A 54938-nucleotide genomic window follows, 5' to 3' on the forward strand; every position below is an offset into this window, starting at 1 on the left:
ACGACGCTGGCGCAGCTGATCCGGCAGGGGCCCGGTGAGCCGGTGTGGGGGGTGGCCGGCCGCGGTGTGGGGGAGGAACGCTGCTCCCTGGACGCCGCGCGGGACGCCCACGCCCGTCAGATCTCGTCGGCGGTGACGGGCTCGCCCCGGCCGGGGCGTCCGTCGCCAGGCACGTCCTTGTCGGCGGTGGCGGGCTCCCCGGGGCCGGGGTGTCCGTCGGCGGGCACGTCCGTGTCGGCGCCGTCGTGCTCCTGGGCGCCGGCGTCCGCGATGCGGTGGGGCAGCTTCGCCGCGACGGCGATCGTCAGCAGGGCGAGGGCGGCCGCGACGCCGAAGGCCAGCTTCATCCCGCTCACCTGCGCGGGCGCGGCGGCGATGCCGTCGGCTACCAGGTGGCTGGTGCGCGCGGACATCACGGTCACCACCAGCGCGGTTCCGAACGCCGCGGCGACCTGCTGCAACGTCCCGAGCATCGAGCTGCCGTGGGAGTACAGGTGCGGGGGCAGCGCGCCCATGCCGAGCGTGAAGACCGGGGTGAACGTCGCCGCCAGGCTGACCATCAGCAGCGCGTGCAGCCCCAGCACCTGCCAGTACGGCATCGTCATCGAGACCTGGGTGAACCCGCCGAGGGCGAGCACCATGCCGACCGAGCCGGGCAGCACCAGCGGACGACTGCCGAACTTGTCGAACACCTTCCCGACGGTCGGTCCCAGCAGGCCCATGACCAGACCGCCCGGCATGAGCAGCAGGCCGGTCTCCAGCGGGCTGAGCCCGCGCAGGTTCTGCAGGTACAGCGGGAGCAGGATCATCGACCCGAGCATCGCCAGGAACCCGATGGACATCAGGGCCAGGGACAAGGCGTAGGTGCGGTGCCCGAGGGTGCGCAGGTCCATCAGCGGCACACCGGTGCGCTGCAGCTTGAGCTGGCGGACGACGAACACCGCGATGGCCGCGGCCCCGGCGACGGCGATGCCGATGGCCGAGGCGACACTGCCGTCGGTGTCCCCGAAGAGGCTCAGGCCGTACACCAGCCCGCCGAAGCCGAGCGCCGCCACGCCGACGCTGAGCCAGTCGATGGAGCTGACCTGCGGCTCGCCTATGTTCTCCACCTTGCGCAGCCCGAACACGGTCACCAGAGCCGCGATCGGCAGGACGACCACGAACAGCAGCCGCCAGGACCCGACCTGAAGGATCAGCCCGGACACGGCCGGACCGAGCGCCGGCGCCACCGAGATCGCCAGGGTGACGTTGCCCATCACCCGGCCGCGGTCGTGCTCGGGCACCACGATCATCAACGTGGTCATCAGCAGCGGCATCATCACGGCCGTGCCCGCGGCCTGCACGATCCGGCCCAGCAGCAGCACCTCGAAGGTCGGGGCGACGGCCGACAGGGCGGTACCCGCGAGGAACACGCCCATGGCGATGGCGTAGGCCTGGCGGGTGGTGACCCGCTGCAGGAACCAGCCGGTGACCGGGATGACAGCCGCCATGGTCAGCATGAAGGCGGTGGACACCCACTGCGCCGACTGCTCGGTGATGTGCAACGACTCCATCAGCCGCGGGATCGCGTTGATCATGATGGTCTCGTTGAGGATCACCACGAACGTGGCCAGCACCAGCAGCCGCACCACCATCGGTGTGCGGCCCGCCCGCACGGCCGGTCGTTCTCGCATCACAGCTGACATGACAGCTCCTCGCTGGGGTTCCTGATCACAGTCGCCTCGCAGCCGAGGGCCGCCGGCCGGAAGTGGATCGATGGATCGATGACACCGATGAAGACCGGCGCACCCGGCAGAACTCATCGGTCAGCCCTCGAGTCTTCCGCAACGCCGCACGGATCTGCCACGAATTTTCGGGGGAGGCGTCGAAACATCGCGGTGGTGAACCCTTGGCCAACGAATTACTCTCCCTCCGACCACACGTCGACCTGCACGGGCACGCTGACCTTCGACCCGCAGGCGGCGACCGTCACCGCCTCCAGCGACGGCTACTTCCGCTACAGCGTCGACGTCCGTTAGCGGTTGAGCGGCCTGGGGGCCGCTGGCACGATCAACTCATGGACCTCCTCGCGTTGTTACCCGCGTTCGCGGTCGCCGTCCTGCTCATCTCGGCGTCACCGGGTCCGGCGATGCTCCTGGTCTTCCGTCAGGCGGCGTTCCACGGCCGGCGGGCGGCAGTACCCACCGTCCTGGGCCTCGAAGCGGGCCTGTACCTGTGGGCCCTGGCCGCCGGCGCCGGTCTGGCCGCCCTCGTGGCGGCCTCCGAGGTGGCGTTCGTCGTGCTGCGGGTGGTCGGCGCGGTGTTCCTCGTCTACCTCGGCGTCAAGGCATGGCGCACGGCGTGGCGCAGCCGCACCGGCCCCGAGGCCGCACCGGCGGACACGGACGCGTCGATCACGCCGCCCGTCAGCCGAGGGGGATGGTGGGCGGCCTTCGGCGAGGGAACCGTGGTGATGCTGGCCAACCCCAAGGCCGCCTTCTTCATGATCGCGTTCTATCCGCAGTTCGTTCCGGCGAACCGCCCCCTGTTCGCCACCACCGCGCTGCTGGCCGCCGTGCAGGTGCTCATCGAGACGGCGTTCTACTTCGGCCTGGCCGCCGTCGCGGGCCGCGCCGGAGCCTGGTTCCGCCGGCCCAGGATCCGACGCCGCGTCGACGCGGTCAGCGGAGGCGTACTCGTAGCCCTGGGCCTGCGCCTGGCCACGACCACACGCTGAACGCCCACGGGCCACGCCGACCGCCACCGTCCGGGGGCGTAGGGGTCATCCCTGTGCGTCGAGTTCCGTGGCGAGAAGGGCTGCCAGCTGGTCGAGTGCGGGGCCGGCTGTCTCGTCGTCGGAGGTGAGAATGACCTTCTCGCCCTCCTTGAGGCCCAGACTCAGCACCATGAGCGTGCTGCTCGCCGGTACCGGGTTGCCGTCGGGTCTGCGAATGGTGATGCGGTGGCTCGTCGCCGCGGCCTCGCGGGCGAGGGCGGCCGCGGGGCGGGCGTGCAGTCCCTGCGAGCATTGGACGGTCGCGTAGCGTTCCGGCATTTCCACTCCTTGGGTTCCATTGCGTGTGCGCCGTTCATTTCACGGAGCCGGAAAAGGGAAGAGGTCCGTCAATGCCGGACCGGCCGGCGCATAAAAAAAGACCCGGGAGCGGTCGCCTCAAGGCAACTCGTCCCAGGTCTTGCCCGGCTCACGCCGGTCACAATCCGTGTCGCGCACGCTAGCCGCGTATCCGCCCAGGCGTCAATGAGACGACCGCCACACCATATGGATCACCCAGCGGAAAAATGTGATGCCCAGCGTCTGGACAGTCGTGAAAGACGGCGTCTACTGTCTCGCCCCAAGACACCCCAAGGGCGTCTTACCAAAGCTGGGATTGTTACTGGACCACAGGCAAAACCCAAGCTGAGACCCGCCGCTTTCCAAGCGGCTCGCAGGGTCACGGCTTGGGTTTTTTTGTTGCCGAAGATCGGCACGACGGTCGGCACGACGATCTGCACGCGGTTCCAGGACAGCGGGGCTCGAGGAGGAGCCGTGACAACCACAAGCACGTATGAATCGATCGCCGAAGAGGTCCTGCGGGGCGTCGGCGGCAAGGACAACGTCAGATCCCTCGCCCACTGCGCGACCAGGCTGCGTTTCGTTCTCGTCGACCCGTCCAGGGCCGACAAGGCCGCCGTGGAATCCACCAGCGGTGTCATCACGGTCGTCGAGGCGGGCGGCCAGTTCCAGGTCGTCATCGGGAACACCGTCGGCCACGTCTACGAGGCGGTCGTCGCCCAGGGCGTGGACGGGGCGGGCGGCGGCTCCACCGGCGGTCCCCTCTCCCGCGTGATCGACCTCGTCACCAGCATCTTCATCCCGTTCCTGTGGACCCTGGCGGCGGCCGGACTGCTCAAGGCGCTCCTCACGGTCGCGGTGAAGATCAGCCCCGGCTTCGGCGCCACGTCGACCTACGCCATCTGGTTCGCCGCGGCCGACGCCGTCTTCCAGTTCCTGCCGATCCTGCTGGCCGTCACGGCCGCCAAGCGCTTCAAGGCGAACCAGTTCACGGCGATCGTCATCGCCTGCGCCCTCGTCTACTCCGCCACCATCGCCGTCATGCCCGGCGCGCACGGCGCCAGCGTGACGCTGCAGGCGTTCGCCCAGGGCGGGGGCAAGCTGACCTTCCTCGGTATCCCGGTCGTCATGGCCAACTACCTGTCCGCCGTCGTCCCGACCATCCTGGCGGTGTACGTCCAGTCGCACGTGGAGCGCCTGGCGGAGCGCGTGCTGCCCGCCATGGTGCGCAACTTCGGAACTCCGCTGGTCGCGCTCGCGCTCGTCGTGCCCGCCTCCTTCCTCGCCATCGGGCCGGTCTCGACCTGGATCGGCGACACGCTCGCGTCCGGTGTCGACCATCTGTGGGGGTTGTCCCCCTGGGCGGCGGGCACCCTGCTCGGCGGTCTGTGGCAGGTCCTCGTCGTCTTCGGCCTCCACTGGGCCTTCATCCCGATCGCGTTCCAGCAGCTGGCGACCACGGGCCACACCGATCTGGCAGGGGCGCTGTTCGCACCGGTGCTCGCCCAGGCCGCGGCCGCCTTCGCGGTGTTCCTGCGGACCCGCGACCGCGACCTGAAGGCGGTGGCCGGACCGGCCGCCCTGTCGGGCTTCCTCGCGGGCGTCACCGAGCCCGCGGTCTACGGCGTCACGCTGCGGCTCAAGCGCCCGTTCGTCTTCGCCTGCGTGGGCGGCGCGGTCGGCGGCGGCATCGCGGCGGCGGGCGGCTCGGCGGCCACGAGCTTCGTCCTGCCCGGCGCGATCACCGTGACCTCCACCCTGAACGTCGGCAGCTTCGCCCTCCAGCTCCTCGGCTGTGCGATCGGCATGGTCATCGCCTTCGCGCTGACCCTCGTCGTCGGATTCAAGGACCTGCCCGCGGCGAGCGGGACAGCCGCCGGCCCCTCGGACGTGGCGTCCGACGGCAAGACGTCCCAGGACGGCAAGGCGCCCGAGGGCGGAATGGCGTCCCAGGGCCGGATCGCGACCCTCGCGGCACCCGTCGGGGGGAAGGTCGTCCCGCTCGCCGAGGTCCCCGACCAGGTGTTCGCCTCCGGCGCGATGGGCTCCGGCCTGGCGGTGATTCCCAGCGAGGGCAAGGTGTACGCGCCGTTGAGCGGCACCCTCGTCAGCGTCATGCCGCACGCGTTCGGCATCCGCAGCGACTCGGGCGTCGAGGTGCTCGTCCACATCGGCCTGAACACCGTGGAACTGCAGGGCAGGGGCTTCACCCCCGCCGTCGCCCAGGGGCAGCGCGTGAACGCGGGCGATCTGCTGACCGACGTCGACCTGAAGGTGATCACGGACGCGGGCTACGACCCGATCACCGTCCTGATCGTGACCGACCCGGGCGCCCACACCGCCGTCGTGCCCACGGCCACCGGTGACGTACAGCCCCGCCGCGCCGCACTCGACCTCGTCGGCTGAGGAGACACGCATGACCGACCCGACCGCCCCCCGCCCCTTCCCGGACGCCTTCCCGGACACCTTCCTCTGGGGCGGGGCGACGGCCGCCAACCAGATCGAGGGCGCCCACGACCAGGGCGGCAAGGGCGTCTCCCTCCAGGACGTCCTGCCCCGCGGCCTCACCGGGCCGCGCACCCCCCACCCCACGCCCGACAACCTCAAACTGCAGGGCATCGACTTCTACCACCGCTACGCCGAGGACATCGCCCTCTTCGCCGAGATGGGCTTCTCCGTATTCCGTTTCTCGATCGCCTGGAGCCGCGTCTTCCCGCACGGCGACGACGAACTGCCCAACGAGGAGGGCCTGGCCTTCTACGACCGCGTCCTCGACGAGCTGGAGAAACACGGCATCGAACCGCTGGTCACGATCTCCCACTACGAGACGCCACTGGCGCTGGCGGAGAAGTACGACGGCTGGACGAGCCGCGAGATGATCGGCTGCTACGAGCGCTACGTCCGCGTCCTGTTCGACCGCTACGGCCATCGCGTCAAGTACTGGCTGACCTTCAACGAGATCAACTCGGTCCTGCACGCACCCTTCATGAGCGGCGCCATCACGACGCCGAAGGAGGAACTGTCCCGGCAGGAGCTCTACCAGGCCGTCCACCACGAACTCGTCGCCAGCGCCCTGGCCACCAAGATCGCCCACGAGACGGTGCCGGACGCGCGCGTGGGCTGCATGGTGCTCGCCCTGCCCGTCTACCCGCTCACCCCGCACCCGTCCGACGCCCTCGCCGCGATGCACGCCGACCACGCCAACCTCATGTTCGGCGACGTACACGTCCGGGGCGCCTACCCGGGGTACGCGCTGCGTCACATGCGGGAGAACGGCATCGAGCTGGACATCACCGACGAGGACCGCGAACTGCTCAAGCACACCGTGGACTTCGTGTCGTTCAGCTACTACATGAGCGTCTGCGAGACCGCCGATCCCGAGCTGCGCACGGCGGGCGAGGGCAACATCATGGGCGGTGTGCCGAACCCGGCCCTCCAGGCCAGCGACTGGGGCTGGCAGATCGACCCGACCGGCCTGCGGATCGTGCTGAACCAGTTCTGGGACCGGTGGCAGAAGCCGCTGTTCATCGTCGAGAACGGTCTCGGAGCCAAGGACGAACTGATCCACGTGGACGGCCGGCCCACGGTGAACGACGACTACCGCATCGCCTACCTGAACGACCACCTGGTCCAGGTCGCGGAGGCGATCGCCGACGGTGTCGACGTCCTGGGCTACACCGCCTGGGGCTGCATCGACCTCGTCAGCGCCAGCACCGCGCAGATGAGCAAGCGCTACGGGTTCGTCTACGTCGACCGTGACGACGACGGCAACGGCACCCTCGCCCGCCACCGCAAGAAGTCGTTCGACTGGTACGCCGACGTCATCCGCAGCCGAGGGGCAAGCCTGCTGCGCGGCGACGGGACCCCGTAGCCCCTGCGGCGAGGGACGACCACAACCTCCGCGGCGAGGAGAAGACCACAGCCCCCGCAACCGCACCGGCCGTGTGCCAGGGCCGGGCCGGCGCCAAGGCCAGGTACCCTGCCGCGGGGGCCCGGCCAGCAAGGACTCCACACGATGCGCGTAAAAAAGGTCTTCAACAACAACGTCGTGCTCGGCGTCGACGAGCACGGTGCCGAAACCGTGCTCATGGGGCGGGGGATCGGTTTCCAGGTCAAGCCCGGAGAGGTCGTGGACGCCGACCGCGCCGAGCGCCGGTTCGTGGCGAAGACGATGCCCGCCGAACGCCTCGCCGCCCTGGCCGCCGAGATCCCGCTCGGTGTGATCGAGGTCATGGAAGAGGTCGTCGCCGCTGCCCGGGGGCGGCTCGGCGAGAGGATCAGCGAGCACATCCTGCTGCCCCTGGCCGACCACGTCCATTTCGCCCTCGCCCGCGCAGCCACCGGAGCCCTGATCGAGTACCCGCTCAAGTGGGAGATCGAGAACCTCTATCCGGCGGAGACGGAGATGGGCGCGGCCGCCCTGGAGATCATCGAGCGCCGGCTCGGGGTGCGGCTGGACGAGACCGAGGCGCTGCCGCTGGCCCTGCACTTCGTCAACGCGCAGATCGGATCCGGCGACATCGCGGCGACCATGCAGATGACGCAGTGGCTGAGGGTCGCGCTCGAGACGATCGGTGAGGACCTCGGAGTCGCGATCGACCAGCGCTCGCTGGACGCGGCGCGGTTCATCACGCATCTGCGCTATCTCTTCCTGCGGGCCCGGGACGGCAAGCAGGTTCGCGCGGCCGACGACCAGATCGGCGAGGCGGTCAGGAACGCCAGGCCGCTGGAGTACGCCTGCGCCGAGCGGCTGGCCCGCCGGATGGAGGAGCTGTTCGACTGGCGGGTCGGCCGGGAGGAGATCCTCTACCTCGCGCTGCACGTCAGCCGTCTGACGGCACAGCCCGACAGGTCGGAGGGCGATCGTGTCGACGTCTAGCGGCGACCACACCGCGGACGCCATCCTGCGGGGGGTGGGCGGCCGGGAGAACGTCACCCGGCTGACGCACTGCTTCGTCCGCCTCCGGTTCCGGCTGCGCGACCCGGCGGCCGCCGACCTCGACGCTCTCGCCGCTCACCCGCTCGTGGCGTTCACCGTATGGCAGGCGGACGAGCTGCACATCGCACCCCGGCGCGACCTGTTCAGGCTCTTCGAGGACGTACGGAACGCGCTCGGCGACATCGCCGCGCCCTGACCCGGACGAGGGGAGCCCGAGGCCGGGCGAAACGCCTCCTTGGGGTCCCAGGTCAGACCGAATGCGCCGGACCCCCGGCAGGATGCGACCCCTCGGCGAGAAGGCCCAGCAGGATGATGTCGAGCGCCCCGGCGAGGCGCTCGTGCAGGTCGAAGGGGGCCGGTTCCTCGCGGATCCAGCGCAGGATCGTCGAGAAGTAACAGGCGGCCAGCAGCTGGCCGGCCTGGTCGCAGTCGACGCCCGCCCTGATCTCCCCGCGTTGCCGCCCCTGCTCGACGATCCTGGCAAGTTCGATGTCCAGGGAGGGGTCCTGCAACAGGTGCCCGTACCGCGCCGAGGCGTCCATCAGGACGGTGGTCTCCGCACGGGAGGCGACGTTGAGGTCGCCCATCTCCTTCAGGTACCGGCGCAGCCGGTCGCCGACCGGCAGGTCCTCGGCGTGCTCCGCGCCGAGGATCTCAGCGACGCGGGCGCGGCGGCGGACTCCCCATTCCTCGAGGAAGCCGACCTTCTGCGAGAAGTGGTTGAAGACCGTGGCCCGGGCGACATCGGCGGCCTCCGCGATCTGCTCCATGGTGGTCGCCTCGGAGCAGGTCCAACGCCGGGCCATTCCTGCCTTCGTGAGCACGCTTCCACTCCCGAAGCAGGTCAGGCGGATATCGCTCCTCGCCGTGGTTCTTGTCGTCGACCTCGGCATGGTGGGCAAGACAGAGAAGTAGTCAACCGCCGCGGGAATGTTGCGGTGTACATTCCGCCGAGGGTGTAAGAACGTGATCAGCCCCGGCGCCAACTCTGAGCAGCAGCTATAGAGTTTCCACCCGCCTACGGGAGCATGCGCGACTGCGCGGCGTTGCTATGACGACGGAGTCGGATTTCGGCGCCACCTTGCGAGCCGGCGCCAGGCCACCCAGAGATTGATCACAAGCAGCACCGCTCCCGCGATGGGCCACCCCAGGGATCCACCGTCGCGGTAGGTCTCGATGCCCACCACCAGGAGCATGACGCCGATCACCGGGCCCGTGAGGTCCAACACGGCGTCCAGACGATTTGCGATCTTCGACAGCTTCGCCACGGCTTGATCGTGACAGGTCAACACGCTGTCTGCAAAGGGCGGCTGCGCCGTCCGTCTTCGTCGTGAACCGCGCACTTCCCTGCGCGACAGCCGATCAGCACCGTGTCTGCTGCGCGTCCTCCGCTACAGAAACGACTGCTGCCGTACCCGCGCAGGCTCAGCGCTTGATGGCGATGCCCTGGCTGCGGGCGATGGCGCAGACGCGTTCTCGGGCGAGACGACGCTCCTCGCGGAGTTCGCGGACCTCCTTCAGCCCGAACAGGGCTGAGATGGCAGCGAGGAGGGCGGTGAAGGGGCCTGCCGTGATGGCGTCGGGCATGACGACAAAGCCGGGACGTTCGTATCGGCCCGGGTCACGCTCCGCCAGGACAGTGCAGGACAGGGTGGTCAATGGCGCGTGCTGGTTGCGGCCTTCGGTCACGGTGAGGGAATCATGCGCGAAGGCCAGGTGGGCGACATGGCCGGCGAGAGAGCCGATGAGGACGACTCCGGACATAGCCGCAGCCCTCATCTGTCACCGCCCGGTTGAGCAGGTGATCAGCACCCGCCGTGAAGAACACTGCACGAAGATGAGTCGTGTGAACAGCCCTACTGAGCACGACGCCGTTGTGGCCCACCTGTGGCAGGAACACCTGCACGCCGCCTTCCCCGCTGGCCTGCGCGGTGCCGAGTTGGCGGGCATCGACATGGTGCTGCTTGACGCTGGCATCGCCGGATGCGTGTCCACCTGGCAAAAAAATGGTGGCGTTCTCGACGCAGAACGTCACCGGATCCTGCGCGACTGCATCGCAGACCTGGACCAGATCCTGTCGTTGCTCAACGAAACAGACGACCTCTGCTACTGCCAACGCCTGCGGCAGTTGGCTCAACTCGTGTCGAATACCGGTCCACAAGCCACCGAATGAAACGAGCTCTTAGTCGCTCCGTCCGCTCACGCATCATTCACGCAGACATGTGAGTGAAGGCCTCGTGTATCAGGCCCGAAGGCCGACCGTGGCCTGCGGCGAACGTCATACGCTACCGGTTCCATTCCCCAACGCCGCCACAGAGGAGACCTCGAAGAGACCGGTCAAAAGAGGTCTGTCTCGGCGGATTCGAGGGCTCCCAAGCGATCGCCGACGGCCAGGCATGCGGCCGGCCACTCGCGCACGTCACGCTTCGACGACCAGCTCCCGCTGCGGGTCATACGTCACAAGTCCCCGGCTCTTCGCCATGATGATGAGGGTGTCCGAGACTTCACTCTTCCGGGACCAGGCGATGTTGACCAGTACGCACTCTCCGTTGAAATAAACGGGAGAAGTCCAGGGGGATCGATCTGCTTCCTCCTCCGTGGTGTCCTTCGTCAGATCCTGATAATCCTTCAGGACATCGCGGTAGAATTCGGCAACTCGCGGACTCTCCGCAGTCACCCCGGACTCGCCGTCCGTCATGGCGTCGTATTTCTGATATGCCGCCGCCGCGTCAAGGGAACCGCTCTCGTGCCAGAATGCGAGGTCGTAGCTCATGACCATCCTTCATGCGATACGGCGTGGGAGCCCGTCGCTCAGGCGCCCACGCCGCTCACTCGACTCGAACTTACCCGACCGGAATCGACCGGTTACTCGTCCAGGTGCTCTCGGGACTTCATACTACCGGGGGAATCCATGAGTCGAATACGCCTTCCAGTATGAGGCCGTCCTTCGTGGTGACCGTGTTTCCAGGGAGATTCAGCCGGTCGTCGAAATTATTTTGGTCCGGGTTTCGCTTGGCTGAGCCGCCCTTGGTCTCGATCCCGTACCAGTGGCCGTTTATTTGACCAGGCCATCGAATTTTCGGACCTTGAATCCAGGTGCCTTGACCGAGACTTCCCTGGCGACGACCGTGGCACCGTCCAGCATAAGGTTTTCCCAGGTCGTCAGTTCGTCGTTCGAGCCGTCGCGCCCCTCTTCGCCGTCACGCTTGGCGTACTTGCCTTTGGCATCTCGGGGGACGACCCCTCCCGAGTTGAGGATCGACTCCTCGGCTTCGTACGCCTGTCGCCGTGTACGTCAGCGTCAGGGCTCTGGCCGCCACCGTTGACGACGGACGTCAGTTGACCGGTGCTGCTGAAGGTGCGCTTGGTGTGATCAGGGGTGGTGACGGTATAGGTGCTGGTGCCCTTGACCAGCTTCGCGGCCGAACCCGCAGGCGCGGTGTACGTGCCGTCGCTCTTCTGCGTGAAGACGAACTTCGCTCCGTCGTCGGCCTGATAAGTGACCTTGCCGGAGGCGACCGTCAGTTTCACATCGAAGGGCGTTGCCCAACCACGACCCAGCAGACCGGTCGCCGTGGAGTCGGGGCGATACGTGCGCTCCAGGGTCACCTGCTCGCCGACACCGACCAGTTGGGCGTCGGTGAGCTGCTCGAAGAACATGCCGGTGGCCATGCCATTCGGACTGTAAGTACCGTCCGAATGGCTCGCCCTCCTCGCCGGTGAACTACGCCGCGCAGTGGACACCGGAGAGATCGTCCAGGTGGACGTGGACCTCACGGTCTTTCAGATCGACGCGGTGCTCAACGCCGCGAACACCGCACTGCGCCTGGGGGAAAGCGACGCGGTCGCCAAGGTTCGCCGAGTCGTTGACGGGTTCTCCGCACCACCGCACTGAAACCGCAGGTCAACGGCTCGACGTGTGGTGCCCCGGCAGGATTCGAACAGCCCAGGCAGGCCCATTCTCCGGGTGCAGGCATAACCCTTCCCGTGCCGCAGATCAGCTCCGGTAGCCGCCGTGGCCGTAGCCGGGTGGTCGTTCATGCGCGATGCCCAGATCGCACCGCCCCACGAAGCCGCCGTCAGCCACAGCCACCCGCATCGGCGGCGCGAGCGGGCTGTCGGCGCCGGTGACGGGACCGTGCATCCGTACTCCGCCCGGGACCTCGTTCGCCTCGGGTATCTCCGCCGGTTGGCGGCGGCCGGGTCGGCCCGTCGAAACGGGAGGCCGGGGCGTTGCCCCATCGTGCCGGGAGGCGCGGCACGTGGTCCACCCACGCCATGTCGGCCGCCGTGACGAGCGACTGGCCGGCCACGGTCGCGGGGGTCACACCGGTGAACGCCACGACGTCCCGGTGCAGATGCGACTGGTCGGCGTAGCCGCAGTCGGCCGCCACCCTGGCCACCTCCTGGCCCCCGGCCAGGCGGGTGGCGGCCCAGTCGAAGCGGACGAGCTTCACGGCGCGCTTGGGCGGCAGGCCGAGCTGCGCGTGGAAGCGGGACCACAGGCGCTTGCGGCTCCAGCCCAGCTCATCGGCCAGCTCCTCGACCCGCACCTGGCCGTGCTCGGCGACGATACGGTCCCAGGCCCAGGCCAGCTCCGGCTCGATGGCGGGCCCCGCGGCGGTCAGCCGGGCGAGGAACGCTTCGACGAGTGCGAAACGCTCCTCCCACGAGGCGGTCTGGGCCAGCCGCTCGCGCAGCCGGGCTGCCCGCCGCTCTCCCCACAGGTCGTCCAGGGCCACCACGGAGCTCTCCAGCTCGGCAGGGCCGACGCCCAGCACGGCGCGCGCGATGGCGGGGGACAGGCGCACCTGCATCCACTCGACGTTCGCGGCCCGCACCCGCGCCGCACCGCCGGCGCCGAACCCGAGCCCGGTGACCAGGCTGCCGCGGTGCTGCCGCCCCGTCGAGTCGTCGATGCCGAGCGCCGCCTCACCGCAGGCCAGCGCCAGCGTCAGCACGGGGTGCGGGTCGAGCCGGTGGTCGACCGGAGCCGGGCCGCGGTCGCGCAGCCCCGCCAGGACGACGCCGGGTACGCGACCGGGCCGGGCCGGACGCGTGACCTGCCACACGGGGACAACGACGCGCTGGCGCACGGCAGTTGACATGCCTCCATGCTACGGGCCCGACCGGAGGGCCATTTCTTCGCCGACGGAACATTTCTCCAATCCAGCGGGCCGCAGCCGCGGCGAAGGTGAGCGCATGACTGCCACCGGAACCACTTCGCCGCCACCACCGGGCGTGGCCCGTCTGCTGCGCCCGTACGCGGGCGGCTTCGCCGTCGTCGTAGTCCTGCAGGTCATCGGCGCTGTCGCCGGCCTGGCGCCGCTCCTCGCGGTCGTCGAGCTCGGCCGTACGCTGCTGGCGCCGGGGCCGGCCGACGAAGGGCACGTGCGGGGCGTCGTGCTCGCGGGCGCGGCAGGGCTGCTCGTACGGCTGCTGTTCACGGCCGCCTCGTCCGGCCTCGGACACCTCCTCGACACCCGGGTGCAACTGTCGCTGCGCCGGCGACTCGCCGAGCGGCTCGGGCGGGTGCCGATCGGCCGGCTGGCGCGGCGGCGCAACGGGGAGCTGGCGAAACTGGTGGGTGAGGACGTCAGCGCCGTGCACCCGCTCATCGCGCACACGCCGGGCGAGCTGGTCTCCGCCTTCGTGGTGCCGCTGGTCTCGCTCGGCTACCTCCTCACCGTGGACTGGCGACTGACGCTGATCACGCTGATCCCCGTCCTGCTGGCGGTCGCGCTGGTACCGCTGATGATGACCCCCACGCGGCTGCGCGAGCAGAAGGAGTTCGACGCCGCGATGGGGCGGATCTCGGCGTCGGTGGTCGAGTTCGTGCACGGCATCGCGGTGGTGAAGGCGTTCGGCGGGTCGGAACGGGCGCACGGCACGTTCCGCACCGCCGTGGGCGACTTCACCCGGAGCTTCTACCGCATGGTGCGCGGTCTTTCCGGGGTCGCCGCCGGGATGCAGGTGGCGCTGTCGCCGCCGTTCGTGCTGCTGGCGGTGCTGGTCGGCGGCGCATACCGGATCACCGGGGGCGGGCTCGCCCCGGCGGACCTGCTGCCTTTCATCCTTCTCGGCCTCGGGCTGACCGCGCCCGTGGCCGCGCTCGGGCACGGCTTCGACGACCTGCAGGCCGCGCGGCGCGCCCTCGGCCGCATCCGGGACGTACTCGCCGAGCCGTCGCTGCCCGAGCCCGTACGGCCGGTGGCGCCCGAGGGACACCGAGTGGAGCTGCGGGACGTCCGCTTCGGGTACGAGGGCGCCGCGGCCGGGCGCGAGGTGCTGCGCGGTATCGACCTGGTGCTGGAGCCGGGGACGACCACGGCCGTGGTCGGGCCGTCCGGCAGCGGCAAGTCCACGCTGGTGCAACTGCTGACGCGGTTCTACGACCCGACGCACGGCTCCGTGCTCCTCGGCGGCGTCGACCTGCGTGAGGTGGGCAGCCAGGAGCTGTACCGGCGGGTGTCCTTCGTCTTCCAGGACGTCCGGCTGCTGCGCGCCTCGGTCGCGGACAACATCGCCCTCGCCGTCCCGCACGCCGACCGCGACGCCGTCGTCCGCGCCGCCCGCCGGGCGAGCATCCACGACCGCGTTCTCGAACTGCCCCGCGGCTACGACTCGGTGATCGGCGAGGACGCCCGCCTCTCCGGCGGCGAGGCGCAGCGCGTCTCGATCGCCCGCGCCCTGCTCGCGGACACCCCCGTCCTGGTCCTCGACGAGGCCACCGCCTTCGCCGACCCGCAGACCGAGCAGGCGGTGCGCGAGGCGCTGGCACAGACCCGTCAGAAGCGGACGACGCTGGTCATCGCCCACCGCCCGGAGACGATCGCCGACGCCGACACCGTCGTGATGCTGCGCGACGGCGAGATCGTGGAGCGGGGCACGGCCGCTGAACTCCTCGCGCGGGGCGGTGCGTTCGCCGAATTCTGGAAGATCCACGCAGGTGCCATGGAAGCCGGTGCCATGGAAGCCGGTGCCGTGGAAGCCGGTGCCGTGGAAGCCGATGTCATGGAAAGGGAAGAGGCCCGATGATCAGCACACTGCTGCGTGTGCTCGGCGACGAGTACGCCGGGCCGGTGCGCCGCACCGTCGCCCTGATGACGGCGACCGCCCTGGCCGAGGGACTGTCGTACGCCCTGCTGGTGCCCGTGCTGCGCGCGCTCTTCGGCAGCACACCCGAGGACGCCCGACCCTGGCTGGCCGCCTTCGGCGCGGCGGTCGCGGTCTACGCGGTGCTGCGGTACGTCAGCGACCGCTCCGGTTTCCGCGTGGGCACGACGATGCTGCACGGCATGTACGAGCGCCTCGGCGAACACCTCGCCCGGCTGCCCATCGGCTGGTATCGACCCGGCCGCACCGGCGAGGTGTCCGTCCTCGCCAGCCAGGGCGTGTTGCAGGCGATGAGCGTGATCGCGCACCTGCTGGCGCCGTTCATCTCCGCCTGTGTGACGCCGCTGACGATCGTCGCCGTGATGCTCGTCTTCAACTGGCAGCTGGGGCTGGCAGGCCTGGCCGCTGTGCCGTTGGTGGCCGCGGTCCAGCGGCGCACGGCCCGCGTGACGACGGCTACCGACAAGGAGCGCGTGGAACGCGAGCGCGAGGCCACCGGCCGCGTCATCGAGTACCTCCAAGCCCAGCCGGTACTGCGCGCCGGCGGCCGCACCGGCGAGCGGTTCGGTCTGCTGGACGACTCCCTGAAGGAACTGAGCCGCGCCTCGCGCCGCTCCACCCTTTCGGCGCTGCCAGGTGTGCTGGGCCTCGCGGTCACTGTGCAGGCGGTGTTCACCGCACTGCTCGCCCTCGCTGCGTACCTCGCTCTCGGCGGGGACATCGGCGCGGCCGAGGTGCTCGCGGTCCTGGTGCTGGCCGCCCGCTGCGCCGACCCGCTGCTGTCCCTCGCCGAGATGAGCGGTGGCATCCGCGCCGCCCGCGCCGAACTCACCCGCCTCGACGACGTCCTGAGCACCAAGCCGCTGCCGGAGCCCCGGGCGCCACGCGAACCGTCCTGCCACCACATCGAGTTCGACGCGGTCACCTTCCGGCACGGAAACCGCACGGTCGCCGACGGGGTGACGCTGTCCGTACCCGAGGGCCGGCGGCTGGCCGTCGTCGGGCCGTCGGGCGCGGGCAAGACGACACTGCTGCACCTGCTCGCCCGCTTCTACGACGTCGACGCGGGCGCGGTGCGGATCGGCGGCGTGGACGTACGGGAAATGGACACCGCGGCGCTGATGGCGCGGATCGCCATCGTCTTCCAGGACGTCTACCTCTTCGACGGCACGATCGAGGAGAACGTGCGCCTCGGCCGCCCGGACGCCACCGACGCCGAGGTACGGGCAGCAGCAGCCGCGGCCCGTCTCGACGAGGTGATCGAGCGGCTGCCCGGCGGCTGGTCGACGGACGTGGGCGAGGGCGGGGCGCTGCTGTCGGGCGGCGAGCGGCAGCGCGTCTCCATCGCCCGAGCGTTGCTGAAGGACGCGCCGATCGTGCTGCTCGACGAGGTCACGTCGGCCCTGGACCCGGTGAACGAGGCGGCCGTGCACGCCGGCATCGAGGAGCTGATGGCGGGCCGGACCGTGGTGATGGTGGCCCACCGCATGGGAACCGTACGCCGGGCCGACCGCGTCGCCTTCCTGGACGCCGGGCGGGTGGTCGAACAGGGCAACCACGAGGAGCTGCTGCGACGCGCCGGCCGATACGCCGCGTACTGGGACCTGTCCCGGGCCGGGGCAGCACGGGACTGAGACGGCCGTGCAGGGCCTGCGCCTCGGCGGAGAAGACGACGGAACGGCCGACAAGGAAGTCCTCGGCATCCTTCAGCGGAGATCGGGTTACGGAGATCACCGGGCAGCGAAGTTTGTCGTGGTTGGCACAGCGGCGGTCGCCGTTCCCGGTGCCCTCGACGACACCCAGGATCTGGCCGGAGAAGCAGCCGCCGACGTCAAGAAGGACGACCTGGCTCCCAGCGGCGCGTGCTTCGAGGTGTCGCAGGGCCGGGGTCGGGGTGGGCGAACAGGTCGCGGTGAGCTGTCGCAGGCGAGGCCGTCGCCCTCGACCTGGCGTAGCACCTGGTCGTGTACGAAGTACGGAGTACGGACTTGGGCTTGGGGCGCACCGCCCGCAGCTCGGTGGGGCACCCACACCGCGTACGCACACGGGCCGCCCGGGTAGCAGGTGGGTTCCGGATACGCCAGGCCGCTGCCCGAGCCGAGACGGGGGAGCGGTGGCAGGAGCCGGCTTACGTCTTCACTAGCCGCACCGGTCGCCCAGTCGAGCCGCGCGACGTACCGCTCGCGTTGGGTCATGCTGATCCGTCGGATTCTTGGGGATCAAACTCTGTCCGCTCACGCAAACGGCCCCGGACGAGGAGTCCGAGGCCGAGTAGGAGCCCTCCCAGAGGAAGAAGCCCCAGGTCAGAGCGGCAACGCGTTGTGCCCCCGGCAGGATTCGAACCTGCGACACCCGCTTTAGGAGTTCGATCCCTCTGTGGAGCGGCCTGCTTGAACGGGGTTCGGCGGTCGCTCGTCGATCCGGCTGAGGCTGCTTCGGTGTGCCATCGTTCGTCGCCGTTGATGTCACCTGGTGATGTCAAAGCGACGGGCTATGCGCTGATGGGCAACGCTCGTGCCTGCTGGCGGGCTTGGGCCCGCAGCTCCTTGAGGCGGTCATGAAACGCGTTGTGGCGGTTCTGGTCGAGGTTCAGCGGCAGGTCGAGTTGAGATATGAGCTCCGATTCCAGGGCCCACGGCTCGGCATGCTCGATCCAGCACACTCGGGCGTTCTCGGCCATCCATTGGGTGAGGGTGGCTTCCCCGACCTTGCCGAAGGTCAGGCGCTTCCCGCTGCCTACACGGCGCAACTCGAGCCCGAGCAAGCAGCCGAGGGTAAGCCGCAGTGTTGACCCTGCCGCGTTACCTCGGTAGTGGTACCGCACTCGCTTCCGCAGGTTCTGCGTGCTGGTCCGGTTCGCCATGTACCGCGGGGCGATGCCCACGTACAGCAGGCGGCCGGCGTCCAGCTCCTGGTGCGGCGCCTGCTCGAAGTGCCACCCGTAGACCCCTGCCACCGCTGGAACTGGGCTCGGGCGGTTCAAGACCTCCTGCGCCGACCACAGTCGAACGGGAGTGGTGAGAGCGGTAGCTTCCACGAAGCCTCCAGATGAGCCACGGGCGGTCAGCCGCAGGCTACTTGCTGATGCGGCACGGTACGCGGTCTCACCTATGCGCAGGCCCTCAGCTGGGGAAGCTGCGACACCATAGGCTTGATCGCGAACGGCAGTCCTCGACTCCTGATGGGAGACTGGAGCGACAGTGGCTAATCCCTTTGCACCGCCGCCAGAGAACTCGGGGCAACCGTCATGGTCGCCGGTCGATGAGTACCTCTGGCACTCATGCGACATCCTCGCCGATGTCCTCGAAGGACAAGTGGCCCGCCGGCCCATCGTGGCCACGACCGCGCGACTGCAGCACGGTGATCGTGCACTCGCAGTAGGGCCGGGCCAACGCATGACCTGGAGGGCCCTCGGTAGCGGGAGGTACACACACACCAACTTGGTTGCCTTCGGCAGCCCTGGCTTTGTGGTCGGCTCCTTGGTGGGCTCTGCCATCGGAAACTCTGCCCGACGTCGTCAGGCAGCGCGTGATGCTCAGCCACGGTGGGTGGTGGACGGTACCGGCGAAGTCACCCTCACACTGCAGAGGCTCCACTTTGCGCATGCTGCCGAACTGGACCTTGACTGGCGGGCGTTGAGCTCCATCGAGCTCGCGGCTCCTGACGTGTTCCAGACGAGCTTCATCGACACACGCGGTTCCCAGACGATGGTTCGAGTGCAGACGCCGTGGGCTTCGCTTGCCTTCGCTCTCGCTGCGATCACTGCGTTCCCTGCCCACCCGCGATTACTCAACCGCGGTTGGCTTCCTCCGGATTTCGAGCAACGGTGCGCCCGAGTAGGTCGTCCGTGCCGTCCGGCTGCGCATCTCGCGCTGCGGTCAAGCGGCACCTAGCAGGGGCAGCGTCGGCGCCCGTTGTGGTGCCGACGCTTTCTGCTCGGCAGGGAAGGGACGGCAGAAGCCGCCCTGGAAGGCTATTAGCTTGGGAAGCTTGGGTTGTCTGCGGGTGGTTGCTGAGCTGACCTGCAGCGGAGCGGCGTCGGCCCCTGACGGGTGGTCCACTGGTTACCCGGTACTCCCCGTGGCTCCCCCCACGATCTGGCACGGGTCTGGCACGGACTTCCTCCGCTCACACTGGCTGCATTGCGGACGTCGCCCAAGACAGAACACGCCCCTAGCTAGTCCGAATCTTGAGGCTTGAGGTTGTCGTATGCCCTGGGGTGGGTGCGCAACTGACCCTTTAGATAGCGCCGATCACGCAGGTTCGCCATAACAGCGTCATAGTGAGCTTGCTCAGCCACCCAGTCCCGGTCGAGGTGGGGCATCGCCTCGCCCGACATCTCGCGGGCGAGGTCATACAGTTCCCGTCGCCAGGCCGGGTCAATGGCCCGCTCGTTGACAACCGCGTTACGAAAGGCGAAGCACGCGAAGAGTGCTGTGGATGCGAGCAGACCAACGGCTTGCCGGCAGGCCTCTTCATCGAATGTGATCGCCGAGTTAAGGAAGAAATGATCTTCCTCTACCGTGAACTGGCCCATGCAAGACTCCGCCGTCGGGTGGGCCCAAGCCGAAGACTCCGCGTAGAAGTTCTTGTACATATCAACCTCGCGTGCGGAGTCCCCTCGTACGTCACTGAGCCACTGTCGTACACGCGCGTCGGGGAACCACCTGCCGTCACGAAGCCATTGATCGGCCATCTTGGGGTCCTTGGCCAACACTCTGGCTAGGCCGGCAGACTCATACACCGAGCGTAGCAAGTTGCGCATCTCTGCTAGGAAGCCGTGGCTCGTGACCACCCAAGCTGCCCGCAGCTGGGTGAAGCTTCGAGCCAGCGCCGCTGCGGCAGCGACTTCATTCTCGAAGGTCTCCTCAAAGGGAAAGCGATCAACGCGGAACGTGCCAGAGTGGAGAAGAGCCATGGCGCGCCCGAACCAGGCGCTCTCAGGCCACTCCGATGAGGCTTCGAGGAAGCGCCCCATGTGTACTACGTCATCGGGGAGGGCGCCCAGATCGTACTCATCTGTCATGCGCCTATGGTGCTCGCCCTGTGTGCAGTGGTGCCACCGCATTTGCCAGATACTGCAACGCTCCTGAGACCGTATGAGTCTCAAGCAACGCGGCTGGTCAGGGCCGCGCAGGTGCTCGTTCGGCTCGGTTCCGGCCACAGATGGTCCACTAGGACCTGGCTACTACTTTGGCGGCAGGGCGAGCGCAAAGCCCCTCAGCAGTACCGTCAGAGCTAGGTCCCCAACGGCCTCGAACAGCGGCAACTTGGGCTGATCAGGCCAGACATGGAGGGACTGTGGCCGCGGAAAAGTGCCCACGGCTGCCGACCGAACGACCTACTTTCGAGCTGGCACCTGTCCAGCTGCAACCCACGTAAGCTGCGTGGCAGGAGTGGAGACTTCGCGTCTCGGAATCTATTATTAGAACATGCTTTCGATTTTGGAGGTTTGAGGTATGGGTGACGGAAGCTCGATCGAGTGGACAGAGGCGACCTGGAACCCAACCACTGGATGCGATCGCGTCTCCCCTGGCTGCGATAACTGTTACGCCCTCACGCTTTCCAAACGCCTTAAGGCGATGGGGGCCGAAAAGTATCAAACCGACGGAAACCCTGTCACCTCGGGTCCTGGTTTCGGTCTTGCCTTACATCCTGACTCGCTGTCACTCCCCTACCGCTGGAAGTCACCTCGCACCGTCTTCGTGAACTCCATGAGCGACCTCTTTCACGCCCGGGTGCCACTGGAGTTCGTACAGCAAGTATTCGACGTCATGGCAGATACGCCACAGCACACCTATCAGGTCCTAACCAAGCGTGGCCGCCGACTCCGCCGACTCGCGAGCAGCCTGACTTGGCCTGACAACGTCTGGATCGGTGTGTCTGTCGAAGGAGAAGATCAACTGTCTCGGGTGGATGACCTGCGGCAAGTGCCCGCTGATGTACGGTTCTTGTCTTGTGAACCTCTACTAGGGCCGCTGTCCGGACTTGATCTAGACGGCATCGGCTGGGTGATTGTCGGTGGGGAGTCTGGTCCACGCCATCGGCCGCTTGATGAAGCATGGGTTGTTGAGATCCGCGACAACTGCGAGGTCTCAGGCGTCCCCTTCTTCTTCAAGCAGTGGGGAGGACGAACCCCTAAATCAGGTGGGCGAGAGCTGCAGGGCCGCGTCTGGGACAGCACACCACCGCGCCTGACTAGCGTCTCCTAAGCGATTGACCGATCGGTGGTCTGTTGCGATGCGCTGACTACGTGTGACCATCTTCTTCCGCTATACCGCCAGCAAGGCGGTAGCAGAGGGGGAGAGTCATGGCGGTCAGCACGTCGGCGGGTTTACTCGACCGGAACCACAGCCAGTCGATCTTCAAGCACGCGATCCTTCGTCGGTACGTCACTCCGTATGCCGCGATGGTCGGATCAAGTTCGCCGGGACATCGTGTTGCGATCGTTGACGGGTTCGCCGGCCGGGGGCGCTACCCCGACGGAACGCCTGGGTCAGGAGAGTTGATCCTTCGAGCTGCAGCCAAGGCAAGCCGAGCCGTCGTGGAAGCAACTCTCGTGGAGAAGAAGCGTGCCGACTACGAAAAATTGGCCCAAGTGGTTGGTGAGTACCAGGCCCGAGGTGTGCGAGCCGTTGCCCACCAAGGGCTCGTTCACGAACATCTAAGCAGCATCGTCGCAGCAGCCAAAGGAATTCCGCTCTTCCTCTTCCTCGACCCCTGTGGCGCGGGCCTGCCTTTCATGGACCTGGCACGTGTCCTCGACGGCGAGCGCCGTCGGGTGCGCCCAAGTACAGAGGTCCTGCTCAACTTCAGTGCCGATTTCACTCGGCGAGCAACCGGCGCGCTAGCTGCCGGACAGCACAGCCACGAGAGCCTGCCGGCGCTTGATCGTGTATGTGGGGGTACCTGGTGGCGGGACGTCGCCTTACAGGCACTCGGACCGGACTCCACATTCGAACCCTGCGCTGAAGCAGTCGCCCGCGCGTATACAGACCGTCTGGCCCGGATGACAGGTATGCACGGGATCACAGTTCCCGTGAAGCGGCGGGTTCACCATCAGCCCGTGTACCACCTTGTTTTCCTAACTCGGAGCCCATTCGGTATCTGGGTGTTCGCCGACGCCATAGCCAGAGCAAGGAACGAATGGCTCGAGGCCTTGGGGCCGCAGACTGACGATTCCGATGACGCCCTGTTCAGCTTCGGCGACGTGGTGAAGGATGTGGTGGCACAGGAGCAGGAGAGGGCTCGCATTCGCGTCCGGGAAAACCTTCAGAAGATCGTCACCCGGCGGAACCGGACCAAGTTGGTGGACGAGGTCTGGTCTGTCTTCGAGGGCGTGTACGGCGTTGCCAACGACACAACAATTAGCGCTGCCCTGGGGTTGGCCGTGAAGGAGGGCTCCGTTGCAGTAGTCGAACAGGGCAGGAAGATCCGCGACAGCGTCATCGGCCCGAGCGGGTGATACCGCTCTGCCTGAGGCGGTCGGCAAGTCGGCCCCAAGACGCCCTCGTTGACCGTGACTGACCTCTGCATCTGGCATGGTTGTGGCACGAACCTCAGCTGACGACAGTCAGCCACGACGCTGAGTGCGTCGAACCGACCAGGCGCGCGTATGCCTCGCTGTGCCCCCACTTGCCTCAGCCACGATATCTGTATGTGACCGGAGAAGCCGGCGGGGCGGCACCTACTTCACGAAGTCGCTGCCTCGCAGGTGAACAATTCTGACTTGGACACCTTCAAGACAGAATGTAGGTCCTTATAAAGCTGAGTTGACATGAGCTCGGGGCACGAAAATCCGCCGCGCATTGCACGTTCCAGCGTGTCCTTACTTATCCTTGCCGCCCAGTGGGTCTGCATCAGGTATGCCATGACGGAGTTTAGATCGTGACCGCAGCAATACTCCATTGCGTCAATTTCGGAGCGCATTACCGTTCTAATTGACGTTACTATTTGAGCTTTATCGAACTCATTGACTCGCGCCTTTTTTGATCGCTTCAAGCTCATATCGAATAGCTCATCGATGTCAATGGCGCTTCCATCTGCGTATGCCACTTCTTTGATGGGGGTACCAGCCACTCGCAACCCCCAGCCATGGTCGTGTGAGAGCTTGCGTAGTACTCCAAGGGGCAGGCTTAGGGTAATCGCGGCGTCTACTGGGGAGGAAATTTGATGTGTATCGAGAAAATCTTGTACCTTGTCGCGATCGCAGAAGGCGGACACCATCCGCCTGCAAACTTCCCCTGTAAAGAAGATCGTCGCGTCTATATCATAGAAATCCGTGCGCGCAGCCAGAGCGCTAATCGGCTTCCGTGACTTACACCAGTCTCGATCCACTAATGCGCCGACGTTCTTGATACCCTGTTGGTCGACCAAATTGATAGCTTCGACCACGGAATCTTTCCCATACCCAGGAACCGTCTCACATGCTCCGTCAACTAGATGCGGATCCAAGACGGCACAGTCGGAATCACCTTCGCAAATCAGATACTTTTGGTCTTTCCTTCCTGCGCCCAACAGGAGCAAGTAAGAGAACAGATCGTCACCAGTGAGGCCTTGCAGCATCCCTAACCCCACATCTCCTCATTGGCGTAACCGGGCTCAAGGCCGACTGTGTCGGACCAGTACTTGTGGATGATCTGAGGAGAGTGAGTAGCAACCATAAAGCGAGCCGAGTTGATTGCGGCGATTCGGACGATGTCGTTCAGAAATTCTTTCTGCCAAACGACATGCAAAGAGATCTCTGGCTCGTCGATCAGTACGAGGCTATTTGGTTTCACGTTGAAAAGTAGATCATAGGCGAGGACGAGTTCGTGCTGCTCGCCTGAGCTTAGCTTCTCGGCTCGAATTTCCTTCCCTCCGGCCGTGACAACATGAAACCCGTCTCGGTCGAGGACCAGTTCTTTGTAAAGGAAGCGAGAGTTCACGATTTCACGTAGAAGGGCAACCCGGTTAAGTAGATCTTGAAAAGTGTTTAGCTTCTCTTCGGTGTCATCGAGGTAGGTCCAGAGTACTCTCTTTTCCCAGTCTGCCAAGGTGCGGTCAGGCAATGGGAGCTCTCCGGAGGCATCCAGAACCGAAATCTGAGTTAGTCTGCGCCTAATCTCGCTCTGCTCTGAGTATCGAGTGCGAATCGCATTCTCGGTGATCTGTGGAAGAAGATGAGTCTCCGATAGAAGTCGACGAGGGAAAGAGCGATCTAGCCCTTGTGACACTCGCGAATTTTGCGCCAACGCATCTCCCAATCTACGGGAGAAGTCCTCCGAAAACTTCACCACAGTTGGTCGGCGGACGTTTTCAGGGTCCCGTGGTGTACGGCTAGGTCGTACCAATTGGAGATTGATTAGGCGTTGGGTCTCGATGAGATGAACAGTTGTCGATACGAGTACATCGGAAATTTCTGATGGAACGTCCTCCGGTGGCAGCATGAGCCCAGGTCGAGGAAGATAGTCGCTATACCTTTGGTAGATTTCGCGTGGAGACACGACATCTCCTACAGTCATGTCACGCCATCGCGCAGATGAAATTCTCCTGACGGGTAGCTCGCTTTCCATTACTCGAAGAAATCCTGGTGGGAATTCTCCGCGATTTAGGGATTTCGAGGCATCCCAAGGGATTTCTCGGCCTCCGGGCTGTTTCAGTAGAAAACGCAGGGTTTCGCTGAGGCTTTCCTCTTCCCCTAGACCGGGCAGCGCCTCCTGCCCTGTGCGCTCAATGGTAATCACGCTATCGTCACTGAACTGGAACAGCACCGATCGGAAGGGAATATCGGAGATTAGTTGGATGTTCATGGAGAAGGTTGCATCGATCAGCTCAAGTAGCTTGGTCTTTCCGATGCCATTGGGGCCGTGGAGAATTACGAAGTCCTTGTCGGCAGGGAACGGGACTTCGTGATCGAAGCGCCCGAGGAGTTGCGACACCTCCACTCGCACGAGCTTCCGGTCTGTGACGCTCTCCGTGCTGTCTTCAGCCACGCGTCCTCCCTCTTCTAGCCCTGAGGTAGGAACGATAGCGACCCGTGGTCACTCTCCGCCACAGGATCAATACAAAGGCGCAAAGTCTTGTTAGGGCTCGGTCGGTTGTGGAGCGAAGTGACGCCGTCATTCTGTCGGGCAACGCAGCCCTGGTGTGAGGCAATGACTGCAGTGTGCGCGGCACGGGTGCCGGCCGGGCTGGAGCGGGGCGGAGACAGGAGCGCAGGCCCGGCCGGGGGCCGGGCCGCGCGCGGGGAGCGGAGCGAGCCGCCTTGAACCAGTAGAGAAAGTTGTAACTCAGTCCGTGGCGTGGGCGTGTCTAGGCCCACCGTCAAGCATCAGCTGGGACCAGAACGTTAAACATCACCTGGGACTAGACATCGTGGCGTGGTCGGTGAAGTCGTATGCGCAGGCCGGGAGTTCGACACCTTGACGGTGGGCCAACGGCAGGAAGACCACTGGCCGAATCGTCCAGGTGATGCGGGTGCTGGCGTGGGTCACAGAGACCGTGCAGGGTTCCATGCGTAAGAGGGCTCGTCGCGTGTCGATGCGGCCGTCGTAGAGCCAGGCCCAGGCCTCATCGGAGGCGTCCGGGTCGAGTGCTGGTGAGATCGTGCGCAGGGCGACCGCTACCCATCTGTCTGCCTGAGGGGCCGCGTAGGCGTCGAAGGATGCCCGGAGTGCCGGCCGTCCTGTTTCGTCGTTGATGTCTTGCGTCCAGCACTCGCACCAGAAGCCCCGCTGAAGCTTGGCCATCAGCACCGGTGCCCTCCGGGCTGGGTGTCCGTGAAGAGTTCCGCGGTGACGGTGTAGCCGCTGTGGCTGCCGTGGACGATGACCCGGTGTGCGATGACGCTGACCATTCCCAAGCCGCGGCCGTGTACCGCGTCCTCGCTCGGCTGCTCGACCTTCGGTGCGGTGCCCGTCCCTCCCTCGTCGGTGACCGACAGGGCGACCACCTTGGGGGAGACCGCCAGGGCCAGGTGGAAGCTGCCCAGCCCGCCGCTTGCCGTGTGGAGGATCGCGTTCGCGCTGAGCTCGCTCACGATCAGTTCGGCGTCGTCGGCCAGGGGAGATCCGCGCAGGATGTCCCGCGTCCAGCGGCGGGCCCGGCTGACCTCTTCCGGAAATCCTGGGCAAGTGAGTCCCCAGACCCGGGCGGTGCTCGTATACTCGTGCATACAAGTTCCTTCGTGCTGGTAGGCCGCCATGTGCAGCGGGTTCGGGCTAGACGAGTTTCACGCCGTCGTGGGCGCGGATGGCCGGCGGGGATACCGCGTCGAGTGCGTCCAGGACGCGGATCGCGTATGCCTCGTCGGCGAGTTCGATGACCTCTTCGCGGGTGGCCCAGCGCAGTGCGCGGGTCTCGTCCCCGGTGGTGGGCGTGCCGTCGGCGGCCTCACAGCGGAAGACCATGGAGACGATCAAACCCTTCATGTTCTTGTAGATCCCGGTCAGCATCGCGGGAAGCGCGATCTTGATGCCGGTCTCTTCGAGAACTTCGCGCTGGAGGGCCTCGGGAATGGTCTCCTCGCGTTCGAGGACTCCGCCCGGGGGTTCCCAGTGGCCGTTGTCGCGGCGTTTGATCAAGAGGGCCTGGCCCTGGTCGTCGACGATGACTCCGGCGACGCTCACGGAGTGCGGACGGTCGGTGCTCACGTTCCTCTGCCCTCTCGGATGGCTAGGCTCTCCACCGTAGCAACAAAGCTCGCCCACTCGTCTAGATACCTAAAGGAGTACACGTGCCCTCTCTTTCCTCCGGCCTCCTCGGCGATCTCGACCCCACGAGCGATCGTGCGGTCTTCCGGCAGATCGCCGACCAGCTGCGCGAGGCAATCGACCGTGGGCGATTCAAGGAGGGCGAAAAGCTGCCCTCCGAGGCCGAACTGGTCGAGCATTACGGGGTTTCCCGTATGACGGTTCGAAACTCCTTCTCCGTCCTCCAGGGCGAGGGCCTGGTGCACGCTGAGCACGGCAAGGGCGTCTTCGTGCGACCACGACCGCCTGTGAGGCGGCTTGCCTCCGACCGGTTCGCCCGGCGCCACCGGGAGCAGGGGAAGTCCGCGTTCATCGTGGAGGCCGACGCCGCCGGCAGTCACCCGCAGGTGGACAGCCTGGAGGTAAAGGAGGAGAAGGCCAGCCAGGACGTCTCCACCCGGCTCGGGTCCGTGCGGCGGGTGCTCGCACGGCGTCGCCGGTATCTGCTGGACGGGCGGCCGGTGGAGTTCGCCACCTCGTATCTGCCGCTCGACATTGCACGGGGTACACCGATTGCCGAGCCGAACCCAGGGCCTGGGGGCATCTACGCCCGGCTTGAGGAGCTGGGGCACCGCCTCGACCACTTCGAGGAAGAGATCCGTGCCCGGATGCCCTCGCCGGATGAGGTCCGGACGCTGCGGCTGGCCTCCGGTGTGCCGGTCATTCACCTGATCCGTACCGCGTTCGACCAGGAGGGGCGGGCCGTGGAGGTCTGCGACACGGTCATGGCGGCGGATGCGTATGTCCTGTCGTACCAGCTCCCGGCGACATGAGTGCCTGACTTGTGGTGGTGCGCGGGGTGCTTCTCCGAACTCGTACACCCCAACAGGCTTACTCGTATAGACGAGTGGGCGAGTTGTGTGGCAAGGTGGTTGCCGTTCCCGGAGATCGGGTTCGAACGCCGCATCTTGTATAGACGAGTAGATGGGAAGAAGTCTTGCGCACCATCCGTGTAGAGACCTCGGCCGCGACGATCCTGCTGACCGAGGCGCCCGAGCCCAAGGTCCGCGACCGGCAGACGGGCGAGATCGCCAAGGACGCCACCAGCGGAGAGGCCCTGATGACGCTCGGCGTCGTCTACCTGGAGGACGGCGAGTCGTCGCTGATCAAGGTCACCGTTCCCGAGAGCGGAGTTTCCGAAGGGCTCACCCTCGGGGCTCCGGTCTCCCTGCCGGGTCTGGTGGCCCGGCCGTGGGAGAGCGTCTTCAACGGCCAGCAGCGACACGGCATCGCCTACCGAGCCGCCGCCGTGACACCGGCCGCGTTCCCGGCCGCCACCGGAGCCGCTGCCTGATGACCGATCTGACGACACTCCTGGAAGTTGGTGGTCCTGTCGCCGCACTCGGCGGCGGGGCCGCCTACGCCCGGGCCAACCATCCCGGGGTGTACTGGTCCACGGTCGGCCTGTCGATCTCCACCGCCCGGCTCCTCAGCTCCTACGGCTCGGTCATGGAAGCCTGCGGCCTGACCGTGGCCCCCTCCCGGCTGCGGATGCTGGCGGTCAAGGCCACCATCCGCCGAGAGGTCCGTCCCGTACCGCCGCGTCGGGGCATCATCCGGCCCACCTCGACCGGGCTGCGGCTCCGGCTCCGCCTCGCTCCGGGGCAGGAACCCGCCGACGTCGCCGCCTCGGCGGAACGACTGCGGCACGCCTGGGGCGTCCACGCCGTGTACGTGACCACGATCAAGCCCGGTGTGGTTGAGCTGCGGCTGGTCGGCTTCGACGTGCTGCGGCAGGTGCGGATGCCGCGCAAGGTGGACGCCGGGTTCCTTCGGGTGCCGGTGGCGCTGCGGGAGGACGCCATGCCGTTCGTGCGCGACTACCGGACTGTGCCTCACCAACTGACCCTCGGGGCCACGCTGTCGGGTAAGTCCATGTACCTGCGGCACCTGATCGCCGGACTCGCCCCTCAGTCGGTCGCCCTGGTCGGCATCGACTGCAAGCGCGGTGTGGAGCTGGCGCCGTTCGCCCCCCGCCTCTCCGCGCTGGCGACCGATCCGGAGCAGGCTGCCGAGTTGCTGCCCGTGCTCGTGAAGGAGATGGAGGACCGATACGACCTGATCAAGGCCCGGCAAGGCATCGCCCCGAACACTCCGGCGGAGGAAATCACCTCGGACGTCTGGGGACTGCCCGAGTCCGAACGCCCGGTCCCGATCGTGCTGTTCGTGGACGAGGTGGCTGAACTCTTCCTCGTCGCCACCAGGAAGGACGAGGAACGCCGGGACGAGATGGTCACCCAGCTCATTCGCCTCGCCCAGCTCGGCCGCGCGGCCGGCATCTACCTGGAGGTCTGCGGCCAGCGCTTCGGTGCCGAGCTGGGCAAGGGCGCCACCATGCTGCGCGCCCAGTTGACCGGCCGCGTCTGCCACCGAGTGAACGACGAAGCCTCCGCGAAGATGGCGCTCGGCGACATCGCACCCGAAGCGGTCACGGCCGCCTGCGCCATCGCCCCCGAACGGCCCGGCCTCGCCGTGGCAGGTGACACCTCCGGCGGCTGGTCACGCATCCGCACGCCGTACCTGTCGCTGGGCGACGCTGCCGAGACCTGCCGCGAGTCGGCCCACCTGGTCCCCGACCTGCCCGTGCTCAAGCCCTTCCGGCCCGACGTGCCCGTACGGCCCGTCGAGACACCGGGCCCGGCCGTGCGGCCCCGGCCCGTGACCGACTGACCCGCGCCCCCACTCAACCCCGGTCGGCGTGACCGCCTCACGCCACGTCCCTACCCCTCCCATGCCCGAATTCGGAAGGAGCCGCAGCATGCGCGCCCACCTGGCCCGCGTCGATGCGGTGCTCGTTCAGGCGGTCATCGCCGCCGCGCTGTCCTTCGCCCACCTGCACGATGTCGCCTCGGCGGCCGGACAGGACGGGTGGAAGGCGTGGGCCTATCCGATCAGCGTTGACCTGCTGCTCGTCGCCGCCTGGCGCCGCCTGCGCTCCGGAGAAGCGAAGACGGCCGGGTGGTGCTGGTTCCTGATCGCACTCGCCGCGTCCCTGGGCGCGAACGTCGCCACCGCCGGCCTGCTCGACCTGGACCACGTACCGGCCTGGCTGCGCATCCTCGTGGCGGGCTGGCCCGCGGTCGCCTTCCTCGGCGGAACCCTCCTGGTCCACTCGCCGCCGACAGCGCACGACGCGACCACTGACGCCGTAGACCAACAGGAACTCGACGGCATCGAGGACCAAGAGAACGCGCCCGATCCCACACCAGACCCCCCGACGCCACCGGCGGCCGAACCGGCACCGGCCCCACCGTTGGCCCCGCCTCCGGTCGCTGTCCCGGCCGCCCTGGTCGAGCACGCCCGCAAAGTCGCCGCCGACCACCACAGCCGCACCGGAAGGGCCATCGACACCCCGACCCTGCGCGCCCGACTCGGTGTCCCGCCGCCCATGGCCGAAGCCATCGCCGCCCAACTCACCTGACCAGCAAAGGGAGATCATGCCGCTCTTCTGCTTCAACACGGCCGCCGACTACCTCTCAGCCGCCCGCGACATGGCCGTCAGTGGCCGATCGGCGCTCGCCCGGCTTCTCGCCGAGGAAGCCGCCGACCGCACGCCGGACCCGGAGGAAGCCGCCCGGATCCTGCGCGACTTCCCCCGCCCCAGCCCGCGACAGGAGGACTGACCATGCCCGCACCGAAGCGCTTCCGCCACGTCAGCCGCATCGGCCCCGTCCAGGTCGGCACCTCCTACGACGGTCGCGGCCGGGAGAAGCACACCGCCGCCTGCACCGCCCCGCGCTGCGGCTTCTCCGCCGACTACGACAGCCGCGCCGCCGCCGAGCTGGCCGCCCGCACCCACCGCTGCCCCGTGCGCTGAAAGGATTCCCGACCCGTGACCGTCAGCCTTCCGCTTGTCGTCGTCCTCGGCTTCTTCGCCTGGGGAGCAGTCAGGTACCTCGGCGTCCGCGTCTGGATCGTCGTCCTGATCGCTCTCTTCGGCTTCTGGCTCTCCCGCACCTTCCTCGCCCCCGCTATCGAGTCCGGCACGCGCTCCGGCGTGACCGTCATAAACGGCTCACACACCTAGACGAGTAGATAAGGAGACCTGGCCCGTGTTCCTCCCGAAGTACCCCGACAGCCCGACCCCGCCGCCCGCGCACACCCACACCCCGACTGAGCCGACACCCGTACGGCGCTCGCTCCCGTCGGTCTCCATCGATCAGAAGGCCGTCGTCGCCCTGGTCGTCGGCGGGGTCGTCCTCACCGCGCTCCTGGCGGCCGTCGCCGTCACGGCCATCTCCGTAGCCGTTGCCGCCGTCGTCCTGCGCTCCATGCTCCGCGACCACCACCGCCGCTGAACTGCGCTGGCCTCCGGGGCGGCGGCACACGACCAAGCATTTCGCCGCCCCGGCGCCTGCTCCTCCCGACCCAGCAAGTCAGAAGGGGAACGCCATCTTCACCCGCACCACTCCGGCACCACTTCCGGAACTCGCGAACCTGGCCGCGCAGGGCACGCTGCCGGGTATCCTCCGCCAGCTCTCCGGACTCGGCGGCTGCACCCATCCGATCCGCCTCGACGGCCACCGCACCGAGTACGACGTCGACACCACGACCGGCGAGATCGGCAACGTCCTCCAACGCCTCGACTCGTCCAGCCTCCCGGCCGGACAGCTCCTCGTCCGCTGCAACAACCGCCGCACGACCCGCTGCGCGGCCTGCGCCGAGGTCTACCGCCGCGACACCTTCCACCTGATCACCTCCGGCCTGCGCGGCGGTAAGGGCACCCCCGAGCACGTCGCCACGCACCCCCGCGTGTTCGCCACCTTCACCGCGCCGAGCTTCGGCCCGGTCCACAACCGCCCTTCCAGCGGGCGCCCCTGCAACTGCGGCACCCACCACGACCAGGACGACGACGTACTCGGCACCGCACTCGACCCGGACACCTACGACTACGAAGCCGCCGTGCTCTGGAACGCCCACGCCGGTCCGCTCTGGCGGCGCTTCTCCACCTACCTGCGCCGAGAGGTCGCCAAGCGCGCAGGCCTGTCCCAGCGGCGCTTCCGCGAGCACGCCCGCGTGAGCTTCGCCAAGGTCGCCGAGTACCAGAAGCGCGGCGCGGTCCACTTCCACGCCGTCATCCGCATCGACGGTCCCAGCGGCGGCGACACTCCACCCCCTACCTGGGCCACGGCCGAACTGCTCACGGACGCCATCCGCGCTGCCGCTGCCAAGGTCTGCGTGGACGGCCCGGTCATCGACGGCCGCACCCACACCTTCACCTTCGGCCGCCAACTCGACGTCCGCACCATCCGCTCGGCCGACTTCGACGACGGCCAGGAGCTCACCGAGCGGGCCGTCGCCGCCTACATCGCCAAATACGCCACCAAGGGCGCCGAGGCCGCGACGGGAGCTCTCGACCGCCCACTCAAGTTCGCCGCCGAACTCGCCCAGCTCGACATCAGCGACCACGCCCGCCGCCTGATCCGCACCGCATGGTTCCTCGGCGCACGCAAGGACCTCGAACACCTCCGCCTGCGCGCCTGGGCTCACATGCTCGGCTTCCGCGGCCACTTCTCCACCAAGTCCCGCCGCTACTCCACCACCCTCGGCGCCCTCCGTGACGCGCGCGCTGAATGGCGCCGCGCGCAAGCCGCCGCAGCCAACGGCCCCGAGCCCGAGACGACGTACGTCCTCGCGCACTGGGTCTTCGCCGGAACCGGCCTCTCGGACACCGAAGCCTGGCTGGCCGCATCCCTCGAACCCGCCCCCGGAACGGAAGGAGAGCCCACCCGTGCATGACGACGAACTGCTGACGGTGCCTGACGTGATGGAGCGGTTGAAGCTCGGCCGCTCAACCGTCTACGACCTCATCCGCTCCCGTCGTCTGCCCTCGATCACCATCGGCCGGTGCCGTCGCATCCCCGCGCGGGCTGTCCGCGAGTACATCGCCCACGAACTGGAGGCGGCCGCCTGATGGCCCAGCAACGCAAGCGCAACCCCAACGGCGCCGGCACCATCACCAAGCGCAAGGACGGCCGCTTCCAGTGCGCGGTCTACGTCCTCCAGCCGGACGGCACCCGCGCCCGTAAGTTCGCCTACGGCAAGACCTGGGCCGAGTGCGATGCCAAGCGTCGCGAGCTGCTCGACAAGGTGGACCAGGGTGTGCCCGTGCCCACCAAGTCGGCCAAGCTCTCGGACTGGCTCCCGTACTGGCTGGACAACGTCATCAAGCCCCGGCGGAAGCTCAGCACGTTCGACAAGTACGAGGCACACGTCCGGCTCTACCTGGTGCCCCTGCTCGGTGCCAAACGGCTGGAATCCCTCGGCGTCGCCGACGTCCGCCGCTTCCTCGTCCGCCTGGAGAAGGAGACGACCGCCGCAACGGCCAAGGAGTCGCACCGAGTTCTGCGCTCGGCACTGTCCTCCGCCTGCCGCGAGGAACTCATCGCGCGCAACGTCGCCAAGTTCGTCGAGTCGCCCCGCACGGACAAGCCCGAGCTGCACCCCTGGACCCTCGACGAGACGCTCGACTTCCTCGCTGCCTCCCGCAAGGACCCGCTCTACGCGGCCTTCGTGCTTGCCATCGCCATGGGGCTCCGCCGAGGAGAGATCGTGGGCTTGCGCTGGTCGGACCTCGACCTCGACAACCGTGTCCTGTACGTCCGCCACCAGGTCCAGCGCCGCCGTGGCGTCCTGTACGACGACGACCCCAAGAGCCGTCGTCGCCGCGCAGTCCCTCTGCCCGCCCTCTGCATCGCGCCCCTGCGCTGGCACCGCCTACGGCAGGCGGACGCTCGTGCCAAGGCGGGGGAGAGGTGGCAGGAGTCGGACTACGTGTTCGCCACCCGAACCGGCCGCCCGGTCGAGCCGCGCAACCTGTACCGCTCCTTCACCCGCGTCGCCGAGTCCGCTGGCCTCCGTGTGATCCGACTGCACGACGCTCGCCACGGGACGGCCACGTTGCTCACGGCGGCCGGAGTCGCGCCCCGAGTCGTGATGGAGATCCTCGGTCACTCCCAGATCAGCATCACCATGGACGTCTACACCCACGTCGTCCAGGACACCCAGCGCGAAGCCATGAGCCACATGGACCGGCTGCTCAGGAGGCGCCGCATCCGCGAGTGACCGCCCGCGTTGATGTCAGATGTGGATGTCAAAGGCCCCGGACCATGATCGGTCCGGGGCCTTTTGGCTGGTGCCCCCGGCAGGATTCGAACCTGCGACACCCGCTTTAGGAGAGCGGTGCTCTATCCCCTGAGCTACGAAGGCGGTGGCAGCGGACGCATGGAGCGGCATGCCTGTGGTCGGGAAGACCACAGGCGTCAGCGTACCGGATGTGGGTCGGGTGGGTGTGGGGGTCAGGTCAGGGGGACGTGGGTGAAGCGGGTGGCGGTGTGGAGGTCCGATTCGATGCGGGTGGCTGTCGTCGTGAGGTCGGGGAGCAGGTCCGTGACGCACTCCCGGAGGGAGCGGCGGCTCGCGTGCATCGCCGTGTTCAGGGCCGCCACCACCCGCCCGGCGCGGTCGCGGATGGGGACCGCCAGGGAGCGGAGGCCTTCCTCCAACTCCTCGTCCACCAAGGCGTAACCCTGGGAGCGGACCGAGGCCAGGGCATGCCGGAGCGGGTGGTCATCGGCCCTGTCCGCCAGGAGGACCCGGCCCAGTGCCGTCGCGTGGGCCGGCAGGCGCGTGCCCACCGTGATGTTCACGCTCATCACCCGGCCCGTCGCCACCCTCGCCGTGAACTGGATCTCCTCGCCGGAGTCCGACAGCACCGCGAGCGACGTCGACTCGTGGATGCGGGAGGTGAGGTCGGCCAGGTGGGGCTGGGCGATCTCGGGGAGAGATGTACGGGAGAGGGGCGGGTAGCCCAGGGAGAGGACCCGGGGGGTGAGGGTGAAGGTGCGGGCTTCCCGGGGCGTGACCAGGTTCAGGTGCTCGTAGGTGATCAGGGCCCGCCGGGCCGTCGCCCTGGCCAGGCCCGTCGCCCGGGCCACCTCCGTGAGCGTCAGCTCCGGCCTGCCCTCGCCGAACGCCGTGAGGACCGTCAGGCCGCGCGCCAGGGACTCGATGAAGTCGCGGCCGAGCCGCAGTTTGGACTCGCCCGTCCAGAGCGCCAGGTCCGAGGGGGGTGGACCGGGCTCCGGGGGTGGGGTGCGGCGCAGTTCCTCCTCCATGTCCGTCACCGCCGACCGCAGCCTCGGCAGGAGCGTCGTCCGCAGGTGGTGTGCCGTGTGGCGGCTCGTGTGGCTGACGATGCTTGCCACGCACGCGATCCGGTCGCCGGTGGGCGCTTCGTCGTCCGGCTGAGGGGAGCGGACCGGTGCCGAGATCGCCACCAGGCCCGGTTCGATCAGCTGGTCGTCCACGGCCCAGCCGTTCGTCGACGCCTCTTCCGTGCGGCGTACGAAGTCCTCGTCGTCCCTCGCGTCCGCGCCGTACCTGCGTGGCGGTACGGCCGTGAAGGACAGGTCCCTCGGGTCCGCCGCCCTGCGCTCGCGCCAGCGCTGCCAGTCCGCGGCCGTCCACTCCGTCGCGAACAGGGGGCCGGGCGCGGTGCGTTCGGCGGGGAGCAGGTCGCCGATGCGGAAGCTCAGGGACATCGCGCGGCGGCGGGTCGCCTGGTGGATGAAGCGGATGCCGTCGCGGTCGGCGACCGCCAGGGACACCGACTCGTCCAGTTCGTCGGCCAGGGCGTCCGCGAGCGGGGAGAGGAGGGCGGGGAGGCGCAGGGCCGACAGGTAGGCGTTGCCCAGTTCCATCAGGCGGGGGGAGAGGTGCACGTCCCGGCCGTCCAGGCGGACGTAGCCCATGCGGGCGAGCGTGGCCGTGATGCGGTCGACCGTGGAGCGGGCGAGGCCGGTGGCGCGTTCCAGACCGCTCAGGCTCAGCGTGCCGTCCGCCTCCGTCAGCTCCCGCAGGACCGCGATCCCGCGGATGAGTGGGGTGACCGCCTCCGCGGGTACGGGCTGTGGTGGAGTGTGCGTTCCCGCGGCCGGTGCCGAGCGGCCTTTGGCCGTCTCCGGGGTCGGGGCCGAGCGGCCTTCGGCCGTCCCGCTGACCGGTGCCGGCCCGTCCTTGGTCGTCCCCCCGCCCGGCTCGCTGTTCTCATCAGCCGGTCGGGCGGGCCCCTCGGGGGTCTCGGGCGTGGGCTTCGCTGGCATCGGCTCTCCGGTACGGCGGTCGCGGCACGCCTACGGTAATCCGGACGCGGTTCGCCTCACTCCCTGGTCACCCGCACCCGGTATCCCCCGTCCGCCCCCGCCTCCGCCCCCACCACCTTGATCGCGACCCCCCTCCGCGCGTCCCTGAACGTCTCCCCGGCCCTGAACGGCGCGTCCGACAGCTCCGCGTGGACGTTCGGTGCGCGTGTGCAGCCGCCGCTGTCGCGGCGGGAGTCGTAGACCGTGACCGGGCCCATGCCCGTGTCCACCTCCGCGTCGACCTTGTAGATGAGGACGCCGGGGCGGCACACGGCCTCGTCGTTGCCCGCGCGGGTGCGCAGTTCGACGGCGTAGCCGGTCCTGCCGTTCAGGGGGACGAAGACCAGCTTGGGGCCGCCGGCCCGGGCGAGCGGTGTCAGGGTGTACTCCGTGGTGCCGGGGGAGGCCGCGCAGTGCACCTGGCCGGCGTCCAGCCAGCCCAGCTTCCACTTGTGCCAGCCGAGGAAGTCGTTGTTGGCGCCCCAGTCCTCGCTCATGATGTCCCAGTGGCCGACCGCGCCCCCGCCCTCCGCGGTGTACAGGTCGGGCAGGCCGAAGACGTGGCCGTTCTCGTGGGGGAGGACGCGGTAGCCGGTGCGGTCGTAGGAGCCCGAGCCGTCGTCCTGGCGGGAGTAGACGAAGGAGGCGTTGGCGACGGGGACGCCGTCCGCCAGCGGGGCCTCGGGGTTGCCTGCGAAGGTGACGGACAGGACCGTGTCCAGGGCGGAGGGGCCGGCATTGGGGGTCACGAGCACGTTCAGCAGGTCGAAGCCGCGGAAGTCCACCTTCGGGTCGGCCGCCGCGACGATGTCCCGGACGAGCGCGCGGTAGCCAGGGTCGAAGGGGGCACCCCGCTCTATGCCGTACTCGCGGAAGGACCGCGGCATCCGCAGCCAGGACGGGATCGGGGTCTCGGGGCGGTAGTCGAGGCGGCCGTAGGAGCTGGTGCGGAACCAGTGGCGGGTCTGCGGGAAGAACTCCCGGAAGCGGTCCAGGGCCCTGCCCTCGCCGGGGGCGTCGGAGAAGTCGATCATCAGGGTGAGGGCGCGGACGGTGCCGGTGGAGCGGGAGTAGCCCTCGGAGGTGGGGATGCCCTCGGACATCTGGACCTCGCGGGCGCCGCGGATCAGGCAGGGGCCGTGCGCGGAGCTGCGGGACAGGGCGATCGGGCCCGCTCCGGCCGCCGTGGTGCCCGGGTCGAGGCGGCCCGTGCCGGTCGAGGTGCTGACCGTGAAGGTCAGGGAGGTCACGCAGGCCAGCGCGGCCAGGCGGCGCCGGGATATCCGACGGCCGAGCGGCCCCGCGCTGCCCCGCCGGAAGCGCCGGAGGCGCCGGAAGCGCCGGGAGCACCGGAAGCGTCGGGGCTGCGGCTGCATGGACGTGACCTGCAAGGGACCTCCCGCGCCGTGGCAGCCGCCGGTCTCCGACTGCACCCTTGCGCTCACCCTGCGTCGCGGGGTGCGGGGGCGCGCGTTGGAGGAGACCGATCGTGGGTTTCCCGTCAGTAGGCCCGGTGCGGACGTAGTGCAGCAGCCCCGCATCGACAGAAGTGTGAGCCAGGTCACAAAGAATTGCCGTCGGAGCGGGAAATACCGGGGAGGCAGTCCCCGTTTAGACCTGTGTCCGAGCGAAACGGGGAGCCCCTCCCCGGATACGCACTTCGCATTCACGCCAGGAGTACGCCGTGCAGACCGCCACCCCCGTACAGCGCAAGGCGCCCCGGCCGCGCGCCGACGCCCTGCGCAACCGGGAGCGGATCGTCACCGCCGCCCGGGAGATGTTCGTCGAGCACGGCCCCGAGGTGCCGCTCGACGAGATCGCCCGCCGGGCCGGCGTCGGCAACGCCACGGTGTACCGCAACTTCCCGGACCGCGACGCGCTGGTCCGCGAGGTCGTCTGCTCCGTCATGGACCGTACGGCCGCCGCGGCGGAGGTCGCGCTCGCAGAGACCGGCGACGCGTTCGAGGCGCTGGAGCGTTTCGTGCACGCCGCCGCCGACGAGCGGATCAGCGCGCTGTGCCCGATGATCTCCAGCACGTTCGACAAGCACCACCCGGATCTGGAGGCCGCGCGCGAACGGGTCGAGCGGCTGGTCGCCGAGGTCATGGACCGGGCCAGGACGGCCGGTCAGCTCCGCTCCGACGTGGACGTCGGGGACGTCATGATCGCCGTGGCCCAGCTCAGCAGGCCCCCGGCCGGTACGGACTGCGTCCATGCCGACCGCTTCGTCCACCGTCATCTCCAGCTGTTCCTGGACGGGCTGCGGGCTCCCGCTCGTTCCGCTCTGCCGGGCGTGGCCGTGACCTTGGAGGACCTGCGTCGACCCTGACCTTCCCGACCGTCTGAAGATCAGGCAACAGTCCCTATGGCCGTCCCCTTAGGCGAGCCATCCCTTTTGTCGCTCTTTTTCCGTCACGAAGTCCCGAAGTGGGTACCCTCATGTCTGAAACAGCCTCAAAGGCTCTCGGCGCTCCGGCCGCACCGGACGCCGGCCGCTGGAAAGCGCTCGTCTTCATCGCGCTCGCCCAGCTGATGGTCGTCCTCGACGCCACCATCGTGAACATCGCCCTGCCCTCCGCCCAGCAGGATCTCGGCATCTCCGACGGCAACCGGCAGTGGGTCGTCACGGCCTACGCCCTGGCCTTCGGCGGTCTGCTCCTGTTCGGCGGGCGGATAGCCGACCTGTGGGGTCGCAAGCGCACCTTCGTCCTCGGTCTCGCGGGCTTCGCCGCGGCCTCCGCCCTCGGCGGCGCGGCCACCAACGAGGCCATGATGTTCGGCTCCCGCGCCCTCCAGGGCGTCTTCGGCGCCCTGCTCGCGCCCGCCGCGCTCTCCCTGCTCGCCGTGATGTTCACCGACGCCAAGGAACGCGCCAAGGCGTTCGGCATCTACGGCGCGATCGCCGGCGGCGGCGGTGCCGTCGGCCTGATCCTGGGCGGCTTCCTCACCGAGTACCTGGACTGGCGCTGGACCTTCTTCGTGAACATCCCGTTCGCCGTCATCGCCGCGGCCGGCGCCTACTTCGTCATCCGTGAGCCGGAGGGCGGCCGCAACCGCTCCCCGCTCGACATCCCCGGCGTGATCCTCTCCACCCTCGGCCTGGTCGCCCTCGTCTACGGCTTCACCCGCGCCGAGTCGGACGGCTGGAGCGACTCCGTGACCGTCGGCATGTTCGTCGCCTCGGCCGTGCTGCTGCTGGCCTTCGTGGTCGTCGAGTCCAAGGTCAAGGCGCCGCTGCTGCCGCTGCGCGTGGTCACCGAGCGCAACCGCGGGGGCATCTACCTCTCCCTCGGTCTCGCGATCATCGCGATGTTCGGCCTGTTCCTCTTCCTGACCTACTACCTGCAGATCGTGAAGGGCTACTCGCCGGTCAAGACCGGGTTCGCCTTCCTGCCGATGATCGCGGGCATGATCACGGGCTCCACCCAGATCGGCACCCGCCTGATGACCCGGGTCGCGCCGCGCCTGCTGATGGGTCCGGGCTTCCTGGTCGCCGCGCTCGGCATGCTGCTGCTGACGCAGCTGGAGATCGGCTCCTCGTACGCGGCGCTGCTGCTGCCCGCGATGCTGCTGCTCGGCCTCGGCATGGGTACGGCGTTCATGCCGGCCATGTCCCTGGCCACGCAGGGCGTCGAGCCCCGGGACTCCGGTGTCGCCTCCGCGATGGTCAACACCTCGCAGCAGGTGGGCGGCGCGATCGGCACGGCCCTGCTGAACACCATCGCCGCCTCGGCGACCACCTCCTACATCGCCGACCACATCGTGGGGGCGACCAGCCGGTCCCAGCAGCAGCTGGTCCAGCTGGAGGGCATGGTGCAGGGCTACACCAGCGCCATCTGGGTCGCCGTCGGCATCCTCGTGGTGGCCGCCGCGATCGCCCTGACCTTCGTCAACGCCGGCCGCCCGAACATGACCGCGGTGACCGGCTCCGGCGAGGGCGCGGCCGACGAGGTGCAGATCCCGGTCGTCGCCCACTGACGGCCGTACCGGCACCCTCACCCGTACACGCACCCGCTTCGGGCCACCCGTAGGCGCGAGGAAGGGGACGCCTCGCACCTACGGATTCCAGGACCTGCCCCGGCTCCCGCGTCAGCGGAGCCAGGGCAGGTCCGCACCCGCTTCGCTCGGCTGGAGTCCCTCGGCGATGATCCGCATGATCTCGCCGAGGGACTTCTGCTGTTCCGGGGTGAGCCGGTCGAAGACCGCCTGGCGCACGGCCTCGACATGGCCCGGCGCGGTCCGCCGCAGCACCTCGTAGCCCTCGTCGGTCAGCACGGCGAACTGGCCCCGCTTGTCGTCGGGGCAGTCCTCGCGGCGCACCCAGCCGTTCTTCTCCAGGCGCGCGACGGCGTGCGAGAGACGGGAGCGGGTGATCTTCGCCAGCATCGCCAGCTCGGTCATCCGCAGCCGCCGCCGCGGCGCCTCGGCGAGCTTGACCAGAAGGCCGTAATAGACGTGCGGCATGCCCGCGTCGCGCTGGAGCTGACGGTCGAGATGGTCGTCGAGGAGGGTGGCGCCCTCCATGAACGAACGCCATACGCGCTGCTCCTCGTCGGTGAGCCAGCGCGGTTCCTGGGGCTCCGCGGTGGAGCCGGTTGCCGGTGCGGATGCGGGTGCCTTCATGTCGTCCACTCTACGCGGACCCTCCTTGAACTTTAAACAAATGGCCCGTACAGTTTTGTAGGGAACCATGTTCTGGAAGGAGCCGCAGCATGTCCGCCGCCACCCAGGAGCGCATGCCCGCTCTGTACCTCAGCCACGGCGCCCCGCCCCTGGCGGACGACCCGGTCTGGCCCGGTGAGCTGGCCGCCTGGTCCGCCGGCCTGCCCCGCCCCCGGGCGATCCTGATCGTCTCCGCCCATTGGGAGGAGGCCCCGCTCGCCCTCGGCGCCACCGAGACCGTCCCGCTCGTCTACGACTTCTGGGGCTTCCCGGAGCACTACTACCGGGTGACGTACGACGCCCCCGGCGCACCGGAGCTCGCCGAGTCCGTGCGGAAGCTGCTGCGCGCCCCCGGCATGCCCGTCCAGGACGTTCCCGACCGCGGCCTCGACCACGGCGCGTACGTCCCGCTGGTCGAGATGTACCCGGAGGCGGACATCCCGGTCCTCCAGGTCTCCATGCCGACGCTCGACCCGGTCCGGCTCATGGAGATCGGCCGCAGGCTCGCCCCGCTGCGCGACGAGGGCGTGCTCATCGTCGGCTCCGGCTTCTTCACCCACAACCTGGCCGCGCTCCGGCAGGGCGGCGTCCCCGCCTGGTCCGCCGAGTTCGACGACTGGGGCCGGCGGGCCCTGGAGGCGCGGGACGTCGACGCCCTGCTCGACTTCACCCGCAAGTCGCCCGCGGGGCAGCTGGCCCATCCCCGCACCGAGCACTTCGCCCCGCTGTTCGTCACGATGGGCGCGGCCGACGCGGCCGGTGAGCTGGACGCGCAGAAGTCGGTGATCGACGGGTTCTGGATGGGGCTGGCGAAGCGGTCGGTGCAGTTCGGCTGACCGCCCCTAGAGCGGCTTCTCGTACCAGGCCACGTCCCAGTACCGCCCGAACTTGCGGCCGACCTCCCGGTACGTGCCGACGTGCCGGAAGCCGAAGCGCTCGTGCAGCCGGGTCGACGCCTCGTTCGGCTGCGCGATGCCCGCGTAGGCGCGGTGCAGGTCCTCGCCGGACAGGGCCTCGAAGAGCGCCTTGTAGAGCAGGGTGCCGATGCCCCGGCGGCCGGCGTCCGGGGCGACGTACACCGTCGTCTCCACGGAGGTCGCGTAGGCGGGCTTCGCCCGGAAGGGGCTGGAGGTGGCGTACCCCAGAATCCCCTGTGTGTCGCGGTCCACGGCAACCATCAGGCGGTACGGCCCGTCTTCAGGGTGGGAGAGCAGCCAAGGGCGGCGCTCCTCCGGAGTGAAGATCGCGGTATCGAATGTGATCGCTGTCTCATGTACGTAGTGGTTGTAGAGGGCCGTGAGGGCTTCGAGGTCACCCTCGACTCCCGGCCTGACCTGCACCTCTGTACGTTCCGACAGCATCTCGCCTCCCGGTGTGGCCGGACAGGGTACTGCATGATCAGAAAAATCGGGGGGCGGGTTGGGAATTCTGTCCTGATTCCAGTCGTTGTTTCCATCGGATGCAGGGCACCCGAGGAGAGTCCGGAGAGTCCCGGAGACGGAGTCCAGCGTCCGAAGGACCACCCGCTGACCTCACATCGCAAGGGAGCACGCATGGCAACCCGTGCCGTCGCCCGTCGTCAGTCCGCCACCGGCGAGACGGCCGACGCGGCAAGCAGTGTTCGCGCCCATGGCGGCGAGATCGCCGACCGCGACCTGGTCGGCATGTACCTCGACGAGATCGCGCGCACACCGCTGCTCGACGCCGCCAAGGAAGTCGAGCTGTCCCAGGTCATCGAGGCGGGTGTGTTCGCGCGGCAGGTCCTCGACGGGTACGAGGAGACCAAGGCGGACGCCACCCGCGAGGAGCTGGAAGCCCTGGTCGCCGACGCGGAGCGGGCCAAGGACGTCTTCATCCGCTCCAACCTCCGCCTGGTCGTCGCCGTCGCCCGCCGCTACCCGCGCAGCGGCCTGCCGCTGCTGGACCTGATCCAGGAGGGCAACGCCGGCCTCGTCCGCGCGGTCGAGAAGTTCGACTACCGCAAGGGCTTCAAGTTCTCCACGTACGCCACGTGGTGGATCCGCCAGGCCATCACCCGCTCGATAGCCGACCAGTCCCGTACGATCCGCCTGCCCGTCCACCTCGTGGAGGAGCTGGGCCGGATCCGCCGTGTGCAGCGCGAGTTCAACCGCGAGCACGGCCGGGACCCGGAGCCCGCGGAGATCGCCGCCGAGCTCGGCTCGACGCCGGAGCGCGTCACCGACGTGCTGGACTGGGCCCGCGACCCGGTCTCGCTGAACATGTCGGTGGACGACGAGGGCGAGACCCAGTTCGGCGACCTCCTGGAGGACACCTCGGCGGTGTCGCCCGAGCAGTCCGTGCTCACGCTGCTGCGCAGCGAGGAGCTCGACGACCTCATCGGCCGCCTCGACCAGCGCACGGCCTCCATCATCAAGATGCGCTACGGCATCGAGGACGGCCGGGAGCGCACGCTGACCGAGGTCGGCAAGGAGCACGGCCTGACCCGCGAGCGCATCCGCCAGATCGAGAAGCACGCGCTGCTGGAGCTGAAGAAGCTGGCCCGCAGCACCGGGTTCGACGCGGCGGCGTGACGTCGGGACAGTCCGGCGAGCACGGTCCGGCGAGCACGGTGAGCGGCGGCGATCCGGCGATCATGGTGAGCTTCCGGGCGTACCGCTCGTTCCCATGGCCTGTGGGTGACGGGCAGTGTACGCCCGGTGGCCACCGCGTACGCCGGGTGGCGAAAGACCGCGCAAACATGGCGTTGTAACGCCGCTTCAACCCCCGGGGCTCCGGGAACAAGACTTCCGGGCCCACCAGTTCGGGCCCGGGGCCATCCCCCCTGGCCCCCGCAGAGCCAAGTCCCGTCGCACTCCCCCCGGCGCCGGGACTCTCCCAAGGCCGGGCTTCGGCGTCCCTCCCCCCGGGCGCCGGGGCCCGGCTCTCTTCATGCCGCCCGGCAGTCCTCGTTCGACAGGGAGCTGGAAGGCGGGCCACCCCGTACCTGAACCACGGGGTGGCCCACCAGATGGCAGATTGTGTCACATGGGCATAGCCTGCCGGGCGTGAGCAGCACCACCCCGACCCCGCCGCACGCCTCGCTGACCGAGCGGCGCAAGGCCGAGACGCGGATGGAGATCGCCCGGGCGGCGGCCGGTCTCTTCGTACGGCACGGCCTGCGTGCCACCCGCGCGGAGGACATCGCCCAGGCCGCCGGTATCGCCCCGCGCACCTTCTACCGGTACTTCGCGACCAAGGAGGAGGCCGTCGCCCCGCTCTACGCGGCCGGCGCCCAGCGCTGGGTGGCGGCGGTGCGGGCCGCTCCCGCCGAGGCGGGCGTCCTCCAGGCCCTGGAGGAGGGGGTCCGCCACACCCTCACGCCGGGCGTCGGTGTCTCGGCGTCCTCCTGGGAGTGGGTCCGCACGCTCCTGCGCCTGGCCGAGGCGAACCCGTCCCTGCGCAGGGTGTGGGCGGAGGTGTGCCAGGGGTCGGAACGCATGCTGGGGGAGGTCCTGGCGGAACGGGTGACACGTGTCGGGCCTGCCGCCGAGGGCTCTGCGGGGGAGGGCGACGGCGACAACGTTGCCCCCACGCCGGGACCCGAGGCCCGCGCCGTGCCGCAACCGCGCTTCGCCGCAGCCGTCGCGAGCGCCGCCGTACGGGCCGCCCTGGAGGGCTGGGCGGAGGGGGACGGGCCGGTGGAGGGCCCGGGCAGCCCGGCGGAACTGGCGCTGCGCAACCTCGCGGCGCTTCGGGACTTTCCGTGGGGGGCGTGAGGCGGGGCTGATACAGCCGCTCGAACTCCGCCCGGACGTCGTCGACGGCCAAGAGCAGCAGCAGGGCGTTCCGGAGGCTCCCGGGGGGCTCGGGGGCCAGTGGTTCGCGGGGTTCCCGGGGTTCCGGGGAGGGGGGGGGCGGAGGGCCCCATCCGGCCGTGCCGCACGGCTCACGCCTCGCCGACGCCGCACCACAGCGGCCCGCGGACCATGACTCGGGAGCCCCGGCGCGACGGTCAGGCCCTGCCGGTCGTACCTTCCGCCGCCCTGCTCAGCCGTGCCCCCAACTCCCGTACCGCCGTCACCAGTTCCTCCGGGCGTCGGACCGTGAAGTCGCACTCCAGCATCGCGAGGCGGAACGCCACCCACTGCACGGCGTCCCCCACGGATCCCCGCAGCAGGCTGCTGTTCTCGTCCAGTGGCTCGGGCGTGCCCAGCCACTTCGGCAGCCGGGCGGCGACGAAGTCGGCCGGCGCGGCGAACACGACCTCGAAGTCGTAGGACTCCTGCTGCCGCTGCATCGACTGCCGCAGGTACTCCGCCGCACTCCCCGTCGGCAGCTCGCGCGGCACGAACCGCGCGCCGGTGGCGAACGGTTCGCTCACCCGGTCGACCCGGAACGTCCGCCAGTCGTCCCGGTCGATGTCGTACGCCACCAGGTACCAGCGCCGCCCGGTCGACACCAGCCGGTACGGCTCCGTCAGGCGACGGGACTCGGCGCCGTCCGCCGCGCGGTAGGCGAACCGCAGCCGCTCGTGACCGGCCACCGTCGAGGCCATGACGGTCAGCGTCTCGGGCGCGATGCTCGGCCCGTCCCCACTGGTCAGCGGGGTCGTCGCGGCCTGGAGGGTGGTCACGCGGTGGCGCAGCCGGCCGGGCAGCACCTGCTCCAGTTTGGCGAGGGCCCGTACCGACGCCTCGTCCAGGCCCTCCACGGCGTGCCCGGCCCCGGCGCGCAGCCCGACCGCGATGGCCACCGCCTCCTCGTCGTCGAGGACGAGCGGTGGCATGGCCTTGCCCGCGACCAGCCGGTAGCCGCCGTCGGCGCCCTTGCTGGCCTGCACGGGGTAGCCCAGCTCGCGCAGCCGGTCGATGTCCCGCCGGACCGTGCGGCGGGAGACCCCGAGGCGGTCGGCGAGCTCGCCGCCGGGCCATTCGCGGGGCGTCTGGAGGAGGGAGAGGAGCGTCAGCAGCCGGGCCGGAGTGTCCGTCGTCATACCGATGAGGATGCCGTAGCAGTAGGACAAGATCTGACCTAATGGGCCACTAGCTTCGCGGTATGACCTCCACCGAGCAGACCCACAGCACCACCGCGGGCGGCGGGAGCGACCGCCGCCGCTGGTTCGCCCTCGCGATCGTGATGACCGCGGCCTTCATGGACCTCGTCGACGTCACGATCGTCAACATCGCGATCCCGTCGATCCAGCGGGAGGAGGGCGCGTCCTTCAGCCAGATCCAGTGGATCACCGCCGGATACGCCCTCGCGTTCGCCGCCGGGCTGATCACCGGCGGACGGCTCGGCGACATCCACGGCCGCAAGCGGGTCTTCCTCGTCGGCATCGGCGGCTTCACCGTCGCCTCCGCGCTCTGCGGTCTCGCGGTGAACCCGGAGATGCTGGTCGCGGCCCGCTTCCTGCAGGGCGGCATGGCGGCGCTGATGGTGCCGCAGGTGCTGTCGATCGTGCACGCGACCTTCCCGGCGCACGAACGGGGCAAGGTCTTCGGGCTGTTCGGCGCGGTCGTCGGACTCGGCGCCGTGTCCGGTCCGCTGCTGGGCGCGCTGCTGACCGAGTGGAACCTGTTCGGGTGGGGCTGGCGCTCGATCTTCCTGATCAACCTGCCCGTCGGTGTCGCCGGCCTGATCCTCGGCGGCCGTTTCATCACCGAGTCCAGGGCGCCGCGGGCCCTGAAGCTGGACCTGGTGGGCGTCGCGCTGGTGACGCTGGGGCTGCTGATGCTGCTCTACCCGCTGATCCGCGGCCGCGAGCTGGGCTGGCCGGTGTGGGGGTACGTCTCGATGGCCGGCGCGCTCGTCGTCCTCGCGGCGCTGGTGGCGTACGAGCGGCGCAAGAGCGCACGGGACGGCTCCCCGCTGGTCGAGCTGTCGCTGTTCCGGGTCAAGAGCTTCGCGGCGGGGATCGCCGTGCAGACGGTCTTCGGTGTCGGGCTCGGCGTGTTCTTCCTGGTGTGGACGCTGTACATGCAGGTGGGGCTGGGCTGGAGCCCGCTGAAGGCCGGGCTGACCGGGGTGCCGTTCTCGATCGCGGTGTCCGTGGCCGCCGGGATGTCGGTGCAGAAGCTGGTGCCGCGCTTCGGGCGCAAGGTGCTCCAGGCGGGCGCGCTGGTGATGGCGGCCGGGGTGCTGCTCTACATCTGGGAGTCCGCGCACTTCGGCCTCGCCGTCACCCCGTGGCAGATGGCCCTGCCGCTCGTCGTGATGGGCGTCGGCATGGGCCTGATCGTGGCGCCGCTGACCGACGCCATCCTCTCCGAGGTGCCGCGCGAGCACGCCGGTTCGGCGTCGGGGCTCATCAACACCGTGCAGCAGATGGGCAACGCGCTCGGGCTGGGGCTGGTGTCGGTGGTCTTCTTCGGCACGATCTCCGAGCACCTGCGGCCGGAGCAGGTGGGTCCGGCCTTCGCGGACGCCTTCCGCAACGCCCTGGGCTGGGTGGCCGTGGTGATGGGCGCCATCTTCCTGCTGATGTTCGCGCTGCCGAAGCGGCCCGCGCAGCACCTGGAGGGGGAGCAGCCGGTGGAGCAGAAGGAACCGGCGCTGGTCTGACGGCGGGGAACAGGCTCGGCGGGGAACGGGCTCGGCACCTCGGGTGCCGGGCCCGTCTGTATTTCTGATCATGCCCGATTGGGTCCGAACCTGTTTACTTTGCGGAAATCTCGGCGTAGCCTCCCGCTGAAACCACACGTTCGGGCACGAGGCGGAGGCGAACAGACATGTACGCACCGGAGCGGCAGCAGGAGATCCTCCGGCTCGCCCGTGACGGCGGCCGAGTGGATGTCGTGTCGCTGGCCGAGGAGTTCCAGGTGACGGCGGAGACGATCCGCCGGGATCTGAAGGCCCTCGACCGCGCCGGACTCGTCCGCCGGGTGCACGGCGGAGCCATCCCGGTCGGGCGCCTCGACTTCGAGCCGGACATCGCCGAGCGCGAGTCGACGGCGGCCGACGAGAAGGACCGCATCGCCAAGGCGGCCCTCGCGGAACTGCCGAGCGAGGGCACGATGATCCTCGACGCCGGTACGACGGTGGCCCGGATGGCCGCCGCCCTCCCGCTGGAGGCCTCGCTCACCGTCGTCACGCACAGCCTGCCCATCGCGGCCCGCCTCGCCGACCACCCCGGCCTCCAGCTCCACCTCATCGGGGGGCGCGTACGGCACCGCACGCGCGCCGCCGTGGACGCCTGGGCGCTGCGGGCCTATGGCGAGATCCGCGCCGACGTGCTGTTCGTGGCCGCCAACGGCTTCTCCGCCGAACACGGCCTGACCACGCCCGACCTCGCCGAGGCCGCCGTGAAGCGCGCGGCCGTGGCCGCCGCCCGCCGCGTGGTGCTGCTCGCCGACTCCTCCAAGCACGGCCAGGAGCACTTCGCCCGCTTCGGCGACCTGAGCGATGTGGACCTGCTGATCACCGACAGCGGGCTGAGCCCCGAAGACACCGTCGCGATCGAGCGCGGCGGCACGGAAGTAGTGCGCGCATGATCCTCACCGTCACCCCCAACCCGTCCCTGGACCGCACCTACGAGGTGCCGTCCCTCGACCGCGGCGAGGTCATCCGCGCCACCGGCGAGCGGATGGACCCGGGCGGCAAGGGCGTGAACGTCTCGCGCGCGGTCGCCGCGGCCGGGCAGCGCACCGTGGCGGTCCTGCCCCTGGGCGGCGCCCCCGGCGCGCTCGTCGCCGACCTGCTCGACGCGCAGGGCATCGAGGTCGCCCCGGTCCCCGTCGCCGGGGCCACCCGCTCCAACATCGCCCTCGCCGAGGCCGACGGCGTCCTGACGAAGATCAACGCGCCCGGCCCGGAACTCACCGACGCCGAGCGGGAACTGCTCCTGGAGACCGTACGGCAGCAGTCCGGCGACGCCTCCTGGATCGCCTGCTGCGGCAGCCTCCCGCGCGGCCTCGCCCCCTCCTGGTACGCCGAGCTGGTCGCCCGCACGCACGCGGCCGGGGCGCGGATCGCCCTGGACACCTCCGGGCCCGCGCTGCTCGCGGCCCTGCGCGAGCGGCCCGACGTCGTCAAGCCCAACGCCGAGGAACTCGCGGAGGCCGTCGGCCGCCCCCTCGCCACCGTCGGTGACGCCGTGAAGGCGGCCGAGGAGCTGCGCGAGAAGGGCGCCCGGGCCGTCCTCGCCAGCCTCGGCGCCGACGGACAGCTGCTGGTGTCCGACGAGGGCGCCTGGTTCGGCAGCGCCCGGGTGGCCGCCGTCCGCAGCAACGTGGGCGCCGGCGACTCCTCCCTCGCCGGTTTCCTGATCGCCGGCGGCAGCGGCCCCGAGGCCCTGGCCTCCGCGGTCGCCCACGGCGCGGCAGCCGTCCAGCTGCCCGGCAGTGTCATGCCCGAGCCCGGGGACCTGGACCCGGCCGCGGTGACGGTCACGGCGGACATCCCGGCGGACCGCGTGTTGAAGGAGCCGGTGTCATGACGTACCTCGAGCTGCCCGGACCGGCCCGTGAGCGGCGAGCCTCCCCGTTACTCCCCGCTCCCACCCCCGTCACCCCCCACCGCACCCCCGTCCCCACCCCCGCCCACCCCACTGACCGGGCGATACGCGTGCTAAGGAGCCCGCGATGAGCGACATGATCACCGCGGACCTGGTCGATCTCGACCTGTCCGCCGACACCAAGGAAGCGGCGGCGCGTGCCCTCGCCGAGCGCATGGTGGCCCTGGGCCGGGTGACCGACCTGGACGGCTTCCTCGCCGACGTGGCCGCCCGCGAAGCCCAGATGCCGACCGGCCTCGACGGCGGCATCGGCATCCCGCACTGCCGTAGCGAGCACGTCACCGAGCCGACGCTCGCCTTCGGGCGCAGCGCGGCCGGCATCGACTTCGGCGCCGCGGACGGCCCCGCCGATCTGATCTTCCTGATCGCCGCGCCGGCCGGCGCCGACGACGCCCACCTGACGATCCTGTCGTCCCTGGCCCGGCAGCTGATGAACAGCGAGTTCACCGACGCACTGCGCGCGGTGGGCGACGCGGCGGCCGCGGCGGCGCTGATCCGCGGCGACGAGCCGGAAGCGCCTGCCGAGACGCCTGCCGAAGCACCTGCCGAGACGCCTGCTCCGGCAGGTGCCGAAGACCCCGTGGCGTCGGCGGGAGCGGCCTCTTCCGCCGCCGCCACGGTCACCGACGACGACGCCGCTCCTGGTGAGGAGCGCCCGTTCCGCATCGTCGCCGTCACCTCCTGCCCCACCGGAATCGCCCACACCTACATGGCGGCCGAGTCGCTGGAGAACGCCGGCCGTGCGGCGGGCGTCGAGATCACCGTCGAGCCCCAGGGCTCGGCCGGCTTCACCCGCGTCGACCCCGAGGTCATCGCGGCGGCGGACGGCGTGATCTTCGCCCACGACGTGCCCGTGCGGGAGAAGGAGCGGTTCGCCGGCAAGCCGACCGTCGACGTCGGCGTGAAGGCGGGCATCAACCGCCCCGCGGAACTCATCGCCGAGGTCCGCGAGAAGGCCGCACGCGGCGAGGTCACTTCCGGCTCCGCCCCGGCCACCCCGGTGGAGCGCTCCGGCGACTCCGGCGAGGGCTACGGCACGAAGCTGCGCAAGTGGCTGATGTCCGGCGTCAGTTACATGGTGCCGTTCGTCGCGGCGGGCGGTCTGCTCATCGCCCTCGGCTTCGCGATCGGCGGCTACGAGGTCAAGACGGCGCCCTCGGTCATGGAACACTTCGTGTGGACCCAGGCGGACAGCTGGGCGGCCCTGCTGTTCCAGATCGGCGCCGTGGCGTTCGGCTTCCTCGTCCCGGTCCTGGCGGGGTACATCGCCTACGGCATGGCGGACAGGCCCGGCCTGGTCCCCGGGTTCGTGGGCGGCATGATCGCGTCCACCATCAGCGCCGGCTTCCTCGGCGGTCTCGCGGCCGGTCTCATCGCCGGCGGTGTGGTGCTGGCGATCCAGAAGGTGAACGTCCCGGCGGCGCTGCGCGGCATCATGCCGGTGGTGGTGATCCCGCTGATCTCCTCGGCGATCGTCGGGTTCCTGATGTTCGTCGTCATCGGCAAGCCCATCGCCGAGGCGCAGAAGGGCATGACCGACTGGCTGGACGGCCTGTCCGGCTCCAACGCCATCCTGCTCGGCGCCCTGCTCGGCCTGATGATGTGCTTCGACCTCGGCGGTCCTGTCAACAAGGTCGCCTACACCTTCGCCACCGCCGGCATCGCGGTGTCCAGCCCCAGCGACTCCGCGATGAAGATCATGGCCGCGGTGATGGCGGCCGGCATGGTCCCGCCGCTGGCGATGGCCCTGGCGACGACCGTGCGCGGCAAGCTCTTCACGCAGACCGAGCGCGAGAACGGCAAGGCGGCCTGGGTGCTCGGCGCCTCCTTCATCTCCGAGGGCGCGATCCCCTTCGCCGCGGCCGACCCGCTGCGCGTCATCCCCGCCTCGATGGCGGGCGGCGCGATCACCGGCGCCCTGTCGATGGCCTTCGGCGCCACCCTGCGCGCCCCGCACGGCGGCATCTTCGTGGTCCCGCTGATCGGCAACCCGCTCCTCTACCTGGTCGCCATCGCCACGGGCGTCTGCGTCACCACCGCCCTGGTGATCGTCCTGAAGGGCATGCGCAAGCAGGCCCCCGGCGCCGCACCGGCCTCCGGCGAGACCACCGCGGCCCAGGCGGCGGAGCAGAAGCAGCCGGTGGCGGCGTAGGGACCTGGGCCCCTTTGGGGCACTGTGACCCGTTCATGCCACCTGCGAGATAGATCACGAAAATCACGGCCCGGGACCGAAGTCCCGGGCCGTGGTGTCTACTGGGGCGCATGCCCGAGCACGTCTCCCGGTGGCCCGAAGGCCACCCCCTCCCCGCCCTCCCGCAGCAGCGGCAGTCGGGCCCCCGGTCGGAGTCCGTGGAGCTGACCTCCGAGGAGAGAGACGCCTTCGCCGAGCTGGTCCGTCAGCTCGGCGACAGAGACGTCTAGGGCCCGCCCGGGGCCTGCCTCAGGAGAGCTGGGCCGCCCGCCGCTCCATCGCCTCGCGCGCCGCGTCCTCGCTGGCGTACACCTCGCACATGTGCCGCCCGTCCGGCGTCGCCGTGTGCTCGACCTCCCAGAGGGAGATCTCCGCGCCGTCACGCAGCAGGAACGCGTGCTCGTAGAGGGAGAAGCCCAGCCCCGCCCGCCCCGCGCGGCACGGGCGGCCGAAGGCCTGGGTGATCTGGTGCCCGGACGCCGTGGCCAGCAGGGCCGCCGTGTCCGCGCCCGGCCGGTCCGCGTTCTCCGCCCGGCGCAGTAAACGGCGCGCGTGGTCCGCGGAGTCGTCCCGGGCGTAGGCGTGCCGCGGCGTGGCGACCGGGGACAGCTGGACCGTCACCGGCAGTTCGAAGTCCGGGGCGTCCGGGGGCAGCGGCAGCCGCGTGGTGGCGGCGCGCAGCTCCTCCTCGTCGACGTACACCTCGTGCTGCGGCTCGCTGCCCGGCGCGGTGTTGTGGACGAGCTCCCACAGGGTGAGCGCCGAGCCGTCGGCGAGCAGCCAGGTGTGCCGGTACGTCTCGCGGTGCAGACCCGCGCTGTGGTGCGCGGAGTGCAGCGAACCGTCGTGCGCCAGCGCGCAGTCCAGCAGCCTTATCGTCTCGTCCGGCAACTCGAAGGAGTTCAGGGCACGGCCGAGGAGTCGCGCGAGGTGCTCCTCCGGAGACTCGGGCGAGTCGTGGGGTTCGTACGCTGCCGTCTCGTACGGAACGCTCAAGGTTTCTCCCGGCGTTGCTGCATGTCACCTTGTGGGTGCATACCGTAGCCCCTCGGTCGGACATCATGTCCGGGAACCGAGAAAACGTACGTCCGGGAAAACGCGCGGGCCGCGCGAAAAGTTCCCGCGCGGCCCGGTCTGTCCGTCAGAAACCCCAGTTGGGGCGGTACTTGGAGTCGATCATGAGGCGCTGCCCGCGACCCACTGGCTCCACGCCATGTTCCATCCGTTGAGCCCGTTGTCCGGCGCCACCGTCTTGTCGGGGGAGTTCTTCACGATCACCACGTCCCCGATGAGGGAGTTGTCGTAGAACCACTTGGCGGGCGTGTTGCCCCCGGCGCCCTGGACGTCCGCGAGGCCGACGCAGCCGTGGCTGGTGCCCTGGCGGCCGAAGGGCGGATTGCCCTTGTTGTACCAGTAGTTGCCGTGGATGAAGGTGCCGGACGTCGTCAGGCGCATCGCGTGCGGCACGTCCGGGATGTCGTACTCACCGCCCAGCCCGACCGTCTGGCTGTTCATCCGGGTCTGGACGAACTTCTCCGAGATCACCATCTGCCCGTTGTACGTGGTGTGCTGCGGGCTGCCCGCCGAGATCGGGATCGTCTTGATGGTCCTGCCGTCCCGCACGACCGTCATGGTCTGGGTCTTCGCGTCGACCGTGGAGACCTGCGCACGCCCGACCGTGAAGGTGACCGTCTTCTTCTGCACGCCGTAGACGCCGTTCGCGCCCTCGACGCCGTCCAGGTCGATCTTCATCGTGACCTTGGAGCCGGCCTTCCAGTACTCCTCGGGCCGGAAGTCGAGCCGCTGCCCGTTGAACCAGTGCCCCACGACCTTCTGCCCGCTGCTGGAGACGACCGTGATGTGCGACTGCACGGCCTTGCGGTCGGTGATGGCCTTGTCGAAGGTGAACGACACCGGCATGCCCACACCGACCGTGGTGCCGTCGTCCGGCGTGTACGTCCCGATGAAGCTGTTCGCCGACGTCACCGTGGTGAAGATCGAGTTGGCCGCGGCCGTCCGTCCGTCCGCGTCCTTCGCGGTCGCCGATATCTGGTACTTCGTGCCGCGCTCCAGCTGCTCCTTCGGCTTCCACGCCTTGCCGTCGGCGGAGACCGAGCCCGGCACTGTCTGCCCGCTGTCCGCCACCGTCATCTTCACGTCGGTCAGCTTCCCGTCGCTGACCTTCACGCCGGTCGTGTTGATGGAGGCGCCGGTCGAACCGTCCTTCGCCGAGATGGCGATCTTCGCGACGGACGTCTTGGCGGCGCCCTTGCCGCCCTTCTCGTCGTCCTTGGCGTTGGCGCTGCCACCGCAGGCGGTGAGCGTCAGGGCGCCGACCATCAGGGCGGCACAGGCCGTCAGTGTGCGCCGCGCTGCAATGTCCGGCGTTGTCACGGGCTGCTCCCAGTTCATGTGATGTGCGTGATCCGCTCCAGTACGTGAGGGAAGAGGGGACGGGCGGCCGGTCGGGTTCCGTCCGTGCGCGGTGAACGCCGTCACGTGACAGAACCGCGACAAAGTCCCGGTCCGCTGTGCATCCGCTGTGCGCCCCGGGCCGGTTCAGCGGCCCGCGTACAACTCCCCGTACGACGGCCACGCCCCACCCGGCCCGTCGACCGACTCGGCGGCCCGGACGGCCCGCACGATCGCCCGGGTCACGACGTCCGCGCCCGCGGCGAGGACCTCGTTGAGGGCGAGCGGGTTCGCGGCGTCCAGGGCGCGGTCTCCCGTCGCCAGGGCGAACACCGTGTCCCCGTCGTTGAGGAGGTGCACCGGACGTACCGCGCGGGCGATGCCGTCATGTGCCGTACCGGCCAGCTTCTGCGCCTGCGCCTTCGTCAGGTCCGCGTCCGTGGCGACCACCGCGAGCGTCGTGTTGAGCGGGGGAGGAGCACTCCGCGCGGCCGTCTCGGCCAGGCGCCGCCGCGCGGCCTCGTGGACCCGCGCCTCCGGGTACTCCACCCGCCCCTGGAACAACTCCCCGTACAGCACCCCCGTCTCCGGATCCACCACCGACCCCGCCGCGTTGGCCACCACCAGCGCCGCCACCGTGATCCCTGAGCCGAGCACGGTGCTCGCGCTGCCGACGCCGCCCTTCACCACCCCGACCACCGCCCCCGTGCCGGCGCCCACGCACCCCTGCGCCACCGGCGCGCCGGCCTCGCTCGCCGCGGCGGCCTCGACCGCTGCCCGGCCGGTGGCCGCGTCCGGCCGGGCCCGGAAGTCGCCGCCCCGCCCCAGGTCGAAGACGCAGGCGGCGGGCACCACCGGCACCACATGCGCCGGGTCCGCCCCGACCCGGATCCCGCGCCCCCGTTCCTCCAGCCAGGCCATCACCCCCGACGCCGCGTCCAGCCCGTACGCGCTGCCGCCGGTCAGCACCACCGCCTCGACCTTGCGCACCACGTTGCGCGGATCGAGCGCGTCCGTCTCCTTCGTGCCCGGACCGCCGCCGCGCACGTCCACCGCGGCCACGGCGCCGCCCTCCGGGGCGAGCACGACCGTGGTGCCGGTGAGCCAGCCGTCACCGGCGCGGGTCGCGTGCCCCACGCGCAGGCCGGGGACATCCGTCAGAGCGTCAACCAGAGCCTCAACTGTCATGGCGCACAGTCTCGTCCAGCCGCCCGCGTC

At 69.2% G+C, this 54938-nt stretch carries 56 protein-coding genes and 1 tRNA gene; 33 read left to right on the top strand and 24 right to left on the bottom strand.

The features are described 5' to 3' along the window. Positions 1-116 precede the first annotated feature (116 nt). A complete protein-coding gene (locus ABZ386_RS30940; RefSeq protein ID WP_355715808.1) occupies positions 117-1685 on the bottom strand; it encodes an MDR family MFS transporter in 1569 nt (522 codons plus the stop codon). 195 nt (positions 1686-1880) lie between these two features. On the opposite strand from ABZ386_RS30940, the gene ABZ386_RS30945 reads away from it, so the two are divergent. Both ABZ386_RS30945 and ABZ386_RS30950 read left to right on the top strand, forming a co-directional pair. After that, on the top strand, positions 1881-2018 hold the full coding sequence (locus tag ABZ386_RS30945) for a hypothetical protein (RefSeq protein WP_358966852.1): 138 nt from the start codon (positions 1881-1883) through the stop codon (positions 2016-2018). A 38-nt stretch (positions 2019-2056) separates the two neighbouring features. Further along, the gene (locus tag ABZ386_RS30950) at positions 2057-2716 is read left to right on the top strand and encodes a LysE family translocator (RefSeq protein WP_356670717.1); all 660 of its coding nucleotides are present in this window, start codon (positions 2057-2059) and stop codon (positions 2714-2716) included. 45 nt (positions 2717-2761) lie between these two features. On the opposite strand, the gene ABZ386_RS30955 is transcribed toward ABZ386_RS30950, so the two are convergent. Further along, positions 2762-3034: an HPr family phosphocarrier protein gene (locus tag ABZ386_RS30955; protein WP_351338939.1), complete on the bottom strand. Its 273-nt coding sequence runs from the start codon at positions 3032-3034 to the stop codon at positions 2762-2764. A gap of 492 nt (positions 3035-3526) precedes the next feature. On the opposite strand from ABZ386_RS30955, the gene ABZ386_RS30960 reads away from it, so the two are divergent. The 4 genes from ABZ386_RS30960 to ABZ386_RS30975 all read left to right on the top strand — a co-directional run bounded on the left by ABZ386_RS30960 (position 3527) and on the right by ABZ386_RS30975 (position 8187). After that, positions 3527-5458: a glucose PTS transporter subunit IIA gene (locus tag ABZ386_RS30960; protein WP_358966855.1), complete on the top strand. Its 1932-nt coding sequence runs from the start codon at positions 3527-3529 to the stop codon at positions 5456-5458. Positions 5459-5468: 10 nt separating this feature from the next. Beyond that, on the top strand, positions 5469-6923 hold the full coding sequence (locus tag ABZ386_RS30965) for a glycoside hydrolase family 1 protein (RefSeq protein ID WP_358966858.1): 1455 nt from the start codon (positions 5469-5471) through the stop codon (positions 6921-6923). Between the two features lie 144 nt (positions 6924-7067). Further along, entirely contained in the window at positions 7068-7931 is an 864-nt protein-coding gene (locus ABZ386_RS30970; protein WP_358966860.1) for a PRD domain-containing protein, read from the top strand. After that, entirely contained in the window at positions 7918-8187 is a 270-nt protein-coding gene (locus ABZ386_RS30975) for a PTS transporter subunit EIIB (RefSeq protein WP_351338951.1), read from the top strand. Before ABZ386_RS30970 ends, ABZ386_RS30975 begins: the two co-directional genes overlap by 14 nt. Positions 8188-8239: 52 nt before the next feature. On the opposite strand, the gene ABZ386_RS30980 is transcribed toward ABZ386_RS30975, so the two are convergent. The 3 genes from ABZ386_RS30980 to ABZ386_RS30990 form a co-directional block, all read right to left on the bottom strand. Next, positions 8240-8815 carry a TetR/AcrR family transcriptional regulator gene (locus ABZ386_RS30980; RefSeq protein WP_358966863.1) on the bottom strand — a complete coding sequence of 192 codons (576 nt, stop codon included), beginning with the start codon at positions 8813-8815 and terminating at the stop codon, positions 8240-8242. Between the two features lie 225 nt (positions 8816-9040). Continuing rightward, positions 9041-9259 (bottom strand): hypothetical protein, encoded by a 219-nt coding sequence (locus ABZ386_RS30985; RefSeq protein WP_351338956.1) that lies wholly within the window; start codon positions 9257-9259, stop codon positions 9041-9043. A gap of 157 nt (positions 9260-9416) precedes the next feature. After that, a complete protein-coding gene (locus ABZ386_RS30990) occupies positions 9417-9755 on the bottom strand; it encodes a hypothetical protein (RefSeq protein WP_351338959.1) in 339 nt (112 codons plus the stop codon). 37 nt (positions 9756-9792) lie between these two features. Between ABZ386_RS30990 and ABZ386_RS30995 the strand changes: the two genes are divergently transcribed. Further along, positions 9793-10164: a hypothetical protein gene (locus tag ABZ386_RS30995; protein WP_351338962.1), complete on the top strand. Its 372-nt coding sequence runs from the start codon at positions 9793-9795 to the stop codon at positions 10162-10164. Between the two features lie 246 nt (positions 10165-10410). Here ABZ386_RS30995 and ABZ386_RS31000 read toward each other — a convergent pair whose 3' ends face one another. Together ABZ386_RS31000 and ABZ386_RS31005 are read right to left on the bottom strand one after the other, a co-directional pair. Next, complete coding sequence (locus ABZ386_RS31000) at positions 10411-10764, bottom strand: hypothetical protein (RefSeq protein ID WP_351338965.1); 354 nt, start codon at positions 10762-10764, stop codon at positions 10411-10413. 389 nt (positions 10765-11153) lie between these two features. After that, complete coding sequence (locus tag ABZ386_RS31005) at positions 11154-11663, bottom strand: DUF6531 domain-containing protein (RefSeq protein WP_358966865.1); 510 nt, start codon at positions 11661-11663, stop codon at positions 11154-11156. Between the two features lie 64 nt (positions 11664-11727). Between ABZ386_RS31005 and ABZ386_RS31010 the strand changes: the two genes are divergently transcribed. Further along, on the top strand, positions 11728-11886 hold the full coding sequence (locus tag ABZ386_RS31010; RefSeq protein ID WP_351338973.1) for a hypothetical protein: 159 nt from the start codon (positions 11728-11730) through the stop codon (positions 11884-11886). Between the two features lie 184 nt (positions 11887-12070). Here the strand turns inward: ABZ386_RS31010 and ABZ386_RS31015 are convergent, their stop codons facing one another. Beyond that, positions 12071-13099 carry an AraC family transcriptional regulator gene (locus ABZ386_RS31015; RefSeq protein ID WP_358966868.1) on the bottom strand — a complete coding sequence of 343 codons (1029 nt, stop codon included), beginning with the start codon at positions 13097-13099 and terminating at the stop codon, positions 12071-12073. 133 nt (positions 13100-13232) lie between these two features. Between ABZ386_RS31015 and ABZ386_RS31020 the strand changes: the two genes are divergently transcribed. Together ABZ386_RS31020 and ABZ386_RS31025 are read left to right on the top strand one after the other, a co-directional pair. Beyond that, positions 13233-15029: an ABC transporter ATP-binding protein gene (locus tag ABZ386_RS31020; protein WP_358967061.1), complete on the top strand. Its 1797-nt coding sequence runs from the start codon at positions 13233-13235 to the stop codon at positions 15027-15029. After that, a complete protein-coding gene (locus ABZ386_RS31025) occupies positions 15026-16741 on the top strand; it encodes an ABC transporter ATP-binding protein (protein WP_351338979.1) in 1716 nt (571 codons plus the stop codon). Before ABZ386_RS31020 ends, ABZ386_RS31025 begins: the two co-directional genes overlap by 4 nt. 857 nt (positions 16742-17598) lie before the next feature. Here the strand turns inward: ABZ386_RS31025 and ABZ386_RS31030 are convergent. Together ABZ386_RS31030 and ABZ386_RS31035 are read right to left on the bottom strand one after the other, a co-directional pair. Beyond that, positions 17599-18603 (bottom strand): GIY-YIG nuclease family protein, encoded by a 1005-nt coding sequence (locus ABZ386_RS31030; protein WP_358966870.1) that lies wholly within the window; start codon positions 18601-18603, stop codon positions 17599-17601. Positions 18604-19284: 681 nt separating this feature from the next. Further along, entirely contained in the window at positions 19285-20133 is an 849-nt protein-coding gene (locus tag ABZ386_RS31035) for a hypothetical protein (RefSeq protein WP_358966873.1), read from the bottom strand. 433 nt (positions 20134-20566) lie between these two features. On the opposite strand from ABZ386_RS31035, the gene ABZ386_RS31040 reads away from it, so the two are divergent. Both ABZ386_RS31040 and tcmP read left to right on the top strand, forming a co-directional pair. After that, positions 20567-21319 (top strand): phage Gp37/Gp68 family protein, encoded by a 753-nt coding sequence (locus tag ABZ386_RS31040; protein ID WP_358966875.1) that lies wholly within the window; start codon positions 20567-20569, stop codon positions 21317-21319. Positions 21320-21417: 98 nt separating this feature from the next. Next, the gene (gene tcmP / locus ABZ386_RS31045; RefSeq protein ID WP_358966878.1) at positions 21418-22572 is read left to right on the top strand and encodes a three-Cys-motif partner protein TcmP; all 1155 of its coding nucleotides are present in this window, start codon (positions 21418-21420) and stop codon (positions 22570-22572) included. A 227-nt stretch (positions 22573-22799) separates the two neighbouring features. Here tcmP and ABZ386_RS31050 read toward each other — a convergent pair whose 3' ends face one another. From ABZ386_RS31050 to ABZ386_RS31070, 5 genes are all read right to left on the bottom strand, one after another. Continuing rightward, positions 22800-23672 (bottom strand): hypothetical protein, encoded by an 873-nt coding sequence (locus tag ABZ386_RS31050; protein ID WP_358966881.1) that lies wholly within the window; start codon positions 23670-23672, stop codon positions 22800-22802. Positions 23673-23674: 2 nt separating this feature from the next. Next, positions 23675-25081, bottom strand: a complete 1407-nt coding sequence (locus ABZ386_RS31055) for an AAA family ATPase (RefSeq protein ID WP_358966884.1) — start codon at positions 25079-25081, stop codon at positions 23675-23677. A gap of 363 nt (positions 25082-25444) precedes the next feature. Further along, positions 25445-25837 (bottom strand): hypothetical protein, encoded by a 393-nt coding sequence (locus tag ABZ386_RS31060; protein ID WP_358967064.1) that lies wholly within the window; start codon positions 25835-25837, stop codon positions 25445-25447. Further along, entirely contained in the window at positions 25837-26262 is a 426-nt protein-coding gene (locus tag ABZ386_RS31065) for an ATP-binding protein (RefSeq protein WP_358966887.1), read from the bottom strand. Before ABZ386_RS31065 ends, ABZ386_RS31060 begins: the two co-directional genes overlap by 1 nt. Positions 26263-26308: 46 nt before the next feature. Then, on the bottom strand, positions 26309-26716 hold the full coding sequence (locus ABZ386_RS31070; RefSeq protein ID WP_358967067.1) for an NUDIX hydrolase: 408 nt from the start codon (positions 26714-26716) through the stop codon (positions 26309-26311). Between the two features lie 107 nt (positions 26717-26823). Between ABZ386_RS31070 and ABZ386_RS31075 the strand changes: the two genes are divergently transcribed. The 11 genes from ABZ386_RS31075 to ABZ386_RS31125 all read left to right on the top strand — a co-directional run bounded on the left by ABZ386_RS31075 (position 26824) and on the right by ABZ386_RS31125 (position 33904). Next, complete coding sequence (locus ABZ386_RS31075) at positions 26824-27612, top strand: GntR family transcriptional regulator (protein ID WP_020274970.1); 789 nt, start codon at positions 26824-26826, stop codon at positions 27610-27612. Between the two features lie 164 nt (positions 27613-27776). Next, entirely contained in the window at positions 27777-28133 is a 357-nt protein-coding gene (locus ABZ386_RS31080) for a hypothetical protein (RefSeq protein WP_358966890.1), read from the top strand. Continuing rightward, positions 28133-29509: an FtsK/SpoIIIE domain-containing protein gene (locus ABZ386_RS31085; protein WP_358966893.1), complete on the top strand. Its 1377-nt coding sequence runs from the start codon at positions 28133-28135 to the stop codon at positions 29507-29509. The genes ABZ386_RS31080 and ABZ386_RS31085 overlap by 1 nt, the downstream gene beginning before the upstream one ends. Positions 29510-29597: 88 nt before the next feature. Next, positions 29598-30260, top strand: coding sequence for a DUF2637 domain-containing protein (locus tag ABZ386_RS31090; RefSeq protein ID WP_358966896.1), 663 nt, complete (start codon positions 29598-29600; stop codon positions 30258-30260). Between the two features lie 16 nt (positions 30261-30276). After that, the gene (locus ABZ386_RS31095) at positions 30277-30462 is read left to right on the top strand and encodes a hypothetical protein (protein ID WP_356659274.1); all 186 of its coding nucleotides are present in this window, start codon (positions 30277-30279) and stop codon (positions 30460-30462) included. Between the two features lie 2 nt (positions 30463-30464). Further along, the gene (locus ABZ386_RS31100; protein WP_102910782.1) at positions 30465-30656 is read left to right on the top strand and encodes a mobile element transfer protein; all 192 of its coding nucleotides are present in this window, start codon (positions 30465-30467) and stop codon (positions 30654-30656) included. A 15-nt stretch (positions 30657-30671) separates the two neighbouring features. Then, positions 30672-30866, top strand: coding sequence for a hypothetical protein (locus ABZ386_RS31105; RefSeq protein ID WP_358966900.1), 195 nt, complete (start codon positions 30672-30674; stop codon positions 30864-30866). 25 nt (positions 30867-30891) lie between these two features. Further along, on the top strand, positions 30892-31137 hold the full coding sequence (locus ABZ386_RS31110; protein ID WP_358966902.1) for a SpdD protein: 246 nt from the start codon (positions 30892-30894) through the stop codon (positions 31135-31137). Positions 31138-31276: 139 nt separating this feature from the next. Beyond that, complete coding sequence (locus ABZ386_RS31115) at positions 31277-32578, top strand: replication initiator (RefSeq protein WP_358967070.1); 1302 nt, start codon at positions 31277-31279, stop codon at positions 32576-32578. Beyond that, positions 32571-32753, top strand: coding sequence for a helix-turn-helix domain-containing protein (locus ABZ386_RS31120; RefSeq protein WP_358966905.1), 183 nt, complete (start codon positions 32571-32573; stop codon positions 32751-32753). The genes ABZ386_RS31115 and ABZ386_RS31120 overlap by 8 nt, the downstream gene beginning before the upstream one ends. Further along, complete coding sequence (locus tag ABZ386_RS31125; RefSeq protein WP_358966908.1) at positions 32753-33904, top strand: tyrosine-type recombinase/integrase; 1152 nt, start codon at positions 32753-32755, stop codon at positions 33902-33904. Before ABZ386_RS31120 ends, ABZ386_RS31125 begins: the two co-directional genes overlap by 1 nt. Before the next feature lie 68 nt (positions 33905-33972). Here ABZ386_RS31125 and ABZ386_RS31130 read toward each other — a convergent pair. The 3 genes from ABZ386_RS31130 to ABZ386_RS31140 all read right to left on the bottom strand — a co-directional run bounded on the left by ABZ386_RS31130 (position 33973) and on the right by ABZ386_RS31140 (position 37232). Further along, positions 33973-34048, bottom strand: a tRNA-Arg gene (locus tag ABZ386_RS31130). Between the two features lie 89 nt (positions 34049-34137). Next, entirely contained in the window at positions 34138-35943 is a 1806-nt protein-coding gene (locus ABZ386_RS31135) for an IclR family transcriptional regulator C-terminal domain-containing protein (RefSeq protein ID WP_351339020.1), read from the bottom strand. Positions 35944-35999: 56 nt separating this feature from the next. Further along, a complete protein-coding gene (locus ABZ386_RS31140; protein ID WP_356617418.1) occupies positions 36000-37232 on the bottom strand; it encodes a M6 family metalloprotease domain-containing protein in 1233 nt (410 codons plus the stop codon). 434 nt (positions 37233-37666) lie between these two features. Here ABZ386_RS31140 and ABZ386_RS31145 point away from each other — a divergent pair, with 434 nt between their 5' ends. Both ABZ386_RS31145 and ABZ386_RS31150 read left to right on the top strand, forming a co-directional pair. Further along, positions 37667-38311, top strand: a complete 645-nt coding sequence (locus ABZ386_RS31145; protein WP_356617419.1) for a helix-turn-helix domain-containing protein — start codon at positions 37667-37669, stop codon at positions 38309-38311. Positions 38312-38421: 110 nt separating this feature from the next. After that, a complete protein-coding gene (locus ABZ386_RS31150; RefSeq protein WP_351339027.1) occupies positions 38422-39960 on the top strand; it encodes an MFS transporter in 1539 nt (512 codons plus the stop codon). A gap of 111 nt (positions 39961-40071) precedes the next feature. Here ABZ386_RS31150 and ABZ386_RS31155 read toward each other — a convergent pair whose 3' ends face one another. Beyond that, positions 40072-40605, bottom strand: coding sequence for a MarR family transcriptional regulator (locus tag ABZ386_RS31155; RefSeq protein ID WP_114257454.1), 534 nt, complete (start codon positions 40603-40605; stop codon positions 40072-40074). A gap of 89 nt (positions 40606-40694) precedes the next feature. Here ABZ386_RS31155 and ABZ386_RS31160 point away from each other — a divergent pair, with 89 nt between their 5' ends. Next, positions 40695-41480 (top strand): class III extradiol ring-cleavage dioxygenase, encoded by a 786-nt coding sequence (locus ABZ386_RS31160; RefSeq protein WP_198678189.1) that lies wholly within the window; start codon positions 40695-40697, stop codon positions 41478-41480. Positions 41481-41486: 6 nt separating this feature from the next. Here ABZ386_RS31160 and ABZ386_RS31165 read toward each other — a convergent pair whose 3' ends face one another. Further along, on the bottom strand, positions 41487-42005 hold the full coding sequence (locus ABZ386_RS31165) for an N-acetyltransferase family protein (RefSeq protein ID WP_351339030.1): 519 nt from the start codon (positions 42003-42005) through the stop codon (positions 41487-41489). A 192-nt stretch (positions 42006-42197) separates the two neighbouring features. On the opposite strand from ABZ386_RS31165, the gene ABZ386_RS31170 reads away from it, so the two are divergent. Next, complete coding sequence (locus ABZ386_RS31170) at positions 42198-43196, top strand: sigma-70 family RNA polymerase sigma factor (RefSeq protein ID WP_010035431.1); 999 nt, start codon at positions 42198-42200, stop codon at positions 43194-43196. A 474-nt stretch (positions 43197-43670) separates the two neighbouring features. Then, positions 43671-44381, top strand: coding sequence for a TetR family transcriptional regulator (locus tag ABZ386_RS31175; protein ID WP_351339034.1), 711 nt, complete (start codon positions 43671-43673; stop codon positions 44379-44381). Between the two features lie 236 nt (positions 44382-44617). Here ABZ386_RS31175 and ABZ386_RS31180 read toward each other — a convergent pair whose 3' ends face one another. Then, positions 44618-45598 (bottom strand): YafY family protein, encoded by a 981-nt coding sequence (locus ABZ386_RS31180; protein ID WP_358966913.1) that lies wholly within the window; start codon positions 45596-45598, stop codon positions 44618-44620. Between the two features lie 62 nt (positions 45599-45660). On the opposite strand from ABZ386_RS31180, the gene ABZ386_RS31185 reads away from it, so the two are divergent. The 5 genes from ABZ386_RS31185 to ABZ386_RS31205 all read left to right on the top strand — a co-directional run bounded on the left by ABZ386_RS31185 (position 45661) and on the right by ABZ386_RS31205 (position 51538). Next, on the top strand, positions 45661-47166 hold the full coding sequence (locus tag ABZ386_RS31185) for an MFS transporter (RefSeq protein WP_355722192.1): 1506 nt from the start codon (positions 45661-45663) through the stop codon (positions 47164-47166). A 167-nt stretch (positions 47167-47333) separates the two neighbouring features. Next, positions 47334-48095, top strand: a complete 762-nt coding sequence (locus ABZ386_RS31190) for a DeoR/GlpR family DNA-binding transcription regulator (RefSeq protein WP_358966917.1) — start codon at positions 47334-47336, stop codon at positions 48093-48095. Then, on the top strand, positions 48092-49039 hold the full coding sequence (gene pfkB / locus ABZ386_RS31195; RefSeq protein WP_355722188.1) for a 1-phosphofructokinase: 948 nt from the start codon (positions 48092-48094) through the stop codon (positions 49037-49039). Before ABZ386_RS31190 ends, pfkB begins: the two co-directional genes overlap by 4 nt. A 145-nt stretch (positions 49040-49184) precedes the next feature. Then, a complete protein-coding gene (locus tag ABZ386_RS31200; protein WP_358966920.1) occupies positions 49185-51269 on the top strand; it encodes a fructose-specific PTS transporter subunit EIIC in 2085 nt (694 codons plus the stop codon). A gap of 110 nt (positions 51270-51379) precedes the next feature. Continuing rightward, on the top strand, positions 51380-51538 hold the full coding sequence (locus ABZ386_RS31205; protein WP_351339105.1) for a hypothetical protein: 159 nt from the start codon (positions 51380-51382) through the stop codon (positions 51536-51538). 19 nt (positions 51539-51557) lie between these two features. On the opposite strand, the gene ABZ386_RS31210 is transcribed toward ABZ386_RS31205, so the two are convergent. The 3 genes from ABZ386_RS31210 to ABZ386_RS31220 all read right to left on the bottom strand — a co-directional run bounded on the left by ABZ386_RS31210 (position 51558) and on the right by ABZ386_RS31220 (position 54908). Next, the gene (locus tag ABZ386_RS31210) at positions 51558-52304 is read right to left on the bottom strand and encodes a DUF6227 family protein (RefSeq protein WP_114253586.1); all 747 of its coding nucleotides are present in this window, start codon (positions 52302-52304) and stop codon (positions 51558-51560) included. Between the two features lie 180 nt (positions 52305-52484). Beyond that, positions 52485-53702, bottom strand: coding sequence for an Ig-like domain-containing protein (locus ABZ386_RS31215; protein ID WP_355722180.1), 1218 nt, complete (start codon positions 53700-53702; stop codon positions 52485-52487). 165 nt (positions 53703-53867) lie between these two features. After that, positions 53868-54908: a P1 family peptidase gene (locus ABZ386_RS31220; RefSeq protein ID WP_358966923.1), complete on the bottom strand. Its 1041-nt coding sequence runs from the start codon at positions 54906-54908 to the stop codon at positions 53868-53870. Positions 54909-54938: the final 30 nt, after the last annotated feature.

Source organism: Streptomyces sp. NPDC006140 (assembly GCF_040628815.1).
Taxonomy (GTDB): domain Bacteria; phylum Actinomycetota; class Actinomycetes; order Streptomycetales; family Streptomycetaceae; genus Streptomyces.

What these genes read in the sequence shown, in the direction of transcription:
- tcmP (WP_358966878.1), top strand. Translation starts at nt 21,418, where the DNA reads ATGGCGGTCAGCACGTCGGCGGGTTTACTCGACCGGAACCACAGCCAG.
- ABZ386_RS31005 (WP_358966865.1), bottom strand. Translation starts at nt 11,663, where the DNA reads ATGGCCACCGGCATGTTCTTCGAGCAGCTCACCGACGCCCAACTGGTC.
- ABZ386_RS31030 (WP_358966870.1), bottom strand. Translation starts at nt 18,603, where the DNA reads ATGGCAGAGCCCACCAAGGAGCCGACCACAAAGCCAGGGCTGCCGAAG.
- ABZ386_RS31160 (WP_198678189.1), top strand. Translation starts at nt 40,695, where the DNA reads ATGTCCGCCGCCACCCAGGAGCGCATGCCCGCTCTGTACCTCAGCCAC.
- ABZ386_RS31165 (WP_351339030.1), bottom strand. Translation starts at nt 42,005, where the DNA reads ATGCTGTCGGAACGTACAGAGGTGCAGGTCAGGCCGGGAGTCGAGGGT.
- ABZ386_RS31220 (WP_358966923.1), bottom strand. Translation starts at nt 54,908, where the DNA reads ATGACAGTTGAGGCTCTGGTTGACGCTCTGACGGATGTCCCCGGCCTG.
- ABZ386_RS31015 (WP_358966868.1), bottom strand. Translation starts at nt 13,099, where the DNA reads ATGTCAACTGCCGTGCGCCAGCGCGTCGTTGTCCCCGTGTGGCAGGTC.
- ABZ386_RS31200 (WP_358966920.1), top strand. Translation starts at nt 49,185, where the DNA reads ATGAGCGACATGATCACCGCGGACCTGGTCGATCTCGACCTGTCCGCC.
- ABZ386_RS31040 (WP_358966875.1), top strand. Translation starts at nt 20,567, where the DNA reads ATGGGTGACGGAAGCTCGATCGAGTGGACAGAGGCGACCTGGAACCCA.
- ABZ386_RS31150 (WP_351339027.1), top strand. Translation starts at nt 38,422, where the DNA reads ATGTCTGAAACAGCCTCAAAGGCTCTCGGCGCTCCGGCCGCACCGGAC.
- ABZ386_RS31060 (WP_358967064.1), bottom strand. Translation starts at nt 25,837, where the DNA reads ATGGCCAAGCTTCAGCGGGGCTTCTGGTGCGAGTGCTGGACGCAAGAC.
- ABZ386_RS31205 (WP_351339105.1), top strand. Translation starts at nt 51,380, where the DNA reads ATGCCCGAGCACGTCTCCCGGTGGCCCGAAGGCCACCCCCTCCCCGCC.
- ABZ386_RS30950 (WP_356670717.1), top strand. Translation starts at nt 2,057, where the DNA reads ATGGACCTCCTCGCGTTGTTACCCGCGTTCGCGGTCGCCGTCCTGCTC.
- ABZ386_RS30955 (WP_351338939.1), bottom strand. Translation starts at nt 3,034, where the DNA reads ATGCCGGAACGCTACGCGACCGTCCAATGCTCGCAGGGACTGCACGCC.
- ABZ386_RS31050 (WP_358966881.1), bottom strand. Translation starts at nt 23,672, where the DNA reads ATGCTGCAAGGCCTCACTGGTGACGATCTGTTCTCTTACTTGCTCCTG.
- ABZ386_RS31095 (WP_356659274.1), top strand. Translation starts at nt 30,277, where the DNA reads ATGCCGCTCTTCTGCTTCAACACGGCCGCCGACTACCTCTCAGCCGCC.
- ABZ386_RS31100 (WP_102910782.1), top strand. Translation starts at nt 30,465, where the DNA reads ATGCCCGCACCGAAGCGCTTCCGCCACGTCAGCCGCATCGGCCCCGTC.
- ABZ386_RS30990 (WP_351338959.1), bottom strand. Translation starts at nt 9,755, where the DNA reads ATGTCCGGAGTCGTCCTCATCGGCTCTCTCGCCGGCCATGTCGCCCAC.
- ABZ386_RS31090 (WP_358966896.1), top strand. Translation starts at nt 29,598, where the DNA reads ATGCGCGCCCACCTGGCCCGCGTCGATGCGGTGCTCGTTCAGGCGGTC.
- ABZ386_RS31155 (WP_114257454.1), bottom strand. Translation starts at nt 40,605, where the DNA reads ATGAAGGCACCCGCATCCGCACCGGCAACCGGCTCCACCGCGGAGCCC.
- ABZ386_RS31170 (WP_010035431.1), top strand. Translation starts at nt 42,198, where the DNA reads ATGGCAACCCGTGCCGTCGCCCGTCGTCAGTCCGCCACCGGCGAGACG.
- ABZ386_RS30940 (WP_355715808.1), bottom strand. Translation starts at nt 1,685, where the DNA reads ATGTCAGCTGTGATGCGAGAACGACCGGCCGTGCGGGCGGGCCGCACA.
- ABZ386_RS31180 (WP_358966913.1), bottom strand. Translation starts at nt 45,598, where the DNA reads ATGACGACGGACACTCCGGCCCGGCTGCTGACGCTCCTCTCCCTCCTC.
- ABZ386_RS31065 (WP_358966887.1), bottom strand. Translation starts at nt 26,262, where the DNA reads ATGCACGAGTATACGAGCACCGCCCGGGTCTGGGGACTCACTTGCCCA.
- ABZ386_RS30965 (WP_358966858.1), top strand. Translation starts at nt 5,469, where the DNA reads ATGACCGACCCGACCGCCCCCCGCCCCTTCCCGGACGCCTTCCCGGAC.
- ABZ386_RS31190 (WP_358966917.1), top strand. Translation starts at nt 47,334, where the DNA reads ATGTACGCACCGGAGCGGCAGCAGGAGATCCTCCGGCTCGCCCGTGAC.
- ABZ386_RS31085 (WP_358966893.1), top strand. Translation starts at nt 28,133, where the DNA reads ATGACCGATCTGACGACACTCCTGGAAGTTGGTGGTCCTGTCGCCGCA.
- ABZ386_RS31025 (WP_351338979.1), top strand. Translation starts at nt 15,026, where the DNA reads ATGATCAGCACACTGCTGCGTGTGCTCGGCGACGAGTACGCCGGGCCG.
- ABZ386_RS31185 (WP_355722192.1), top strand. Translation starts at nt 45,661, where the DNA reads ATGACCTCCACCGAGCAGACCCACAGCACCACCGCGGGCGGCGGGAGC.
- pfkB (WP_355722188.1), top strand. Translation starts at nt 48,092, where the DNA reads ATGATCCTCACCGTCACCCCCAACCCGTCCCTGGACCGCACCTACGAG.
- ABZ386_RS30970 (WP_358966860.1), top strand. Translation starts at nt 7,068, where the DNA reads ATGCGCGTAAAAAAGGTCTTCAACAACAACGTCGTGCTCGGCGTCGAC.
- ABZ386_RS31035 (WP_358966873.1), bottom strand. Translation starts at nt 20,133, where the DNA reads ATGACAGATGAGTACGATCTGGGCGCCCTCCCCGATGACGTAGTACAC.
- ABZ386_RS31125 (WP_358966908.1), top strand. Translation starts at nt 32,753, where the DNA reads ATGGCCCAGCAACGCAAGCGCAACCCCAACGGCGCCGGCACCATCACC.
- ABZ386_RS31000 (WP_351338965.1), bottom strand. Translation starts at nt 10,764, where the DNA reads ATGAGCTACGACCTCGCATTCTGGCACGAGAGCGGTTCCCTTGACGCG.
- ABZ386_RS31135 (WP_351339020.1), bottom strand. Translation starts at nt 35,943, where the DNA reads ATGCCAGCGAAGCCCACGCCCGAGACCCCCGAGGGGCCCGCCCGACCG.